The sequence below is a fragment of the Myxococcales bacterium genome (assembly GCA_016717005.1).
Taxonomy (GTDB): domain Bacteria; phylum Myxococcota_A; class Polyangia; order Haliangiales; family Haliangiaceae; genus UBA2376.
The window spans coordinates 173,015-230,685 of the sequence record JADJUF010000038.1 but is presented as its reverse complement, the minus strand read 5'-3'; the positions used below and the strand labels follow the sequence as shown (position 1 = coordinate 230,685).

49 protein-coding genes (2 of these 49 running past the window's edge) are annotated in these 57,671 nt (G+C 73.9%); 33 read left to right on the top strand and 16 right to left on the bottom strand.

Going from position 1 to position 57,671, the window contains the following annotated elements; genetic code table 11:
* On the bottom strand, positions 1 to 533 hold the 5' portion of the coding sequence (locus IPL61_30050) for a hypothetical protein (GenBank protein ID MBK9035453.1). The gene continues 826 nt to the left of window position 1, outside the view; only the first 533 of its 1,359 coding nucleotides appear in the window; the start codon lies at positions 531 to 533; the stop codon falls past the left edge of the window.
* 129 nt (positions 534 to 662) lie between these two features.
* Here IPL61_30050 and IPL61_30045 point away from each other — a divergent pair, with 129 nt between their 5' ends.
* The 5 genes from IPL61_30045 to IPL61_30025 all read left to right on the top strand — a co-directional run bounded on the left by IPL61_30045 (position 663) and on the right by IPL61_30025 (position 5,607).
* Positions 663 to 2,723 (top strand): protein kinase, encoded by a 2,061-nt coding sequence (locus IPL61_30045; protein MBK9035452.1) that lies wholly within the window; start codon positions 663 to 665, stop codon positions 2,721 to 2,723.
* 85 nt (positions 2,724 to 2,808) lie between these two features.
* The gene (locus IPL61_30040; GenBank protein MBK9035451.1) at positions 2,809 to 3,813 is read left to right on the top strand and encodes an esterase; all 1,005 of its coding nucleotides are present in this window, start codon (positions 2,809 to 2,811) and stop codon (positions 3,811 to 3,813) included.
* A gap of 200 nt (positions 3,814 to 4,013) precedes the next feature.
* A complete protein-coding gene (locus IPL61_30035) occupies positions 4,014 to 4,313 on the top strand; it encodes a hypothetical protein (GenBank protein ID MBK9035450.1) in 300 nt (99 codons plus the stop codon).
* Between the two features lie 135 nt (positions 4,314 to 4,448).
* On the top strand, positions 4,449 to 4,718 hold the full coding sequence (locus IPL61_30030) for a GlsB/YeaQ/YmgE family stress response membrane protein (GenBank protein MBK9035449.1): 270 nt from the start codon (positions 4,449 to 4,451) through the stop codon (positions 4,716 to 4,718).
* A gap of 55 nt (positions 4,719 to 4,773) precedes the next feature.
* Positions 4,774 to 5,607, top strand: a complete 834-nt coding sequence (locus tag IPL61_30025; protein MBK9035448.1) for a hypothetical protein — start codon at positions 4,774 to 4,776, stop codon at positions 5,605 to 5,607.
* Between the two features lie 54 nt (positions 5,608 to 5,661).
* Here the strand turns inward: IPL61_30025 and IPL61_30020 are convergent, their stop codons facing one another.
* Both IPL61_30020 and IPL61_30015 read right to left on the bottom strand, forming a co-directional pair.
* On the bottom strand, positions 5,662 to 6,048 hold the full coding sequence (locus tag IPL61_30020; GenBank protein MBK9035447.1) for a response regulator: 387 nt from the start codon (positions 6,046 to 6,048) through the stop codon (positions 5,662 to 5,664).
* 88 nt (positions 6,049 to 6,136) lie between these two features.
* On the bottom strand, positions 6,137 to 6,541 hold the full coding sequence (locus tag IPL61_30015; protein MBK9035446.1) for an NUDIX domain-containing protein: 405 nt from the start codon (positions 6,539 to 6,541) through the stop codon (positions 6,137 to 6,139).
* Positions 6,542 to 6,619: 78 nt separating this feature from the next.
* Here IPL61_30015 and IPL61_30010 point away from each other — a divergent pair, with 78 nt between their 5' ends.
* Positions 6,620 to 7,024 (top strand): hypothetical protein, encoded by a 405-nt coding sequence (locus IPL61_30010; protein MBK9035445.1) that lies wholly within the window; start codon positions 6,620 to 6,622, stop codon positions 7,022 to 7,024.
* Between the two features lie 69 nt (positions 7,025 to 7,093).
* Positions 7,094 to 7,909: a hypothetical protein gene (locus tag IPL61_30005; protein MBK9035444.1), complete on the top strand. Its 816-nt coding sequence runs from the start codon at positions 7,094 to 7,096 to the stop codon at positions 7,907 to 7,909.
* Positions 7,910 to 7,957: 48 nt separating this feature from the next.
* Here IPL61_30005 and IPL61_30000 read toward each other — a convergent pair whose 3' ends face one another.
* Positions 7,958 to 9,169 carry a hypothetical protein gene (locus IPL61_30000; GenBank protein ID MBK9035443.1) on the bottom strand — a complete coding sequence of 404 codons (1,212 nt, stop codon included), beginning with the start codon at positions 9,167 to 9,169 and terminating at the stop codon, positions 7,958 to 7,960.
* A 442-nt stretch (positions 9,170 to 9,611) separates the two neighbouring features.
* Between IPL61_30000 and IPL61_29995 the strand changes: the two genes are divergently transcribed.
* From IPL61_29995 to IPL61_29980, 4 genes are all read left to right on the top strand, one after another.
* The gene (locus IPL61_29995) at positions 9,612 to 10,706 is read left to right on the top strand and encodes a hypothetical protein (GenBank protein ID MBK9035442.1); all 1,095 of its coding nucleotides are present in this window, start codon (positions 9,612 to 9,614) and stop codon (positions 10,704 to 10,706) included.
* A 33-nt stretch (positions 10,707 to 10,739) separates the two neighbouring features.
* Entirely contained in the window at positions 10,740 to 15,626 is a 4,887-nt protein-coding gene (locus IPL61_29990) for a DUF4157 domain-containing protein (protein ID MBK9035441.1), read from the top strand.
* 33 nt (positions 15,627 to 15,659) lie between these two features.
* Entirely contained in the window at positions 15,660 to 16,214 is a 555-nt protein-coding gene (locus IPL61_29985) for a hypothetical protein (GenBank protein MBK9035440.1), read from the top strand.
* 343 nt (positions 16,215 to 16,557) lie between these two features.
* On the top strand, positions 16,558 to 19,806 hold the full coding sequence (locus IPL61_29980) for an ATP-binding protein (GenBank protein MBK9035439.1): 3,249 nt from the start codon (positions 16,558 to 16,560) through the stop codon (positions 19,804 to 19,806).
* A 362-nt stretch (positions 19,807 to 20,168) separates the two neighbouring features.
* On the opposite strand, the gene IPL61_29975 is transcribed toward IPL61_29980, so the two are convergent.
* On the bottom strand, positions 20,169 to 20,981 hold the full coding sequence (locus IPL61_29975) for an enoyl-CoA hydratase/isomerase family protein (GenBank protein MBK9035438.1): 813 nt from the start codon (positions 20,979 to 20,981) through the stop codon (positions 20,169 to 20,171).
* 3 nt (positions 20,982 to 20,984) lie between these two features.
* Positions 20,985 to 21,872, bottom strand: a complete 888-nt coding sequence (locus IPL61_29970) for a HEAT repeat domain-containing protein (protein ID MBK9035437.1) — start codon at positions 21,870 to 21,872, stop codon at positions 20,985 to 20,987.
* 194 nt (positions 21,873 to 22,066) lie between these two features.
* Here IPL61_29970 and IPL61_29965 point away from each other — a divergent pair, with 194 nt between their 5' ends.
* From IPL61_29965 to IPL61_29955, 3 genes are all read left to right on the top strand, one after another.
* Entirely contained in the window at positions 22,067 to 23,908 is a 1,842-nt protein-coding gene (locus IPL61_29965) for a S8 family serine peptidase (protein ID MBK9035436.1), read from the top strand.
* Between the two features lies 1 nt (position 23,909).
* Positions 23,910 to 24,902: a hypothetical protein gene (locus tag IPL61_29960; GenBank protein ID MBK9035435.1), complete on the top strand. Its 993-nt coding sequence runs from the start codon at positions 23,910 to 23,912 to the stop codon at positions 24,900 to 24,902.
* 97 nt (positions 24,903 to 24,999) lie between these two features.
* Positions 25,000 to 25,920, top strand: coding sequence for an acyl-ACP desaturase (locus IPL61_29955; protein MBK9035434.1), 921 nt, complete (start codon positions 25,000 to 25,002; stop codon positions 25,918 to 25,920).
* Between the two features lie 125 nt (positions 25,921 to 26,045).
* Here the strand turns inward: IPL61_29955 and IPL61_29950 are convergent, their stop codons facing one another.
* From IPL61_29950 to IPL61_29940, 3 genes are read right to left on the bottom strand one after another with little or no spacing between them, the layout of a single operon-like run.
* Positions 26,046 to 27,233 carry an acetyl-CoA C-acyltransferase gene (locus IPL61_29950; protein MBK9035433.1) on the bottom strand — a complete coding sequence of 396 codons (1,188 nt, stop codon included), beginning with the start codon at positions 27,231 to 27,233 and terminating at the stop codon, positions 26,046 to 26,048.
* On the bottom strand, positions 27,226 to 28,695 hold the full coding sequence (locus IPL61_29945; GenBank protein ID MBK9035432.1) for a carotenoid oxygenase family protein: 1,470 nt from the start codon (positions 28,693 to 28,695) through the stop codon (positions 27,226 to 27,228). Before IPL61_29945 ends, IPL61_29950 begins: the two co-directional genes overlap by 8 nt.
* A complete protein-coding gene (locus IPL61_29940; protein ID MBK9035431.1) occupies positions 28,692 to 29,912 on the bottom strand; it encodes a thiolase domain-containing protein in 1,221 nt (406 codons plus the stop codon). The genes IPL61_29945 and IPL61_29940 overlap by 4 nt, the downstream gene beginning before the upstream one ends.
* Positions 29,913 to 30,073: 161 nt before the next feature.
* Between IPL61_29940 and IPL61_29935 the strand changes: the two genes are divergently transcribed.
* The gene (locus tag IPL61_29935) at positions 30,074 to 31,021 is read left to right on the top strand and encodes a serine/threonine-protein phosphatase (protein MBK9035430.1); all 948 of its coding nucleotides are present in this window, start codon (positions 30,074 to 30,076) and stop codon (positions 31,019 to 31,021) included.
* 126 nt (positions 31,022 to 31,147) lie between these two features.
* On the opposite strand, the gene IPL61_29930 is transcribed toward IPL61_29935, so the two are convergent.
* Entirely contained in the window at positions 31,148 to 31,825 is a 678-nt protein-coding gene (locus IPL61_29930; protein MBK9035429.1) for a hypothetical protein, read from the bottom strand.
* Between the two features lie 93 nt (positions 31,826 to 31,918).
* Between IPL61_29930 and IPL61_29925 the strand changes: the two genes are divergently transcribed.
* From IPL61_29925 to IPL61_29910, 4 genes are all read left to right on the top strand, one after another.
* Positions 31,919 to 32,437, top strand: a complete 519-nt coding sequence (locus IPL61_29925; GenBank protein ID MBK9035428.1) for a 6-carboxytetrahydropterin synthase — start codon at positions 31,919 to 31,921, stop codon at positions 32,435 to 32,437.
* A gap of 541 nt (positions 32,438 to 32,978) precedes the next feature.
* Positions 32,979 to 33,857, top strand: coding sequence for a hypothetical protein (locus tag IPL61_29920; GenBank protein ID MBK9035427.1), 879 nt, complete (start codon positions 32,979 to 32,981; stop codon positions 33,855 to 33,857).
* Between the two features lie 11 nt (positions 33,858 to 33,868).
* Complete coding sequence (locus tag IPL61_29915; GenBank protein MBK9035426.1) at positions 33,869 to 35,191, top strand: hypothetical protein; 1,323 nt, start codon at positions 33,869 to 33,871, stop codon at positions 35,189 to 35,191.
* 37 nt (positions 35,192 to 35,228) lie between these two features.
* Positions 35,229 to 36,680, top strand: a complete 1,452-nt coding sequence (locus IPL61_29910; protein ID MBK9035425.1) for a nuclear transport factor 2 family protein — start codon at positions 35,229 to 35,231, stop codon at positions 36,678 to 36,680.
* A 192-nt stretch (positions 36,681 to 36,872) separates the two neighbouring features.
* Here IPL61_29910 and IPL61_29905 read toward each other — a convergent pair whose 3' ends face one another.
* Positions 36,873 to 38,153: a threonine/serine exporter family protein gene (locus tag IPL61_29905; GenBank protein MBK9035424.1), complete on the bottom strand. Its 1,281-nt coding sequence runs from the start codon at positions 38,151 to 38,153 to the stop codon at positions 36,873 to 36,875.
* A gap of 468 nt (positions 38,154 to 38,621) precedes the next feature.
* On the opposite strand from IPL61_29905, the gene IPL61_29900 reads away from it, so the two are divergent.
* From IPL61_29900 to IPL61_29890, 3 genes are all read left to right on the top strand, one after another.
* Entirely contained in the window at positions 38,622 to 40,307 is a 1,686-nt protein-coding gene (locus IPL61_29900; protein ID MBK9035423.1) for an Rne/Rng family ribonuclease, read from the top strand.
* 173 nt (positions 40,308 to 40,480) lie between these two features.
* Positions 40,481 to 40,840, top strand: a complete 360-nt coding sequence (locus IPL61_29895; GenBank protein MBK9035422.1) for a hypothetical protein — start codon at positions 40,481 to 40,483, stop codon at positions 40,838 to 40,840.
* A 79-nt stretch (positions 40,841 to 40,919) separates the two neighbouring features.
* Positions 40,920 to 42,734: a hypothetical protein gene (locus IPL61_29890; GenBank protein ID MBK9035421.1), complete on the top strand. Its 1,815-nt coding sequence runs from the start codon at positions 40,920 to 40,922 to the stop codon at positions 42,732 to 42,734.
* A 112-nt stretch (positions 42,735 to 42,846) separates the two neighbouring features.
* Here IPL61_29890 and IPL61_29885 read toward each other — a convergent pair whose 3' ends face one another.
* A complete protein-coding gene (locus IPL61_29885; GenBank protein MBK9035420.1) occupies positions 42,847 to 44,925 on the bottom strand; it encodes a PPC domain-containing protein in 2,079 nt (692 codons plus the stop codon).
* A 281-nt stretch (positions 44,926 to 45,206) separates the two neighbouring features.
* Here IPL61_29885 and IPL61_29880 point away from each other — a divergent pair, with 281 nt between their 5' ends.
* The 4 genes from IPL61_29880 (at position 45,207) to IPL61_29865 (ending at position 48,226) form a co-directional block, all read left to right on the top strand.
* Entirely contained in the window at positions 45,207 to 46,022 is an 816-nt protein-coding gene (locus IPL61_29880) for a sterol desaturase family protein (protein ID MBK9035419.1), read from the top strand.
* Positions 46,015 to 47,232, top strand: coding sequence for a sterol desaturase family protein (locus tag IPL61_29875; GenBank protein MBK9035418.1), 1,218 nt, complete (start codon positions 46,015 to 46,017; stop codon positions 47,230 to 47,232). The genes IPL61_29880 and IPL61_29875 overlap by 8 nt, the downstream gene beginning before the upstream one ends.
* A gap of 32 nt (positions 47,233 to 47,264) precedes the next feature.
* Positions 47,265 to 47,948, top strand: a complete 684-nt coding sequence (locus tag IPL61_29870) for a hypothetical protein (GenBank protein ID MBK9035417.1) — start codon at positions 47,265 to 47,267, stop codon at positions 47,946 to 47,948.
* Between the two features lie 107 nt (positions 47,949 to 48,055).
* Entirely contained in the window at positions 48,056 to 48,226 is a 171-nt protein-coding gene (locus tag IPL61_29865; GenBank protein ID MBK9035416.1) for a hypothetical protein, read from the top strand.
* A 57-nt stretch (positions 48,227 to 48,283) separates the two neighbouring features.
* On the opposite strand, the gene IPL61_29860 is transcribed toward IPL61_29865, so the two are convergent.
* Positions 48,284 to 48,745: a hypothetical protein gene (locus IPL61_29860; protein MBK9035415.1), complete on the bottom strand. Its 462-nt coding sequence runs from the start codon at positions 48,743 to 48,745 to the stop codon at positions 48,284 to 48,286.
* A gap of 211 nt (positions 48,746 to 48,956) precedes the next feature.
* Here IPL61_29860 and IPL61_29855 point away from each other — a divergent pair, with 211 nt between their 5' ends.
* Positions 48,957 to 49,550 carry a hypothetical protein gene (locus IPL61_29855; protein MBK9035414.1) on the top strand — a complete coding sequence of 198 codons (594 nt, stop codon included), beginning with the start codon at positions 48,957 to 48,959 and terminating at the stop codon, positions 49,548 to 49,550.
* On the top strand, positions 49,547 to 50,152 hold the full coding sequence (locus IPL61_29850) for a hypothetical protein (GenBank protein MBK9035413.1): 606 nt from the start codon (positions 49,547 to 49,549) through the stop codon (positions 50,150 to 50,152). The genes IPL61_29855 and IPL61_29850 overlap by 4 nt, the downstream gene beginning before the upstream one ends.
* A 106-nt stretch (positions 50,153 to 50,258) precedes the next feature.
* Here IPL61_29850 and IPL61_29845 read toward each other — a convergent pair whose 3' ends face one another.
* Positions 50,259 to 51,566, bottom strand: coding sequence for an inosine/guanosine kinase (locus tag IPL61_29845; protein MBK9035412.1), 1,308 nt, complete (start codon positions 51,564 to 51,566; stop codon positions 50,259 to 50,261).
* A 65-nt stretch (positions 51,567 to 51,631) separates the two neighbouring features.
* On the opposite strand from IPL61_29845, the gene IPL61_29840 reads away from it, so the two are divergent.
* Positions 51,632 to 52,051, top strand: a complete 420-nt coding sequence (locus IPL61_29840; protein MBK9035411.1) for a PDZ domain-containing protein — start codon at positions 51,632 to 51,634, stop codon at positions 52,049 to 52,051.
* Between the two features lie 169 nt (positions 52,052 to 52,220).
* On the opposite strand, the gene IPL61_29835 is transcribed toward IPL61_29840, so the two are convergent.
* A complete protein-coding gene (locus IPL61_29835; GenBank protein ID MBK9035410.1) occupies positions 52,221 to 52,961 on the bottom strand; it encodes an SDR family oxidoreductase in 741 nt (246 codons plus the stop codon).
* Positions 52,961 to 54,622 carry a radical SAM protein gene (locus tag IPL61_29830; protein ID MBK9035409.1) on the bottom strand — a complete coding sequence of 554 codons (1,662 nt, stop codon included), beginning with the start codon at positions 54,620 to 54,622 and terminating at the stop codon, positions 52,961 to 52,963. The genes IPL61_29835 and IPL61_29830 overlap by 1 nt, the downstream gene beginning before the upstream one ends.
* A gap of 107 nt (positions 54,623 to 54,729) precedes the next feature.
* On the opposite strand from IPL61_29830, the gene IPL61_29825 reads away from it, so the two are divergent.
* The 4 genes from IPL61_29825 to IPL61_29810 form a co-directional block, all read left to right on the top strand.
* Positions 54,730 to 55,200 carry a 3-hydroxyacyl-[acyl-carrier-protein] dehydratase FabZ gene (locus IPL61_29825; GenBank protein MBK9035408.1) on the top strand — a complete coding sequence of 157 codons (471 nt, stop codon included), beginning with the start codon at positions 54,730 to 54,732 and terminating at the stop codon, positions 55,198 to 55,200.
* Positions 55,197 to 56,414: a beta-ketoacyl-[acyl-carrier-protein] synthase II gene (locus IPL61_29820; protein ID MBK9035407.1), complete on the top strand. Its 1,218-nt coding sequence runs from the start codon at positions 55,197 to 55,199 to the stop codon at positions 56,412 to 56,414. Before IPL61_29825 ends, IPL61_29820 begins: the two co-directional genes overlap by 4 nt.
* Positions 56,415 to 56,496: 82 nt before the next feature.
* Positions 56,497 to 57,450, top strand: a complete 954-nt coding sequence (locus IPL61_29815; protein ID MBK9035406.1) for a hypothetical protein — start codon at positions 56,497 to 56,499, stop codon at positions 57,448 to 57,450.
* Positions 57,447 to 57,671: the 5' portion of a beta-ketoacyl-[acyl-carrier-protein] synthase family protein gene (locus IPL61_29810; protein ID MBK9035405.1), read on the top strand. It continues 996 nt past the right edge of the window; the window shows 225 of its 1,221 coding nt (coding positions 1–225); it begins with the start codon at positions 57,447 to 57,449; its stop codon lies beyond the right edge, outside the window. Before IPL61_29815 ends, IPL61_29810 begins: the two co-directional genes overlap by 4 nt.

Genomic DNA, 57,671 nt, shown 5'->3' with positions numbered 1-57,671 from the left:
CCGAGCCGGACCTCCGCCGCGGCGCCGCCCGGCAGCATCCAGGACCGCCCCCCGAGCGCGCGCGCCCCGGGCATGGTCTGCGTCAGCGCCCGCGCCGCGCCCTCGGCCAGCGCCTGCGACGTCACCGCCTGGCCCGGCGGCGCCGGGAAGCCGACCTCGATCTGCGCGCGGCGAGCGCCGTCGACGAGCGTGTAGCGGATCGCCAGGCCGTCGGCGGTGCGCGTGCGCGCCCGCTGCCAGCGCTGATCGTCGGGCAGGCGCGGCTCGATGAACGTCGCTTGACCGCCGGACGCCCGGTAGAAGTCGGGCGCGAGCTGCTCGGTCATGGCCGGTCCGCCCGCGGCGGCCGCCGCCGCAAGGGGTGCCGGGGTCGTGGCGGCGCCTGACGGCGGCGCCGCGACCGCGTCGAGGACGGCGCCCGCGGTCGGGGGCGGTGGCCGACCGCCACCCCCGTCGCCCCGGCCGCAGCCGGCCGCGACGCCCGTGATGATCAACGTGACGAGCCGTGCGCGCAGCCGGTGCGTTCGCCCCACGGCGCGATGGTACGCGATCGCCGACGCTGACGGGCTCCCGACGACCGGTCCGACCAAGCCCGCCCGTCGACGCGCAACCACCGCACGGGCGCTCCCGCCCGGGCGCGGCGTGGTCTACAATCCGCCGACATGGCAGGAGTTCCCGCCAACGCCGGGGCGCTCGTCGGAAAGCGCCTGGGCAACTACGAGCTGGTCGCGCTCCTGGCGCTCGGCGGCACGGCGGAGATCTACCTGGCCCGCATCGACGGGGCCGCGGGGTTCGAGAAGTACGTGGTCGTGAAGTGCCTGCACGACCACCTCGCGGAGGACCGCGAGTTCGTGCAGATGTTCCTCGACGAGGCCCGGCTGGGCGCCCAGCTCGATCACTCGAACATCGTCCAGACCCTGGGGCTCGGCGAGCACGAGGGCCGGTACTACCTGGTCATGGAGTTCATCGCCGGCATGTCGCTGGCGCTGCTGGCCCGGCGCGCGGTCGAGCGCGTGGCCGGCGGGCGCATCCCGGTGCACCTGGTGCTGGGCATCGCCGCCCAGGCCTGCGCCGGCCTGCACTACGCCCACACCCGCGACTCGGGCGGCAAGCCGCTCAACCTGGTCCACCGCGACATCTCGCCCCAGAACATCGTCATCACGTTCGAGGGGGACGTCCGCATCGTCGACTTCGGCATCGCCAAGGCCGAGGACCGCGAGACCGCGACCAAGAGCGGCACGATCAAGGGGAAGTTCGCGTACATGTCGCCCGAGCAGTGCCACGCCAAGAACGTGGACGCGCGCACCGACGTGTTCGCGCTCGCGGTGGTCGTGCACGAGCTCCTGACCGGGCGCCGGCTGTTCAAGCGCGGCACCGCGTACGAGACCTACCAGGCCATCCTCGAGTGCAAGGTGCCGGCGCCGTCGGCGGTGAACCACGAGCTCGACCCCGCCCTCGACGCGGTGATCATGAAGGCCCTGACCAAGGGCGTGAACGACCGCTACGCCAACGCCGAGGCGTTCGGCGAGGCGTTGACCGGCTACCTCCACAGCCGCGGCAAGATGGCCGGCTCGAGCGACATCTCGGTGTTCATCGGCCAGTACTTCGCGGCCGAGATCGACGACCACGGCGATCGCATGCGCGAGCTGCTCGAGGGCCGCCCGGTCGCGGCGACCGGCTGGGACGAGGACGATCCCGGCTCGACGTCGATGAAGCACGACGACGCCGAGGAGCTGTCGCAGTTCGAGGTGATCGAGGGCTCGGGCGTCGAGATGATCGACGAGGCCGACGACGAGGCCCCGGTCGACGCGACCCGGATCGAGATGAACCCGATGGCGCTGCTCGAGCAGGCGCTCGAGGCGCCGCGGCCCGCGCCCGCCCCGACGCCCGCCCCGACGCCCGCCCCGACGCCGGCGGCCGCGCGGCCCGCCCCGGCCCGCGCGCCGACCTTCGGCAGCCAGGGGCCGGCGTCGAGCATCTTCGGCAACCCCGGCGTCCCGGCGGCGCCCACGCTGCCGCCGCTGACGCGTCCGCCCGCCCAGCGGCCCTCGGACAAGACCGCCCCCACCGGCCAGCCGGCGCTGATGCCGAACCGCTCGCGCGAGCCGACCGCGCCCGCGGCGTCGGCGCACCCGGGGCCGGGCTCCGGCGCGTTCGTCAGCGCCGCCGCGCCGGGCCTGTCGACGGTGATCATGGATCCGCCGGTCCGCACGCCGACCGGCCTGCGCAGCTTTCCAGAGGCGCGCACCGTCATGGCCCAGGCCGACGTGGCGCCGCGCTCGCGCGAGCTGCCGGCGTCGTTCGAGGCGGTCTTGTCCGACGACACCGCCGGGCGTCGGCCATCGATGGCCTACGGCGCGACCGTGCCGGCGATGGACGCGCAGCAGCCCGAGGCGCCCGCGGATCAGGCCACCTATCGGGCGCCGTTCATGGATCCCCTCATGCCCGGGCCGTACGTCCCGCCCGAGCAGCCGGCGCAGCCGTTCCCGTCGGGCGAGCTGCTGGTGCCGCCGCACGGCACGCCGCCGTCGACCAGCTCGCTCGCCGAGCCCAGCCTGCCGGCCCACCTGATCGGCCTGCCGCCGCCCACCGCGTACCCGCGCTACGACCCGACGTTCCAGCACCCCAAGCTCCAGCGCGGGCTGCCGCGCTGGGTGGTGCCCGTCGGCATCGCCGTCGCCGCCACGATCGTCATCGGCGTGATCGCCGCGATCGCGGGCTGAGCCCCGGCCGACGCGGCCGTGCCGCTCACCTCCGCCGCCAGATCGCGCCGCGCCCGCGCGCCGTGCGTGGGATGGTCGAGCCCGCATGCCGCTCCACCGCCACCGCGTCGCGAGCCAGGTCCTGGTCGGCAACCCGCTCGGCGACCCGAGCGACCGCGAGCTGATCGTCTACGTCCCGCCCGGCTACGACGACGACCCGGGCGCGCGCTACCCGGCGCTGCTGGCGCTGGTCGGGTTCGGGGGCGCCGGCGGGTACCTGTTCAACCCGGATCCACTGGGCGAGCCGCTCGACCTGCGCCTCGATCGGCTGATCGCCGCGGGCGCGTGCCCGCCGGTGATCGTGGCGGCGCCGGATTGCTTCACGCGCGTCGGCGGCTCGCAGTACCTCAACAGCGTCGGCACCGGCCGCTACCAGGACTACCTGGTCGACGAGCTCGTGCCGTTCGTCGACGGCCACTACCGCACGCTCGGGCCGGGCCGGTGGGGCGCGTTCGGGAAGTCGTCGGGGGGCTACGGGGCGCTGCTCCTCGGCATGCACCACCCCGAGCTGTTCGGCGCGGTGGCCGATCACTCGGGCGACGCCGGCTTCGAGCTGACCTACCTGCGCGACTTCCCGGCGGCGCTCGACGCCTACCGCGCCGCCGGCGGGCCGGCCGCCTGGCTCGAGCAGTTCTGGCGCGACCCCAACCGCAACCGCGCCGTCCACGAGATGCCGCTCGAGCTCCTGGCCCTGGCGTCGTGCTACTCGCCCAACCCCGCGGCGCCGGCCGCCCACGCCCACGTCGACTGGCCGTTCGATCTCGTCACCGGCGCGTTCGTACCGGAGGTCTGGGCCCGGTGGCGCGCGTGGGACCCGGTGAACCTGGTGGCGTCGCACGCCGACGCGCTCCGGCGGCTCAAGGTCGTGTACGTCGACGCCGGCACCGCCGACGAGTACGCGCTGCACTGGTGCGCGCGCAGCCTGGTCCACCAGCTCCGCGCCCACGGCGTGGCGGTCCGTCACGACGAGTTCGACGACGGCCACTTCAACATCGGCTACCGCGCCGAGGTCAGCGTCCCGTTCCTGGCCGAGGCCCTCCTCGCGCCGTAGCGCGCCGGCCGCGAGCACGGTGGCGGCACCGCACGCGCCGGCCGCGAGCACGCCGTCGGCGCCGCCCGCGCTGGCCGCGGCCGAGCACGGTGGCGCCGCCCGCACGACCCGCGCGACGCCGTGCGGTGATCGGCACAGCAGCTGCAACGGGCTGGGCCATGCAGCCTCCCAGCGATGATTCCTCCGCCCGTCCCTCGATCGTGGAGCGGGTCCAGCAGCGTCGCGCCGAGCTCGCGCTCGACCTGACCGGCGCCGTCAGCACCTCGACCCGCGCCGACCTCGAGGCGGCGATGGCCTCGGTCGACGCGCTGCTCACCGGCGACCTGGCCGAGCTCCCGGGGGTGGTCAAGAACGATCTCGCGCGCTGGCTCGAGACCAACCGCTACCTCGGCCTCAAGGCCGCCGCCGCCGAGCCCACGGAGCTGGCCGCGGCGCCGCCGGTGGAGCTGGCCGCACTCCCGGAGGAGGCGCCCCTCGAGGCCCAACCGACCGGCGCCTGAGGCGCGGCTGTGACGTGCGCGCACAACGCGCACCCCGGTGAGCGCTGGCGCACAGCGCGGCCCGCCGCGCGGGCGACGGCGACGACGACGACGACGGCCGGGGCCAGCGGAGACGTTCTTGCAAGCCGTCAGCGCATGGACCTCCTCACCTGGCTCATCGTCGGACTGGTCGCGGGCTTGCTCGCGTCGGCCCTCCTCCGTGACTCTGGATACGGCCTACTCGGCGACATCGCGCTCGGCATCGGCGGCGCGATGCTCGGGAGCTGGGGCTTCCGCGAGCTGGGCTGGAAGGCGCCGATGGACGGGATCGGCGGCGTGATCATCGTGGCCACGATCGGCGCGATGGTGCTGTTGCTGGCGCTGCGCGTGGTGCAGCGCCTGAACCCCGGCATGCGCCGCCGCTGATCTTGCTGGCCTCGGTCATGCAGCAGCGACGGTCGACTCTAGAAAGGTCGATCCCTTGAACAAGCTTCCTCTGAAACTCACGATCATCCCCGCGCTGTGCACCGCGCTCCTGCTGCCGGCCATCGCGGCCGCGGACGACGACGTCCCCCCGATCAGCGGCGCCCCCGACGGCGAGCTCGCGGTCCGCCGCGGCCTGCAAGGGCCCGAGGGCATGCTGATGGCGCGCGTGACGCTCGCGGTGAACCTCAGCGCCGACCTGGCGGGCGAGCCGATCTCGCTGGCGCCCGACGTCTACTACGCGGTCAGCGATCGGCTGCAGCTCGGGCTCATCCACGACGGCCCCATGCGCTGGCAGGCGCGCCCCGGCCTCGGCCTGTGCCTGAGCGGCACCGACGGCGGCTGCCCGCACGTCTACGACAACGTCGGCTTCGACGTCATGTACGGGCTGATCTACGGCACGCAGCTGCACCTGTCGGTCCACGGCGGGCTCCTGCTCACCAGCTTCGATCCGACCACCGCGATGATGCCGATCGGCGCGGCCGTCAAGCTGCACCTCACCGACGCCGTCGCGATCACCGTCGATCCGCAGCTCGGGTTCGCGCTGTCGGACCGCGACGTCACCGACGACGCGCTGTTCGCGCCGGTCGACGTCAGCTTCCAGCTCGACAGGCCGACCACGCTGAAGCTCCTGACCGGCGTGGTCGGCAGCCTCCAGCACCTCGGCGACACCTACCAGGTGCCGGTCGGCCTCGGCGTGGTCCGCAACCTGACCGAGCACATCGACCTCGGCGTGCGGTTCTCGTTCGACAACCTGCTCGGCAAGCAGCCCCCGGGCGTCGACGCCGCCGACACCCGGTCGCTGGCCCTGCTGCTCAACCTGCGGTCCTGAGGCCGCTCGGCTCGAGGGCGCGTCGCGGGGCCAGGCGCCGCCCGCGCCACCGCGCTAGCGCGCGACGAGCTCCGCGACGAGCGCGAGCAAGCCTTCGCGGTTGAACGGCTTGGTCAGGACCGGGGCGCGAGCGTGCGCGGGCAGCTCGGGCATCACGGCGGTCACGAACGCGAACCTCGGGGCGAGGTGGGGGTGGTCCGCCAGGACCGCCTGGTAGAGCTGCCAGCCGTTTCGGTTCGGCATCGCGAAGTCCGACAGGATGACGTCGACCGGCGTGTCCGCCAGCCGGGCGAGCGCGTCGTCGACCGAGCCGGCCGCCACGACCTCGTAGCGCGGTCCCCGGAGGATGCGCTCGATCAGCCCCAGGATCTGCGGCTCGTCGTCGACCACGAGGATCCGGGCCCGCGGGGTCACGTCATCGGGAGCCGCCGCGGAGGTCACGCGGGCTCCGGGCGACCGGCTCGGCGGGCGGTGAGCCCCGCGCCGGCGCCGGCGCGCGTGCGGCGGCATGACGCACGGGTCGTCATGGTCAATTCCGCATCAGGCCCAGCAGCCGGCTGAGCGTGGTCTCGTCGGCCGGCGGGAACTCGTAGTCGAGGAACTCGCGCGACGTGACCCAGCGCAGGTCGGCGACCGTGGCCGGGTACGGCACCGCGCCGTCGAGCAGCTTGCACGCGAACATGACCATGTGGACCTCGTAGCGCGAGTAGTCGTGGACGTGCTCGCCCACCTTGCCCCCGACGACGACCTCGACCCCGATGCGGTGGCGGACCTCGCGCAAGAGCGCGGCCTCGTCGGTCTCGTCGGCCTCGACCTTGCCCCCGGGGAACTCCCACAGGAGCGGCAGCACCGCCGTGGCGTTGCGCTGGGTGATGAGGTAGCGCCCCTCGTGGTCGATCACGGCGGCCACGACGCGGATCACCGCCTTGGTCATGGCGGCGATTATCGTCGGCGCGCTGGGGTTTGCAACGCTCGACAGCGCCCACCTCGATGGCTATCCTGCCGCACCCCGATGGCGATCCGCTTCATCGAAATCCACGCCGCCACGACCCCCGAGGAGCTGAACACCGAGTGGGTCGTGCTCGAGAACGACGGCAAGATGCCGTTCATCACCCGTGGCTGCGGCATGACCGTCGGCCGCCGAGGCCAGGCCCGCCGCAAGGAGCTGGGGATCATCGATCCCGGGTTCGTGCTCGCGCCCGGCACCAAGGTCCGCATGTTGACCGGCAGCCCCGGCGCCAAGGACGAGGGCACCCCGCCCGAGGACGGCGCCGACGGCGTCACCAACTACTACCTGCTCCTGCCCAAGCCGTACCTGCAGGGCGTCGGCACGGTCCTGACCCTGACCCTGCGCGGGCAGGTCGTGTCCAAGGCCGAGTTCGACCCCGAGGCGGCCGCCGGCGTCGTCGTCAAGTAGGCCGCAACTACCTCACGCCCCTCGCACCCAGGGTTTGACCGCCGCGCGGGCGCTGGCGACACTCACGGGATGCGCCTGTCCCTGACCGTCGTGAGCCTGAGCCTCGTCGCGGCCGGCTGTGGGCCCTCGGCCGAGGGCGACGTCGACGCCGCCGCCGACGCGCCCGCCGTCGACGCTCAGCTGATCGACGCGATCCCGATCGACAGCCCCGACGCGCCGCCGCCGCCCGACGTCCAGGTCGAGATCACCGCCGACAACGCCTACAGCTTCGGCTACGGCGACGTCGCCGGCATCGGCACGTTCATCCAGGGCACGCGCGCGGTCACCGCCGGCCAGATCTTCAACTGCCCCATCGGCGAGGGCCCCGAGCACTACACCGTGCCCGGCGCCGACGCCCCCGACACCGCGTACCTGTACGTCGTGTCCTGGGACGATCTCGCGGTCACCCAGGGCGTGATCGGCCAGTTCAAGCGCGGCGCCGGCGCGCCGGTCTACACCGGCGGGGTCGAGTGGGACGTCTGCGCGACCGGCATCAACCTGTCGACCAGCACCGTCGGCCCGACCCAGGCCGAGGTCAACGCCCAGATCGCGATCTGCAACGCCGGCGCCGGCTCGACGACGACCACCAGCGCCGGCTGGGTCAACAGCGCCGGCGCGGTCACCGTCGGCGCGATCGGCACGCTCGCGGTCGGCGAGCCCAACGACGGCCCCGGCGGCGACTTCCCGCTGGTGTGCCCCGCGGCCCAGGGCGGCATCGACGCGGCCGCGCGCTGGATGTGGTTCAACCCGGGCGGCGTCACCGACCCGTTCCGCTCGACCGGCACGAACACGTTCCGCGCGTACCTGATCTTCCGGCTCGCGACCATCGACATCCCGGTCGGCTGACGCGGGCGCCGACGGTCAGTACGGGTACACCCCGCCCGCCGCGCCGGCTCAGCGGTCCAGGCGGTCCCAGTCGATCTTGCGGAACCACAGCCACGCGAGGCCGCCCGAGAGCACGACCCAGATCAGCACCGACGTGATCGCGATGGTCTGGCGCTCGCTGCGCTTGCGCTCGACGAACGACGCCCGCACGCGATCGAGCCCGTCCCAGGTCTCGCGGCGCTTGCTGGCCTCGTCCTGGCGCTTCTCGAGATCGCTGTTGAGCTGGGCGAACGCCGAGCGCTCGCGGGCCGAGCCGATCAACAGCGCCGGGACGCCGCCCAGGAGCGTGGCCAGCACCACGCCGGCGATGAAGCGCGTGCCCTCGTCGCGCAGGAACCCGAGCGATCCGCCGGCCGGCCGCGCGACCGCGCGCGACCGCGTCTCGCGGCGCTCCCGCGGCGCGGGGTCATCGGCCATGGTGTGGCGCGCGGTCGGCGGCGGCGGGACCTCGACCCGAGCCGGCGGCGCCACCGACGGCGCCTTGCTCTGGCGCGGCTTGCGCTCGACCGCCAGCGTCAGCTCCGGCTCGTCGGACTGCATCTCGGGCGGCGCGAACGGATCGAACGTCTCGATCGGCGCGACGTCGGCCGCGCCGGCGGTCGCGATCTTGCGCGACGACGAGCGCGCGTGGTCGACCTCGGCCGGCGGCCCGAAGCTCGCGGGCAGCCCGGTGCTCTTCGACGTGCGCCCCGGATCGGTCGACTCGACGGGCGGCCCGAAGCTCGCCGCGAGCATGTCGTGCGCTGACGACCGGCCGCCGTCGGCCGGCCCGAAGCTGCCGGGCAGCGGCGTGTTGCGCGACGCCCGGGCCTCGTCCTCGCTGGCGCCGTCGATCGTCGACAGCGTCAGCGGCATCTCGCCGGTCAGCGCGCCGAGATCCTGCACGGCGCTCGGCGGCGGCGCGACGGGCGCCGCCACCGCTGCCGCCGCGACCCGGTGCGCGCTCGGCAGCGTCATCGCCTGAGCCGCGGCCGGCGGCGGCGCCGACGCCGACACCACCGAGCACACCGCGCCCATGCTCGCGAGGTCGGCGGCGTAGCTCTCCGCGGTCGCGCGGTCGACGTTGCCCTTCACGCGGAAGCGCCCGGCCGCGAACCGCTTCTCCAGCTCCGCCGCCGGGATGCCGTAGCGCGCGGCGATCGCGCGCGCCAGCTCGGCGCCCGCGCCCGGAGCGCTCGAGCGCGCACGCTCGATGAAGACGTGGAACAAGGAGTCGGTCACGGCGAGCCAGCGTTCCCCACGCCGGGTCGAAGATCATATCAGCGATCACCGCAGGCCGGTGAGCGCGCGCCCCCCGTTCGATTTCGGCGAGATCTCCTGGCCGGACAGGAAGTTGCGCCGCCGATCCGACGTCTCTAGCGTCGATGCATGCAGCCCAGCCAGCCCGCTCGCGGAAAGTTCGCGCTCCGGTCCTCGCATCGATCGCTGCGCATCGGCATCAGCCACTCGTCGACCGCCTCGTCGTGGCAGGCCCCGTCCAAGGACACCAAGCCGACGCCCCCGCCGCGGCCGGGTCGGCGCTGAGCCGCCCGTACGGACCGTGACGCGGACCGCGCCGGCGGTTCGTGCGCGGTCCCGACGCCAACCCATTCCGGGTCGGCCCGGCCGTGCCGGCAGCCCGCCGCCTTGTCTCGACTACCCAGGCTCGGTACCGTGTCCCGCGATGGCCACGGCCGTCACCCTCGGAGACCGAAGCATGGGCTACAAGCAAGACGGACTGGTGCTGTCGAGCGACTGGGAGGTCGACGTCGACGTGTATGGCACGTGGGCGACGGCCTCGACCGCGCGCGCGTTCCTCGAGCCACTCCGCGCCGCCGGCTGGCTGGCGCGCGCGACCCACTACTGGGTCGACGACGACGACCCCGCGCCGCTCCCACCAGCGAAGGAGCTCGACGAGCTCGCCAGTCGCTGGCGCAAGCAGACGGTCGCGCTCTACGCGGGCGAGGCGGGCGATCCGACGTGGATGGTCTGGTTGTCCATGCGGCGCACCGGCCTGGCCGCGGCGGTGTCGTTCGCACGCGAGCACATGACGGCGGCCCTCCCCGGCGAGCTCGCAGCCCTCGTCGCCGCGTGGGCCAAGGCCCTCGCGAACGAGCCCCTGCGCGCAGGGATCAGCGCGGTCACGCCGTGGGGCGCCGACTACGATCGCCCGGTCCCGCACCGCGAGAGCGAGTGGCCGCTCGGCGCGATCGCGTACGTGCTCGGCCGCGCCTGGCACGAGGCCGATCCGGATCGCGCGGAGGTGCTGCGCAACGTCGAGGCCGCGCCGACCGGCCCCGGCATCGAGCGCACCACCGACGGCGACCTCGTCCAGATCACCTTCACCTGCGACCTCACCGATCCAGCGAGCGTCGCCGACGCGCGCGCGCGCGGCGAGCGCTGGTTCGTGCCGCTGGTGACGACGCGCCTCGCCCCAGGCTGGAACGAGCGCGGCGACCGCCTCGCGGTGATCGTGGATCGCGACGAGCTCGAGCCCTTCACGTTCTACGACACCCACAACGGCATCGCGTACAAGACGATGGTCGTCGATCCCGACACCGGCGAGGTCGACGAGCCGCTGTGGAGCGAGCTGGCGGCGATCGCGGACACCAAGGAGGCGCACGACGGCACCCCGATCAAGGGGCTCCGCCTGATCGTGCCGACCCGCGCCGACGCGATCCGCCTCGACGAGCGGGCCCGGGCCGACGGGATCGACCTCGTGGCGTATCCAGAAGGAGACGCGTTCTGGTGGGTCGAGCGCACCGATTCCGGATCGTAACCTGCCGAAACAGCTTCACTTCTTTCGATCCGGATGCGGGGAAGGATCGCCTCGGCGTGGCCGTATAATGGGCCGGTGGCAAACTCCCGCGAACTCTTGAGCGGATCGGCGCGCGAGCGTCGGGTCGATGACGACGACGACCTCGCGATCGCCGCGTCGGAGCGCCACGCCCCCGGCAAGGGCGGTCGCACCGAGGCCAACGTCGAGCAGCCCAGCGGCTGGTCGGCGTCGGACGCGGTCGTGCCGCACGTCGCCCGGTACGCGGAGGCCGCCCCGGGCGGTGGGGACGGGCTGGCGGCCGCGCTCGGCATCGTCGAGTCCGCCGCCGCCGGCACCCACCTCCCGCCGGAGCTCGCGGCCCGGCTCGGACGCGAACTCGGGCTCGAGCTCGGCGCCGTCGTGATCCACGACGACGCCCAGGCCGACCTGGCGTGCGCCGAGATCAACGCGCGTGCGTTCACGCTCGGCAACCACATCTACTTCGCCCGCGGGGCCTACGACCCGCACAGCGACTCCGGCGTCGAGTTGATCGCGCATGAGGTCGCGCACGTCGCCCAGCAGCTCCGGGGCACGGCGCCGACGCGCCCGGGCGTCTCCGAGCCCGGCGACACGCACGAGCGTGACGCCGACGCGTTCGCCCGGCAGTTCCGCGCGCAGCACGGCGCGCGCTACGTCGCCAAGGCCGGCGACGATCCGGCCCGCATCGTCGACTTCGCGCGCGCCCAGGGCCGCCGCGTCGGCCTGCCGTTCCAGGCGGAGCTCGAGGACAAGCTCGGCACGTCGTTCGACTTCGTCGAGACGTACACCGGCGACGCGGCCCGCCTCGCGTGCGAGGCGATGTCGGCCTCCGCGATGGTCGTGCACAACATCATCATGCTGGCGGACCCGTCGCCGCAGCGCGAGACGCTGCTGCACGAGCTCACCCACGTCATGCAGATGGGCGGCGGCCGCGCCCCCACCGCCTTCGCGCCGGGCAGCCTCCGGGTCAGCTCGCGCGACGACGCCGCCGAGGTCGAAGCCCGCGGCGGCGATGGCCCGAGCGTCCGCGCCGATCCCAACACGATCCACCGCGCCGATCCGGTGACGCCGACCGCGGCCGACGACGCGAGCAACCGCCAGAAGCGCATCAAGCACTTCGTCGACAACGCCGAGACGGTGGACCACCCCAAGGCGTTCCCCGGCTTCAAGGGCAAGCACTACGCCTTCCGCGGCAAGGTCACGAAGTCCCACTACAAGAAGACCAGCCCAGAGCCGTGGAAGCGCGAGCACTACCACGCGAAGGTGACCGCGCCATCGAGCGGACTCCCGGCGGTGAAGGTCGAGACGACCAGCGACGACATCAAGGAGATGACGTCGACGGCGAACAAGGCGTCCAACCAGATCGCCAGCGTCTCGGAGAACACGTACGCGTTCATCAAGAGCGGGACGTGGCAGACCGACGTCGAGGACGTCCGGCCGATCGCTCGGCCGAAGGCCGACCCCGACGAGCAGTTCGAGTGCTACTTCGACGTCGTCAAGGCGCTGCCGAACCGCGTCACCAACTTCAAGTGGGCGTCGTGGGCCGACGAGATGACCGCGGAGGACGCCGTCATCGACGGCAAGGACGCCGACGCGTACCGCGGCGCGCTGCGAACGGCCCTGGTCGACGCCTACGCCGCGCTGCCCGGCGGGGGCTGGGAGGAATATTACAACGAGGTGATGAAGGGGAAGGGCGCGTCGGGCGGGAAGCTCATCCCGGCCAAGTACAACGGGTTCCAGGGCTCGATCTTCGAGGACCTGGTCAAGAAGGCCGGCAAGACCCTCTCGAACACCAAGCCCCTGTTCCGCGATCCGAGCCTGGGCGCCGCGGGCGAGCGCCAGGGCGACAACGCGAGCGGCAACGTCATCATCGACGGCAAGGCCGCCGAGGCCGGCGCCGACCAGGCCCAGGCCCAGGACTACGAGAAGATCATCACCAAGCCCATCCCCGGGTGGGTCAGCGCGGCGGCGACCGGCGCCAGCGATCCCAAGAAGACCTACAGCGCCGTGCTGTACACGACCCCAGGCAAGGAGATCGGCAACAAGGTCGCCGCCCAGCTCGATCGCTGGATCAAGGCGGCCAACCGCTCGAAGTTCGGGGTGACGCCGGATCCCGACGGCATCAAGACGTTCTGCGCCCAGTTCAACCCCCAGCTCCAGTTCAAGACCAAGGAGAAGGGCAAGTCGTCCTACGCGTTCACGGATCCGACGACCGGCGTCGCCGGCGTGAAGGTCAAGAAGGCGACGTTCAAGACCAACGGCGACGACACCGCGATCACCGGCGGCACCATCGAGATGGACGTCGACATGGCCGGCGCGGTGAAGGGCACGGGCATCAAGAAGGACATCCCGCCCAGCACCGGCGCCGGGCTCAACGCGACCATCGAGAACAAGCTCACCGGCTTCAAGAGCACCCTCGACAAGGCGCTCGGCGCGGTCGACGTCGACGCCAAGCTCATCGACGGCGGCGCCGAGGCCACGATCAAGGTCAAGGCCGGCGCCGCCAAGATCCCGAACTTCGAGATCGACGCGGCCACCCTGACCGCCCGCTACGTCGACGGCACGCTCTCGGTCGAGGGCGAGGTCGGGCTGCGCCACAAGAGCGGCAAGATCAGCGGCAAGATCAAGGTCAGCTGGGACGGCGCCAACTGGAACTTCGATGGCGAGGCCACGCTCAGCGAGGGGTTGGTCCCCGGCCTCAGCGCGGTCAAGCTGGGCGTCAGCTACGCCGGCGGCAAGACCAAGCTCCTCTGCCCGAGCGCCAAGTACCAGCGGAAGCTCGGCGCCGTCGACCTGACCGGCACGCTCCTCAACCTCTCGTACGACGTCGACAAGGGGACGTTCTCGGGCACCGGCCAGCTCGACGCCGACCTGGGCATGTTCGGCAAGGCGACGGCGACGGCGACGCTCGAGAACAACGACATCAAGCAGGCGTCGTTCAGCTACGACTCGCCCGAGCTCAAGTACCCGAAGGACAAGCCGGCGATCACCGGCGCCGTCGGCGGCACGATCAAGTACAACAACGGCAAGTTCTCGGGTGACATCCGCGGCGCCGCCACCCTGAACATCCCGGGGCTCCAGAAGCTGGCCAAGGACGGCGTCGGGCTCGCGGTCGACGCGCACATCGGCGAGGACGGCAGCTACTCGGGCACGATCAAGTCGACCAAGGCGATCGAGCTGGGCAAGCACCTGCGGATCCCGAGCGTCGGCTGCACGCTCGAGAAGGACGGCTCGGTCACCGGCGACTTCGAGATCGAGATCGTCAACATCAAGAACCTGAAGTCGGCCAAGGCCAAGGGCACCGTCGACAAGGCCGGCGTCCACATCGAGAAGGCCGAAGGCACGGTCGAGTTCGGCAACCAGGAAGGCAAGTTCTGGGGCTCGATCACGGCGTCGTACAGCAGCGACAAGGGCTTCGACGTCTCGGGCACCGCGAACTACAAGATCAAGGACGACATCACCGCGACCGGGACGGTCAAGTACTCGCAGGAGACCAACGCGATCGGCGTCGAGCTCAAGGTCACCGAGATCACGCTGATCGACAAGAAGATCTCGAAGCAGCTGTTCAAGGCGTCGAAGCAGATCCCGGTGGTCAACGTCTACGGCCTCGGCGTCTACATCGACATCGGCTTCGACCTCGGCTTCGACTTCGGCTTCAAGATCACGATGACGCCGTCGGCCAAGGTCGAGGACTTCTCGCTCGACACGATGGCGTACAAGCGGATCGCCGCCAAGCTCGCGGTCGGCGGCGACATCTACGCGCAGCTGACCGGCACGCCCAAGCTCGGCATCGGCGTGTTCGCGCTCGACCCGTCGATCCTGCGCGGCGGCGGCGGCCTCAAGGTGCCGATCGTCGGCCGCCTCGACATCAAGCCCAAGGCCGACTTCGAGATCGGCCACACCCCCGGCGGCGGCGTCGACGGCTCGGCCAAGCTCGGCCTGGCCGGCGAGTTCGGCATCAAGGGCTCGGTCAAGCCGTACGCCGAGTTCTCGGTGCTGAACGACGCCTGGAACCCCAAGTGGGAGGGCGCGGCGCTCGCCGAGTTCGAGATCCTCAAGCCCAAGGAGCTCTTCAACTTCACCGTCGACCTGGCCAGCGACAAGAAGCAGGAGGATCCGGAGCTGCCCGGCCAGAACGCGGCCAAGGCGCCGAGCGCGCCCGTCGGCGACAAGACCGCCAAGGCCGAGCCCAAGGCGCCGACCGAGCGCGGCGGCGAGGCCAGCAAGAGCCAGCCGGCCAAGCAGGGCGAGGTCACCGAGAGCGGCGACGAGGGCCCGTTCAGCCTCAACGCGCTGATGGGCAAGTTGAAGAGCATCCCCGGCTTCGCGACCGCCGAGAAGCTGTTCACGTACGCGCAGAAGATCTGGAAGGTCGTGAAGCCGATCTGGGACATCGTCTCACCGCTGATGGACATCATCGCCAAGCGGATCGAGGAGGTCATCGGGCTGTTCGATCCCGGCCCGTCGGCCGACGGCCTCGGCGGCTGGCTGTGGAAGCTGGCCAAGCTGCTCTTCAACCTGTCGTTCGGCGGGATCACCGAGGTCGCGAGCGCGATCAGGTCGCTGCTCGGCAAGGCCGCGGGCTTCGCCAAGAAGCTCATCAACAAGGCCGTCCAGGACGGCCACATCGGCGTCAAGCGCCACAGCTACTACATCTGGAAGCCGTGGCCGTTCGACAACTACGAGTTCATGGCCGCCGCCGAGTGGAAGATCAACATCCCCGGGGTCGCCGACCTCGGCCGCCACGGCCCCGACGGCTTCTTGCTCACGCCCAGCGGCGCGGTCGCGCTGGTCCTGTACGAGGCGCTCGGCGCCGTCGGCGTCGGCTACACGTACACGGGCAAGAGCGACATCAACAAGCCGTACAACGACATCTGGACGGGCGGCGGCGCCCGCGGATAGCGCCGGCGCGGGCGACGCGATAGAGTCGCGGCCATGCGGTGGCCGCTCGTCGTTGTCGCCTCGTCGCTGATCGCGTGTGGCTCGTCCAAGCAGGCCGAGCCAGGCCAGGCCGGCCCGGCGGCGGCGCCCGCCAAGGGCAGCGCCACGGCCACGCCCGGAAAGGTCACCATGAGCAAGTTCACCCTCAACGTCGACGGCGAGCCGCCGGTCGCGGTCGAGCTGGCCGTCCCGGCCGGCTGGAAGGCCGACACCTCGGCCGCGGCGCCCGACGGGCCGTCCTGGACCACGCCCGGCGCGCGGCTGCTGATGCTCGCGGCCATCGCGCCGAGCGGCGGCGACGACGAGGTGCGGATGCGCAAGGCGATCCGCATGCAGTACGACGACGGCGAGGGCGCCGAGCGCACCGAGCTGGCCGGCGGGCGCGTGTGGATGGTCCGGACCGAGGGCGAGAACCTGCACGCGCGGATGTTCGTCCCGTACGAGCGCGGCGTCGTGATGGGCGTGGCGATGATGGCGGCCGACGCCAGCGCGCAGCTGCCCGCGATCCGCGCGGCGTTCGAGACGCTGACGATCGCCGCCGCGCCGTGAGCCTGGCGGTCGCCGGGGCGCGGGTCGTCGAGGGCGACAGGCACCAGTCGTGCCGGGAGATCGAACACGATCCCGTGCGCGGCGCCGCGCTGGTGTAGCCGCCGACGTCCGCGCCGGCCCCGGGGCCTGGGCGGGAATCGCGCCGACGGTGCCCGCGCGCCGCCTGATCGTGGGCGTCAGCGCACGGTGAGCGATCAGCCCCGCCGGAGGGCGTCAGCACATCGGGGCCAGGCGCGCGCTGGCGCTCGGCCTCGGCGACCTCATCGACGGTCGGCCCGCCGCCGCCATCGCACACCGCCGCCGCGATCGCGCGGCCCGCCGGATTCGCGCGTAAGATGCCGGCATGACGACCGTGCCCGGCCGCACGCTGGCGATGTCGCGCACCGGCCGGTGGCTCCTGGTCACCGACGGCGACGTGCGCGAGCTGGTCGATCTGGTCGGCACGATGCCGACGCGGGTGGTCGAGGTCGGCGCCGACGCGGTGACCGGCTTCGTCGGGCGCGAGCTGTGGGTGGTCGATCGCGGCGCGCTGACCCGGCTGGCGCCGTCCGACCTGCGGCCGCTGATGCCGCCGGTGCGGCTGCCGGGATCGGTCACCAGCATCGTCGCCACCGGCGGCGCGGCCATGCCCGAGGCGGTCCTGATCGGCGCGCCGACCCTGCGCGTGGCGGAGCGCGGCACCGGCCTGATGCTCGAGGTCATCGACGACGTGCGCCCCGACGAGCGGATCGTGACCGGCCTGGGCGCGCGCCTGTACCTGGCCGCCGGCGACGGCCTGCGCGCGCTCGAGCGCGGCCGCGAGGTCTGGCGCCTGGCCAAGCTCGACGGCACGGTGCTCGACGCGATCAACCTGTTCGGCGGCCGCGCGCTCGCGGTGCTGCTGCGGCGCGAGGCCGACGACGCGCTCGCGGTGATCCAGGCCCACGGCGCGCGGGTCCACCAGCTCGCGGTGCCGAGCGCGGCCCGCTGGGCGATCGCCGAGGAGCTGGGCCAGGCGTTCTTGCTCGCCGCCGACGGCGCGATCACCCGCGTCGACCTGCGCTACGGCCGCGTCGTCGCCGCCGGGCGGCCGATGGTCGACTGCGTCGATCTGCTGGTCGATCAGGACGCGCGCCACATGGTCGTGGTGGCGGCCGAGTCGAACGAGGTCATCCACATCCAGGCGTCCGAGCTGCTGCGGCCGCTCGACCCGATCGTCGACGAGCAGCCGGCCGAGGACGAGGTCGCGCTGGAGGGCGACGTCCCGGCCGAGGACGCCGCGGCCGACGACGCCGCGGGCGTCGCCGACGTCGCGGCCCCGCCGTCGGCCGCCGCGAAGGCCAGCAGCCACAGCGCCGTCCCGCTGGTCGCGCCGAGCGCGCCGAGCGCGCCCGCGCCCGACGCGCGCGCCGCCGCAGCGCCGCCGCCCCTGCGCCCGACGGGCCGCCCGGTCGAGGTCCCGGAGCTGCTGCCGCTGGCCCTGGGCCCGGCGCCGCCGCCGGTGACCGCGACCGCGGCCGGCCCGTCGCCCTACGCCAGCGGGCGGGCGCACCTCGACGCGCTGCTCGACATCGTCGCCGCGCGCACCGCGGTGGTGATCGCCGACGCGTGGAACAGCGGCCGGCTGAGCCCGGCCAACGCGACCAAGCGGCCGCACGAGCTCGAGGTCCAGTCGTTGATCGGCAGCGTCGGCGGGTTCGCGCCCGAGAACCTGACGCAGACCAAGCAGGTGCTGGCGCTGCGCGAGCAGGAGGCCGCGACCCGGGCCCAGGCCTCGACCGCCGCCGGCGTGCGCCTGCCGTTCCCGACGCTGGTGCGCGAGCTCAAGCTGACGCCGCTCGCCGCCCAGGTGCTGCTGGTGGCCGCGGCGCCGGCGCTGCGCGGCGAGATCGCGCGGCTCTACGGGGTCCTGTCCAACGATCCGGCCCGGCCGATGGTCGACCGGTTCCTGATCGAGCAGGTCGTCGCAGGCGACCGCGGCCAGCTGCGCGATCAGATCGCGCGCGAGCTGGCGTCCGACGCGCCGCTGGTGCGCAACGGCCTGATCCAGGTCGAGCCGGCGCCGGCGTCGCTGTTCGCGCGCCTGAGCGTGCCCGACGCGCTGCTCGACCGCCTGCGCGGCGTCGCGCCGACCCGCGTCGACGACATCGCCCAGGTCCGCAAGGCCGACACGCCGCTGGCCGAGCTGCTGATCGCGCCCGAGGTCAAGCGCAAGGTCATCCTGGCGCTGGCCGAGCCGACGCCGCCGCACGCGCCGGTGCGCCTGGTGCTGCGCGGCCGCCGCGGCGCCGGTCGCCACAGCCTGATCGCCGCGATCGCCGCGCGCATCGACCGCGAGATCGTCGCGATCGACACGGCGCGCCTGCCGCACGCGCGCCGCGAGCTGGTGGCGGCGCTGCGGACGTCGCTGTTCCGCGCGTCGCTGCACGGGCTGGTGCCGGTGCTGTCGGGGCTCGAGCTGATCGATCCGACCGACGTCGAGGTCCGCGACGCGGTCCGCCAGGTGATCCGCACCCACCCCGGCCCGCTGTGCATCCGCACCAGCCCCGAGAGCACGCTGCCGATCGATCCCGGCTTCGTCTCGGTCGACCTGCCGTCCTTGCCCGAGACCGAGCGGGCCGCGGCCTGGATCAAGCTCCTGGGCCGGGCCGGCCTCACCGCCGATCACGATCGGCTGGCGTCGCGCTACCGGATCGGCCCCGGCATCATCCGCCGGGTCATCGCCGAGCTCACCGTCATGGGCCCCAGCCGCGGCGACGCCACCGCCGCGCTCGACGAGCAGGTCCGCCAGCACGTCGCGGCCCGGCTCGATCACGTCGCCAAGCACGTCTCGCGGCTGGCCCACTGGGAGGACGTGGCCCTGCCCGACGAGCTGCTCGACAGCCTGCGCGAGTTCATCGGCCGCGCCCGCCACCGCCGCACCGTCTACGAGCGCTGGGGCTACGACGCCAAGATGACCACGTCGCGGGGCCTGACCGCGCTGTTCTACGGCCCGCCCGGCACCGGCAAGACCATGGTCGCCGGCGTGATCGCGCAGGAGCTCGGGCTCGACATGTTCCGCGTCGACCTGGCGCGGGTCGTGTCGAAGTGGGTCGGCGAGACCGAGAAGAACCTGAGCGAGGTGTTCGACGCGGCCGAGGACGGCCAGGTGCTGATCCTGTTCGACGAGGCCGACTCGCTGTTCGCGAAGCGCACCGACGTCCGCACGTCCAACGATCGCTACGCCAACCTCGAGGTCAACTACCTGCTGCAGCGCCTCGACACGTTCGAGGGCATCGCGATCCTGACCTCGAACCTCGACGGCGCGATCGATCCGGCGTTCAAGCGGCGCCTGTCCTTGCGGCTCCAGTTCCCGTTCCCCGACGAGGAGACCCGGCGGATGCTGTGGTCGGCCCACGTCACGCCCGAGACCCCGGTCGTCGGCGACTTCGACTTCACCGACCTGGCCAAGCGCTTCCCGCTGTCGGGCGGCTACATCCGCAACTGCGCGCTGCGCGCCGCGTTCCTGGCCGCGCACGAGGGCCAGCCGATGGGCCAGCAGCACCTGCTGCGCGCGATCCAGCTCGAGTACCGCGAGATGGGCAAGCTCTCGACGACCAGCCGCCTCGAGTAGCGCGGCGCCGAGCGACCGGATCGCGGCGTACAGCACGCCGGTTCCGGGTCCGGGTCCGGTTCCGGGTCCGGGTCCGGTTCCGGTTCCGGGTCCGGGTCCGGTTCGGGTTCCGGCTCCGGTTCCGGCTCCGGCTCCGGCTCCGGCTCCGGCTCCGGGTCCGGGTCCGGCTCCGGCTCCGGCTCCGGCTCCGGCTCCGGCTCCGGCTCCGGCTCCGGCTCCGGTTCCGGCTCCGGCTCCGGTTCCGGTTCCGGCTCCGGCTCCGGCTCCGGCCGGCTCCGGTCCCGACTCCGGTCCCGACTCCGGTCCCGACTCCGGTTCCGGCTCCGGCTCCGGCTCGCGCGCGCGCCGACCCGCGGACCCGGTTACGTCGGGTCGTCGAAGCGCGGCGTGGTCCGCCCGAGCACCGCGGTGATGCCGTGCCGACACTCGCCGGTCGCGATCAGGTGGGCGGCGGCCTCGACCTCGGCGGCCACCGCGTCGGGCCACGGCAGATCGGTCGCGCGGCGGACGATCGCCAGCGCGGCGCGCACCGCCCGCGGCCCGTTGGCGGCGATCTCCTCGGCGAGCGCGACGGCGGTGGCCCGCGCCGCGCCGGGCGCGCTCACGCGGTTGGCGAAGCCCAGCGCCAGCGCCTCGTCGGCGCCGAGCTTGCGGGCGGTCAGGATCAGATCGGCCGCGCGCCCGGGCCCGAGCAGCCGCGCCAGCGCGACGCCGCCGCCGAGATCGGGCATGAGCCCGAGCCGCACCTCGGAGAAGCAGACGATCGCCGCCGGATCCATCACCCGCAGATCGCAGCGCGCCGCCAGCTCGGCGCCGCCGCCGTAGGCCAGGCCGCCGATCGCCGCGATCAGCGGCACCGGCAGCGCGAACAGCCGATCGATCGCGCCGTGGATCTCGGCGAGCATGGCCCGCGGCGGCTCGACGGCGCCGGTCGCGAGCGCGGCCGCGACGCTGGCGATCATCGGGTTGTCGGGGTTGACGTCCATGCCGGCGGTGAACGCGTCGCCGGCGCCGGTGAGCACCACCGCGCGCGGCGGCCGCGCCGCGAGCTCGTCGGCCGCGCGCCCCAGCGCCTGCCACATCGCGCGATCGAGCGCGTTGCGCCGGCCCGGGCGATCGAGGGTGACGACGCCGACCGCGCCGACGCGCTCGACGTGGACGGCGCCGGCGGTCATCGCTCAGCCGCCGATCTGCTTGATCGCCGCAGCGGCCGCCGCGGCCACCGCCGGGTTGGGATCCTTCATCGCCTTCTCGAGCGCGGCCTTGGCCTTGGGGCTCTTGAGCTTGCCGAGCGCCTCGGCCGCCTTCTTGCGCGCGCCGGCGTCCTCGCCGTGCTCGAGCTGCTCGATCATCGCCTCGACCGAGCCGGCGCCGGCGTCGGCGCCGTCCTTGCCATCCTTGCCATCGAGGTCGGCCATCGCGGCGCTGGCCCCGCCGCCACCGGCCGCCGCCGGCGCGCTGGGCACCGACGCACCCTCGGCCTGCTGCGGCTGCAGCGCGTGATCACCGCCGGCGCCACCCGCGGCCGGCGCGCCCGTCGGCGCGGTCTTCGACGTACCGCCACCGCCGCCGCCGGCGCCACCGGGCGGGGGCGCGCCGGGGCGCGTGCCACCGCCACCGCCGCCCACAGGCGCGGGCATCGGCGCGGCCTTGGCGCCACCGCCGCCGCCCCCGCCACCGCCGCTGTCGCCCTCGCCGCCGCCGCCGCCACCGACGCCGGCCTTGAGCTGGAGCTTCTTCTTCTGCTCGAGCTGCTTGGTCACCTCGGGCGTGGCCAGGCCGCTGGGCTTGCCCTTCGGCGGCTTGGTGATGCCCTCGAGCGCCTTCTCGCCGTCGCCGCCGTCGCCGCCGCCCTCGAGCCCCATCGCGCTCATCAGGCCATCGTCGGCCTCCCACGCGCCCGCGCCGCCGCCGCCGCCACCGCCGCCGCCGGCCTGGGCGTGCTGACCACCGCCGCCGCCGCCCTCGTGGCCGGCCTCGGCCGTGGCGCGACCCGGCGCCTGGGCCTGCGGCGCGGGGGCCGCCGATTCCTGGCCGTGGTTCCGGGACTGCTGAGCTTTTTCCATGGCGATTCCTAGTACGAGCGCGGGTGCCACAACCTGCCCGCTCGACCGTCCTCGAGGATAGGCCGCCGGCATGCGCCGACGCAACCGACCGATCGACGCCCCAGCGGCCGACGCAACCACCGATGATCGCTCGGGTTGTGTCGCAGCTTCGACGACTTCCGATCCATCGCGCTCGGGCGCGCTACAATTTATCCATGGACGCCAAGTCTTCCAAGCGATCGGCACTCCTGTGGTTTCTGGTGCTCATCGCCGTCGTGGTGCTGTGGTGGTACCTCCGCCCCGAGGAAGACCAGGGCGCGTCGCGTCAGCAGATCGACGCTGACTACGCGGCCGCGGTCGGCGCCGACCCCGACGACGTGATCGTCGACCTGCGCGACGACGCCAGCCCGGCGCTGATCGCCTCGATCGAGCGCGACCTCGGCATCGACCTGGTGCTGATCTCGGATCAGGCCAAGGACGAGCAGGTCTACCGCGCCCACGTCGACCCGGCCCGCGAGGCCGCGATCCTGGCGGCGCTCGCGCGCACGCCCGGCGTCGAGATCGCCGAGCCCGACGCGACGTTCTCGCTGTCGCCCGGCGAGATGGTCCTGGCGCGCGAGGTCACGCCGCCCGAGGCCGGCTGGGCCGGGTTCCCCGACGACCCGCTGTACTCGAAGCAGTGGCACATGAAGCAGATCGGCATGCCCGAGGCGTGGAAGCTCGCCGACGGCGGCGGCGTGATCGTCGCGGTGCTCGACACCGGCGTCGCGTTCGAGGACCGCGCCACCTTCCACGAGGTCGAGGACCTCAAGGGCGTCGAGTTCGTCAAGCCGTTCGACTTCGTCACCAACACCCGCAACGCCAACGACGACCACGGCCACGGCACCCACGTCACCGGCACGATCGCGCAGATGACCCACAACGGCAAGGGCGTCGCCGGCGTGGGTCGCAACATCAAGATCATGCCGCTCAAGGTGCTGGGCGCCAACGGCTCCGGCTCGGTGGCCGGCATCGCCGACGCGATCCGCTACGCCGCCGACAACGGCGCCAAGGTGATCAACATGAGCCTGGGCGGGCCGTTCCCGTCGCGCGTGCTCAAGAAGGCCGTCGAGTACGCGCACAAGAAGGGCGTCGTCGTGGTGTGCGCCGCCGGCAACGAGAGCCGCGGCAAGGTCGGCTACCCGGCCGCGTACCCGGGCGCGATCGCGGTCGCGTCGACGCAGGCCGACGAGGCCACCGCGTTCTACTCGAACTTCGGCAAGGACATCGACATCGCCGGCCCCGGCGGCAACACCCGCAACGGCGACGCCGGCGGCGTCCTGCAGAACACGATCAAGGTCGGCGACCCGACCCACAGCGGCTACTACGCGTTCATGGGCACGTCGATGGCGTCGCCGCACGTCGCCGGCGTCGCCGCGCTGGTGGTCGGCGAGGGCGTGACCAACCCCGACATGGTCGAGCAGATCCTCAAGGACACCGCCCGCAAGCCGGTCAACCAGAAGTACACCGCCGATCGCTACGGCGCCGGCATCATCGACGCGCCGGCCGCGATCAAGAAGGCCCGCGCCAAGGACGGCGCCTACCAGTTCGGGCTCGGCCTGCTGCTGGCGGCGGCGGTCGCGGCCAGCGCCCGGCGGCGCGGCCTCGGCACCAAGCTCGGCGCCCGCTACCTCGGCGGCGTGCTGATGGGCTCGGGCGGCCTGTTCTTCCTGCCGTGGATCGCGGCGAGCTTCTCGTCGTGGACCGGCGTCGAGCTGCTGACCCGCGGCCTGCCGTCGATGGACATGGCGCTGTTCGGCCCGCTGGCCCACGGCAACCCGCTGTTCATGAGCGCGCTCCTGCCGCTGGCCGCGATCGCGCTGGCCGCCGGCGCGCCCAAGCTGCGCCCGATCGTCGCCGGCCTCGCGGTCGGCGTCGCCGCGCACCTGCTGTTCTTCGCGGCGGTGCCGGTGTTCGACCTGCGCTACGTCCCCGGCGTCGGCACGCTCGACACGCTCTGGCTGGCCGGCAACGCCGCGCTCGCGTCGCTCCTCGCCGTGCTGACCCTGCGCAAGTAGCGTGAGCCCCGACGAGCCGAAGTTCCTGGGCGCGCCGCCGCCGGGCCCGGTCGAGCGGCCGACGCCGAGCGCGCCGCCAGCGCGCGGGCCCGAGATCCACGCCCTCGCCGTCAGCGGCGCGGACCGCGTGCTCGCCGCCGGCCTGGCGACCGGCGTGGTCGAGGCGTGGATGCCCGGGCTCCTGCCGGGCTTCACCGCCCCGTTCCTGCGCGGCCAGGGCCACACCGGCGCGGTGCGCGCGCTGGCGTTCTGCCCGATCGACCCGGTCGGCGCCGACGGCGCGTACCACCTGCTGGCCAGCGGCAGCGTCGACGGCACCGTGCGCACGTGGCACCTGGGCGACCCCGGCCGCGACCAGGCGCTCACGCACCACGAGGCCAGCGTGCTGGCGGTGGCGTGGAGCCCCGACGGCGCGCTCCTGGCCACCGGCTCCGAGGACGAGTCGATCGCGCTGGTCGGCAGCGACGGCACCGTGCGTCGCCGCCGCGCCCACGCCGGCAGCGTGCTCGCGCTCGGGTTCGCGCCCGACGGCGCCCGCTACGCGTCGGGCGGCTACGACGGGCACCTGCGCGTGTGGTCGACCGACGACGACCGCCTGCTCGCGGACCTCGCGGTGGGCGACGCCGTGTGGGCGCTCGCGTTCACGCCCGACGGTGACATCGTCTACGCGTGCGGCCGCGCCGCGGGGTGGTGGCGCCCCGGCACCGGGGCGGACCGGCGCTGGCGCGATCCCCTCGCTCGGCCCACCGCGCGCTGCTACACCGCCGCGGTCCGCCCCGGCGGCCTCGCCACCAGCTTCGGCGGCGACGTCGCGCTGATCGACGTCGCCGCCGCCGAGCCCCGCCTGCGCCGCGCCCACGCCGCGCCGGTGTCGGCGCTGGCCAACCTTCGCGACGGCCGCCTCGCGAGCGGCGACGAGGCCGGCCGCCTGTGCATCTGGGCCGCCGACGATCAGGCCGGCGAGCCGCTAGCCCAGCTGCGGGCCGGGCCATAGGCCCCGGATCGCGGCGCTCCACCAGCCGACCGGATCACCGCCGGAACGTGTTGCGGTCGTGACAGCGACGGGGCGCGGCCGCCGCCACGCTGGGGCCGTGCCCACCGTCGATCTGCTGCACGAGCTCGAGCCGACCGCGGCCCGCCTGTTCGATCGCCACCTGGCCGCGACCAAGGAGTGGTTCCCGCACGAGCTGGTGCCGTACCACCGCGGGCGCGACTTCAAGCCGGGCGAGGAGTGGGTCCCGGCCCACACCGACTGCGGCGGCGTCGAGCTGTCGGTCGCGGCCCGCAGCGCGCTGTACCTGAACGTCCTGACCGAGGACAACCTGCCGTACTACTTCCACGACATCGATCGGATGTTCGGGCAGGACGGCACCTGGGGCGCGTGGGCGCGGTGGTGGACCGCCGAGGAGGGCCGCCACGCGATCGTGCTGCGCGACTACCTCACGGTCACCCGCGCGATCGATCCGCGCGCGCTCGAGCGCGCCCGCATGCGCCAGGTCAGCGGCGGCGAGGCCCCGGCGCCGGCCGGCGCGGCCCAGGGCTTCGTCTACCTGTGCCTGCAGGAGCTGGCCACGCGCATCAGCCACCGCAACACCGGCCCGCTGGTCGGCGATCCGGTCGCGCGCACGATCATGAACCGGATCGCGTTCGACGAGAACCTGCACTTCCTGTTCTACCGCGACCTCGCCACCGACGCGATCGCGGTCGATCCGTCGACGATGGTCCTGGCGATGGCCGACGTGATCACCGCGTTCAAGATGCCCGGCACCGGCATCCCCGACTTCGCGCACCACGCCGCGATCGTCGCCAAGGCCGGCATCTACGACCTCGCGATCCACCACGAGCAGATCCTGGTGCCGATCGTGCTGCGCCACTGGGACCTGGCCGGGCTGACCGGCCTGTCCGACGAGGCCGAGCGCGCGCGCGATCGCGTGCTCGCGCACGTGGCCCGGCTGGGGCGCATCACCGCGCGCCTGGCCGAGCGCCGCGGCCCGGCCGCGCTCGCGTCGTAGCCCCGCGGACGTCGCCGCGCGCGCGTCGGCGTCCGGCGCGCTGCGGGCCGCGCCGATCGTCGGCCGCAGGCACGCCCGCTCGAACAGCACCGCCGCGCCGCCGCCGCGGTCCGCGTCGGCCGTGGTCACGCCCGCGCGAACAGCACCGCGGTGCCGACGCCGGCGGCGCCGCTGACCGCGGCCACGCCGTGGCGCCCGCCGGTGCGAGCCAGGTGCGCGACGACGTTGCCCGCGAGGATCGCGCCGGTGGCGCCGAACGCGTGGCCGAGCGCGAGCGTGCCGCCGTCGGGGTTGAGCCGCGCCGGATCGAGCTCGAGGTCGCGCTCGAGCCGCAGGCACAGCGCGGCGAACGCCTCGGCGAACTCGATCACGTCGAGCTCCCGCGCGGCCAGGCCGGCGCGGGCGAGCAGCTCGACGATCGCCGCCTGCCCCGCGGTGAGCATCGCCACCGGATCGGCGGCCACGCTGGCGGCGGCGGTCACCCGGGCGATCGGCGCGAGGCCGTGGCGCGCGGCGGCCGCGGCGGTGCCGATCACCAGGAGCGCGGCGGCGTCGGCCAGCGGCGGCGACGACGCGCGCGTGTGGTCGTGGCGGATCGCGGTCAGCCCCGGCGCGTGGGCCAGCGCCAGGGCGTCCTGGTCGCCGGCGCCCAGCTCGGCGAACGCCGGCGGCTGCGCCGCGAGCTGCGCGGCGGTCGGCGCGTAGTCGAGCAGCTCGTCACGATCGAGCGCGACCGCGCCGTCGGCGCCGCGCACCGGCACGGTCCACGCGTGCAGCCGGCCGGCCGCCGCCGCGGCCCGCGCCCGGGCCCGGGTGCGCGCGGCGTAGCCGTCGAGCGCCGCCCGCGGCGTGTCGTCGAGGGTCGCCGCCAGATCCGCGGCGATGCCCATGTGCAGCCGGCCCACGCCGTCCTGCCACCACGGCCCGCGATCGGCGAACAGCGGCACCTGCGACACGCTCTCGACGCCGCCGGCGATCACCAGCTCGCAGTCGCCGGCGCGCACCCGGGCCGCGGCGATCGCCACCGCCTCGAGCCCCGACGCGCAGAACCGGTTGACCATCGTGCCGCCGGCGCGGGGCCCGAGCCCGGCGGCGAGCGCGGCGGCCCGGGCCAGGTTGCCGCCCTGGGCGTCGAGCTGCGACGCGCAGCCGAGCACCACGTCGTCGACCGCGTCGCCCTCGACGCCGCGGGCGCGCAGCGCGGCGAGCAGCTGCCGCACCAGCTCGCCCGGCGCGATCGCCGCCAGCGCGCCCCGGGCCGAGCCCTTGCCGCGCGGCGTGCGCACCTGGGCCAGCACGAACGCCTCAGCCACCGAGCTCCTCGGCGCCGGCCCAGCACGCGTGGGTGCCGCTGCAGATCCGCTCGGGCAGGCGCACCCGCGCGATCGGCCCGGCGCTGACGCGATCGGCGGCGAAGATCTGGCACTCGCTGGTGTCGGCGCCGAGGTCGGACACGAACGTCACGACCCAGCCGTCGTCCTCGCGGGTCGCGCCCGGGCGCGGCACCATCGGCGCCTCGCTGGCGTAGACCCGGTCGGGGAACTGGTAGTGATCGGGCGCGCCGCCGTCGAGGTCGAGCCGGACCAGGCCGTCGAACAGGAACCAGCCCGGCGGCGCGGTCATCGACCACGCGTAGCGGTGGCGGCGGCCGCCGCGGCGCGGGTGGATGCTCGGGAACTCGGAGATCGCGTCGGCGAGCGGCTCCTCGCGGGTCGCGCCGGTGCGCAGGTCGAAGCGCCAGCGGTGGGGCCGCGCGCCGAGCGCGGTCAGGTCGACCATCTTCTTGAGCCCGGCCCAGGGCCCGTCGGCCGGATCGGGCCGCGGCGTCGGGTCGCGCTGGAAGTAGCCGTCGAGCACGACCTCGTCGCCGTCCTCGAACGCGTTGATCCAGTGCAGCACGTAGGTCGGCGCGGCCGGAAACCAGCGCACGTCGGCGCCGGTCCCGCGCCGCGGCATGATCCCGAACCGCGCCGGCTGATCGCGATAGAACCGCGGTCGGTAGACGCCCTCGGCCAGGAGCGCCGGGTCCCAGTAGAGCGGCAGATCATTCCAGATGACGAACCGCTCGGTGAACGCCAGATCGTGGGGCAGGCGCGGCCCCGGCAGCGGCACGTCGGCGGTGTGGACCAGCGCGCCGGCGCGATCGATCACGCCGTAGCGCAGGTACGGCGCGGTCGTGCCGTAGCTCCACACCAGCAGCTCGCCGGTGGCGGGGTCGAGCTTGGGGTGGGCCGACACGCCCCACGGGAACGCTCCCGACCATGCCGCCACGCCGCGCTCGGCCAGCGTCACGGGATCGTGCGCGTAGACGTCGCCGCCTTGGTAGAAGGTCGTGAGCGCGGCGCCGGCGTGGACGATCACGTCGGTCGACGACGCGTCCTTCATCCGGCCGCGCGCGCCCCACCCGTCGCGCACCGAGCGCGCGGGCGGCTCGATGATCCCGGCCCAGAGCGGCCCGCCGGCGGCGTCCTCGGCCGCGAGCCCGGCGGTGCGCACCGCGCGGTTGCGGTACGACGCGCGGCCGCCGCCGAGGCGGATCGCGTGGACCATGCCGTCGCCGTCGAACGGGTGGTACCGGCCGATCGCCGGGTGCAGCGGGTTCTCGGTGTTGCGCAGGTAGACGCCGTCGAGCTCGGGCGGGATCGCGCCCTCGACGACGTCGAGCTCGTCGGCGTCGTACTCGACCCGGTTGGGCCGCCACGCGCCGGTGCGGTACGGGTGATCGTCGTCGGCCGGCAGCCGCGCCGGCCAGGTGTGGACCGCGCGCACCTTCACGCGGCGCCGCCCAGCACGAACGCGCACGCGGTGGTGCCGCTGCCGCCGATGTTGAGCGTCGCGAACCGCTGCGCGCCCGGGACCTGGTAGGCGCCGGCCGCGCCGTGGCACTGGCGCGCGGCGTCGAGCACCATGCGCACGCCGGTCGCGCCGACCGGGTGACCGCCGCCGATGAGCCCGCCCGACGGGTTGATCGGGAACCGGCCGCCGCGGGCCACGGTGCCGTCGTCGAGCGCGCGCCCGGCCTGGCCCGGCTCGGTCACGCCGAGGTGATCGATCGCCAGGTACTCGGTGATCGAGAAGCAGTCGTGGACCTCGGCCCCGTCGAGCTCGTCGGGCCCGGTCACGCCGGCGCGCCGGTAGGCGTCGGTGATCGCCTCGCGCAGGTGCGGCAGCAGGTACGGCGCGTCGGCGGCGCGCGCCAGCTTGGCGTCGAGGGACAGCCCGGCGGTGCGGTGGCCCCAGCCCAGGATCCGCGCCATCGGCGCGCGGGCCGCGGCGAAGTCGGCCGACGCCACGACGATCGCGGCGGCGCCGTCGGTGACCTGGGAGCAGTCGAGCCGACGCAGCCGCCCCTCGATGATCGGGTTGGCGACGTCGTCGGCCCAGCGATCGGTGAACGCGTCGTCGGCGAAGCTCCAGCCCCGGGTCTGCGCCAGCGGGTTGGCCCGGGCGTTGGTGAGGTTCTTGGCGGCGATCGCCGCGAGGTGGCGCGGCTCGAGCCCCCAGCGCGCGGCGTAGGCCTCGGCGATGCGCGCGAACATGTGCGGCCACAGGAAGCGCGCGCCCTCGCCCTCGTGGCCGATCCACGCGGCCGAGCCCATGTGCCGCGCCGCCTGCTCGCCGCTGACGTTGCGCTCCTGCTCGACGCCGAGCACCAGCGCACACTCGCACCGGCCGGCCTCGATCGCCGCCATCGCCGCGAGCAGCGCCACCGAGCCCGACGCGCACGCCGCCTCGTGCCGGGTCGCCGGCACGCCCCACAGCGCCGGGCGCGCGGTCGCCGGCATCGCGCCGAGCTGGGCCTGCCCGGCGAACAGCTCGCCGAACGCGTTCCCGACGTGGATCGCGCCGATGTCAGCGGCCGCGACCCCGGCCGCCGCCAGCGCGCCGTCGATCACCTCGCCGACGACGTCGACCAGCTCGTGGCCCTCGCGCGCGAGGTTCCTCGCGAAGTCCGACTGCGCACCACCGAGGACGAACACCGACGCGACCATGGCGGGAGCGTACCAAACTCGTGCGGCGCGCCGCGCCGCGGCGCGCCGATGTAGCCGGATCTCCGACAACGGCGGAATTTTCCGGTGAGCGCCGCTACCAGAATCCCGATTGGTAACGGTTGTTGTGACCCTCGCGGGGTGAGCTACGACATACTGGGACCATGGCACTCGTCAGTCGCGCCTGCATGCGCACCGACCTGGGCGTCGTCCGCGTCCGCAACGAGGACACCGCCTACGTCGACGAGCTCGGTCGGTTCGTGATCGTCGCCGACGGCATGGGCGGCCACGGCGCCGGCGACGTCGCCAGCGCGATGGCGGTCGAGCTGCTGCGCGCGAGCCTCGAGGCCGAGGCGCCGCTCCTGGCCGCGTACACCGCGGCGCCATCGCCCGAGGGCCGCGACCTCCTGGCCGCGCAGCTCGGGCGCGCGGTCGAGCGGGCCAACACCGAGGTCTACGACCGCAGCGTCCGCGAGCTGGACAAGCACCAGATGGGCAGCACGCTCGAGGTCGTCGTCGTCTGCGACGCCGAGGCGTTCATCGCCCACGTCGGCGACAGCCGCACGTACCTCGTGCGCGACGGCGAGCTCAAGCAGCTCACGCACGACCACACCGTGGCCGAGGTCATGCGCCGGGCCGGCACGATCGGCGAGCACACCGCGATCACCTCGCCCATGCGCAGCGTGCTGTCGAACGCGATCGGCGTGACGCCCACCGTCGAGGTCGAGCTGCTCCGCGTCGACCTGCGCCTCGGCGACCGGCTGCTGGTGTGCAGCGACGGCCTCCACGAGTACTTCACCAGGGACGAGCTCGCGCTCCACCTCGCTGGCGGCGACGCCGACGCGGCCCTGACCCGGATGATCGAGCACGCGCGCGCCGGCGGCGGCCACGACAACATCACCGGCGTCGTGATCGATCTGCGGCCGCGGCCGTCGGCGACCATCACCGACGATCTGTTCGAGGACGGGCCCACCAACCCGATCTCGCTGCCGGAGCCGTCGGCGGTGCCGGTCGCGCTCGGCGGCGTCTCCGACGACACCCTCGCCAACTTCATCGAGCGCTCGCTGCACGAGCAGAGCCGGCCGATCGCCGCCGGCAAGAACCGCAGCTGACGAGCGACGACCGGCGGCGCCCGCGACCAGCGCCACCCGCGCGGCCGCGCGGCCCGCATCGACACCGCGCGACGTCGTGCCGATCAGCGGACCAGCGACGTCACGCCGCGCTTGCCGCCAGCCTCATCAGCTCGGCCGCGCGGCAGTGACGAGGGACGAGCGACGTCGACACCGCGCGGTCGCGCGGGCGGGCAGGCCGGGCCGCGGCCAGCGCCCGCCGGCGCGGGCGCGGGCCCCGCGCGGTCGCGTCGTGCCGATCAGCGGACGAGCGTCAGGCCGCGCCCCGCCCCCGCCCCCCCGGCCCCGCCGCGGGGGAGGGAGGGGGCCGCGCCCCCCCCCCCCCGCGGGCCCGCCGGGCCCCGCGCCGGGGGCCGCGCCCGCCGCCAGCGCGACCAGCTCGGGCGCGCGCATCAGCCCGGCCTGCATCGACACCGCGCGGCCGCCGCGGAACAGCCCGAAGCTGGGGATGCTGCGGATCTGGAAGCGGGCCGCGAGGTCGGGGTTGCGCTCGGTGTCGACCTTCAGCACCACGGCGCGCCCGGCCAGGGTCGCCGCGGCGGAGACCACCTCAGGCGCGGCCATCCGGCACGGCCCGCACCACGGCGCCCAGAAGTCGACCAGCACCGGCACCTGGGCCGCGCCGACGATCGCGTCGAACCCGGCCGCGTCGACCTCGATCGGCGCGGCCTGCGGCGGCAGCGCGGTCTTGCACGCGCCGCAGCTGCCCTGATCGGCGAGGTGGGCGGGCGGGATCCGGTTGATCTTGCCGCACCGCGCACAGGTGCGATGGGTCGAGGCTGCCATGGACTGAAGATGGGCACGGATCGCGCCGCGTCAATCCCCGCCCCGGGCGCTGGCGCGGCGCGGCCGCCGCGGCGATGCTCGCGCCATGCCGTCGTGCGAGCCCCGATCGTGACCACCACGCGCTACCACCGCGTCGTCGTCGCCCGCGAGCAGTACAAGTTCTCGTGCGCGCACATGACGGTGTTCCCCGACGGCACCAAGGAGCGCCTGCACGGCCACAACTACCAGCTCGGCGCCGTGCTCGAGCTCGCCGACGTCGCGTTCGCGCAGATGATCCCGTTCGCCGCGATCAAGGACGCGCTGGCCACGATCTGCAAGGAGTTCCGCGAGCGCGTGCTGCTGGCCGACGCCAACCCGTTCTACGAGCAGGTGCGCGCCGACGACGACGAGCTCGAGGTGCGGGTGTGCGGCCGACGCTACGTGTTCCCGCGCGAGGACGTGCTGCTCTTGCCGATCGACAACGTCTCGGCCGAGGCGCTCGCCGCCTACCTGGCCGACCGCCTCGTCGCCGCGCTGGGCCCGAGCCTGCCGCCGGGCGTGGTCCACGCGGTCGAGGTGTCGGTGCACGAGAGCCCCGGCCAGGGCTCGTCCTGCCAGATCCGCCTGGGCTGAGCGGCCCCCGCGCGCCGCCCGCCGCCCGATCGATTCAGCTGATCGGCGGAAGCCCGACGCCCGACCGATCGGCTGACACCCGAACGGCTGCCGCCCGACCGATCAGCTGACACCCGAACGGCTGCCTCCGCGCGCCGCCAGCCGCCCGACCGATTCAGCTGATCGGCGGAAGCCCGACGCCCGACCGATCGGCTGACACCCGAACGGCTCCGACCGATCGGCTGGACACCCGACGGCTCCCCGGCCGTCCGATCGATCCGGTGACACCCGGCGCCCGGCCGCCCCGAGGCCGCCCCGAGGCCCCCGAGGCCGCCGAGGCGCGAGCCTCCCGCTGCATGCTCGACCGCAATACTACGAGTGCGCGGCTCCCGGGCGCCTCCCCGTGGGTGACAGCCGCCCTTGTGGCTCGCGCAATACCCAGGGATCCAAGATACTTGCACAATCGGCCCGACAATGTGCGCGCACGACGCAACCGCGAGGCGGTGTGGTCGATAATGGGGACCATGAGAGGCCGATCCATCCCCGGCCTCGGAGGATGCCCATGACCCGCCCATCGCCCACGCGTCACTCGCTCATCGCGCGCATCGTGCTCGCCGCGCTCGCCACGCTCGCCACCGCCGCCGGCGGCGCCGCCGCTGACGACGACGCCAAGGCCAAGATCGTATCCACGCTGCGTGGCTACGCCGCCCGGGTCGAGGATGCCAAGGCCCGCGGCGACATCCAGTACGTCAAGGATGACGTCGCGGACTGCCGCGCCGCCATCGCCGCCGGCCCGGCCGCGGGCTACAAGCCGAGCGACACGATCGACACCGGCTACGCGGTGCTGGTCTGGTCCAAGGCCGGCAAGGTCTGCGACGCCTACGCGCAGCTCGTGCCCTTGCACCGCATCAGCGTGGCCGCCGGCGACACGCTCGTCGCGTCGGAGACCACCGACCCCGATTACCTGCGCGCCCTCGCGCCCGAGGGCAAGGCCTGCGTCGAGGCGATCGACAAGGAGCTGGCCGCGGGCCTGAGCCCCGACGTGAAGTTCCGCCCCACGACCAACGGTGGTGACTGGACCCTCACGGTCGCCGAGGCCCGCGCCCGGTGCGCGGACATGGCCGGTCGCGCGCGCGACTCGATCGCGGCGGTGGATGCCCAGCGCGCCGCCGCGGCCGCCGCGCTCAAGGCCAAGTACGTCAAGCTCGGCGTCAAGGGCGACCGGCTCAAGTACCTGATGGACACCGACACGCTGATCCTCCTCGGCAAGCGCTGCAGCGAGCTCGACCTGAAGGCGCGCAAGGGGTCCCCGGTGTTCTACCAGGTCAACGAGGACGACGCGCTCTGGTACGTCTGGAAGACCACGTTCAAGAAGGACAAGCTCGTCCGCACCGACGTCCGCAAGTACAACAAGGCCACCCAGACCTGGCGCTGCTGGTGAAGGAGCGCGCCATGAAGTTCCCTGCGCTGATCTCGATCGCGGTGGGCCTGGCCGGGTGCACGGTCAACGGCAAGCCGGTCGGCTTCGGCGGCGACACCGCCGGGCCGCTCGCGCACGCGGGCGCGGCCAACGGCGACGCCCCGGCGGGCTCGTCGCCGGCGGGCTCGTCGCCGGGCGGCTCGTCGCCGGACGCTTCGTCGACCGGCGCGACCACCGCGACCGCCGCGCCCGTGGCGCCACCGCCGTCGGCGTGCCGCGCGCCCACCGGGCGCGGCGCCGATGAGCAGCCGCCCTTCCTCGATCGCCCGGCCGACCCGTGGCTCGCGGTCAAGGACGGCCAGCCGGTGCCGATGGATCTGTCGCGCGCGCGCGTCGCGACCCGCTCGGGGGTCGCGTGCGACGCTCGGCACGACCACTGCCTGCGCGACTGCAGCTGGTTCGTCGCCCACGAGAAGACCGCGGTGGCTCGGCCACACCTGTTGGGAACCGACGGCGCCTGGATCGGCACCGACATCAGCTACGAGACCGACGTCCGCGCCTACCGTACGGTGCCGGCGACGCGCCGCAACCTCAAGGTCGGCGTGACCGCCGTGGCCGTGCCCGAGGGCGCGCGTGCGCCTGAGGACGAGACCGCGGCGCTCGACGAATGGCGGATCGGCACCGTCGAGTCGATCGACTGGGCCGCCGGGACGGTCCGCCTCGGCGGCGAGTTCAACAAGGACCCATACTACATCAGCGCGACGCGGGTCGCCGTGCTGCGCTACCAGACCGGCGGCAAGGTCGAGGCGATCGCCGGCATGGATCCGCGGGCACCGACCGTGGACGAGCTGGTCCTGCCGGCCGCGCGCGCCGCTGGCTCCGCCGACCCGTGGGCCCAGGTCGACAGCGCCGGCCAGCCTCGGGTGGTCACCGACGAGACGCCGCTCACCAGCTCCAAGCAGGACTGCGCGTCGAAGCACGATCACTGCCTGCGCCCGTGGACCTGGTTCGTCGAGACCGACGACGGCCTCCAGCCGCTGCGCTGGGGTCGGGACGGCTGGGTCTCGCCGGTGGGTGCCCACGTCGGTCGCCCGACCGTGGCGTACCGGACCCGGCCGGCGCGCCCCGACGACCTGCACGCAGGCCAGCGGGTGATCACCTACCGCGACTCCAAGACCGGCCCCGCGAATGAGGCCGAAGCGTACGACCAGCGGTTCTGGGCGATCGGAGAGATCGAGACCGTCGAGCGCGATCACTTCCGGATCAGCGGCGACTACGCCAACTTCGCCCTCGACAACGCCCGCGTCCCGGTCCTGTGGTGGTTGCCGGGCGAGAAGGCGGCGGCGGTGGAGTGAGCTGACGTACAGTGGGCCTCCCGTGAAGGAGAGGTCCATGATCAGCACGCGCACCATCTATTACGTGGCCGCGGCCGCGCTCACGCTCGCGGCCTGCAGCAAGAAGAAGGAGGAGGCGCCGGGCGGCGGGTCGGCCGCGGGGTCGGCCGCGGGGACGGGGACGGGCGGCGGGTCCGGGTCCGCGACGGAGGCGGCGCTGCCGGCGCTGGCGCCGGTCGACGAGGCCGGAGCGCGCAAGGTCGTCGACGCGTGGCTGGCCGCGCAGAACGGCGGCGACTTCGCCGGCTACCAGGCGCTCTACGCCGACAAGATGGAGGGCATCAAGCGGGTCGGCGCGCGCACGTGGCGGTTCGATCGCCCGGGCTGGCTGGCCGATCGCCAGAAGATGTTCGCGCGGCCGATGACGGTGGCCGCGCGCGACGTCAAGGTCGGCGGCAGCGCGGCGGCGCCGACGATCGAGCTGGTCCAGTCGTTCAAGCAGGGGCGCTTCGCCGACGAGGGCCCCAAGCGCCTGGTGCTCACCAAGGGCGCCGGCGGCCTCCAGATCGCACGCGAGGAGATGGTGCGCAGCGTCGTCGGTGGCCCGGTCGCGCTCGGCGCCGATCCGATCGCGCTGGTGGTCGAGGTCGACGGCCACCACCACGTCGTCATCAGCGGCGACGCCAGCGACGCGTGGGGCACCGGCCCGATCAGCGGCCCGTTCCAGGGCACGCACAAGTACGCGCTGCGCGCCGCGTCCAAGGCGCCGGTCGCGGCCGACTGGGCCGGGCGCGCGCTCGCGGTCTACACCGCCGACGGGCGCCAGTGCGCCGCGGCCGTCGGGACGCTGCGGCTGCTCGGCGGTGGCACGCCGCACTTCGGCGAGGTCCAGGAGTGGGACGGCGATCCGTCGATCAGCCCCGACGGGCGGGTCTGGTCCCAGCCCGAGCGCGCGCGCGCGGTCTACGCCATGGGCGAGCTGTACCTGATCGGCGAGCTGGCGATCACCGGCGACTGCGTCCCGGCGTACGCGACCGCGGCCACGGCCCAGGCGGTCGCGGGCACGATCGCGCCCGACGACGCCGCGCGCACCGCCGCCGCGGTCGCCGCGTTCCGACGGCTGCCGGCCTACGTCGAGCTCCAGAAGTCGTTCGCCGACGACTTCGAGGGCAAGGGCCCATGGGCGCCGAGCCCGACGGTGCGCGCGTACCAGGTCGGCGCGCGGCGCTACCTGGTCGTGACCGCGAGCGAGGGCAGCGGCTGCGGCGACTTCGAGGGCCGCCTGGCGGCGGTGTTCGCCGACGACGCCGGCGCCTTGACGCTGGTGTCCAACCCCGCCGACGGGTTCGTGCGCGTCGACGCGCTGGTCGACGGCGACGGCGATGGCCAGGTCGAGCTGATCGGCGCCGTCGCCGACTTCAGCGCGGTGACCTCGCACTTCACGCCGGTCGCCGGCGGCTTCGCCCCGACGACGACCGTGACGTTCCCGTTCAACGACTGCGGCTGCTGACCGGCGCCGGCGCCGCGCCGCGATCATCGCCCTCGCCGCGACCGGCGCGTCATCGTCCTCGCCGCGACCGGCGCGTTGGCGGTCAGCGCTCGGCGTCGCGCCGTGGTCCGGGCGCGCGCTGCGACCAGCGCGTTGGCGATCGAGCGACCAGCGCGTTGGCGATCAGCGCCGCCGACCGCGGCGCCGACCCGGTCACAGCGCGCGCCGCGGCGACACCAGCGCGTTGGCGATCAGCAGGCCGGCCACGATCGCCATCGCCACGACGAAGGTCGCGAACGTGGTCTCGATGCCGGTCATGGTGTTGCGATCGAGCAGGGACGAGATGCCGCGGAAGCCCATGCTGCCGGGGACCATCAGGATCACCGCCGGCACCAGCACCACCTGCTGCGGTCGGCCCAGCAGGCGCGCGTACAGGTTGGCGGCGATGCCCAGGGCCAGCGCGCCGATCAGCACGCCCAGCTCGGGGCCGAGCAGGTCGGCGCCGAAGTTCGACGCGGCGAACGCGATGAGCGAGGTCAGGAGGATCCACCCGAGCGCGCGCGGCTCGGCCTGGCACACGACGACCATGCCGACGGTGCCGGCCACGAACGCCACCCACTCGGCCCAGCCCGGCAGCGGCGTCGGCGTCACGACCGCGACGTGCCACAGCGCCCGCGCGAGCCGCTCGCCCAGGGCCACGCCCAGCGCCAGCTCGAGCAGCACGATCACCGCCGACATCAGGCGCGCCGTCCCCGACACCAGGTTGCGCGTCGCCAGCTCGGTCATCGCCACCGTCAGCGTCAGGCCCGGCAACAGGGCGATCAGCGCCGCGATCGTGACGATCGACGGCGTGACCCCGGCCACCAGCCGCGCCGCCGCGTTGGCGCCGAACGCCGCCGCGAACGCGCCGATCAGCTCGACCGCGCGCGCGCTGTGGGCCCGGCGGCGCAGCACCAGCATCAAGAGGCCCAGCGCCAGGCCGACCGTCGCCGCCGCCGCGACGTCGCGCCAGCCGCCGCCGAAGAACACCGCGATCGACGCCGCCGTCAGCCCGTAGGTCGCGGTCTCGGGCAGGCGGCCCCAGGCCGGCGGCGCGGCCTCGATCGCCTCGATCTGGTGGAGCGCGTCCTCGGAGTCGATCTCGCGCTCGAGCACCGCGTCGGCGAGCGCGTCGAGCCGCGCCATCTTGCCGAGGTCGACGGCGCCGGTGTCGACCCGCATCATCGCGGTCCGCTGCTCCGCGGGATCGCCGAACCCGATCGTCAGCGAGGTCGGCGTCGACATGATCTGGGCGCGCAGCCCCAGCCGCCGGCACACCTGGGCCAGCGCCTCCTCGAGCCGGTGGGCCGGCGTGCCGTAGCGGTGGAGCGCGCGCCCGAGCGCCAGCACGAACCGGACGCGGCTCTTCTCGATGCGGTCGCGCTCGACCACCGGCAGCTGCCCGGTGTCGCCGGCGCGGCGCGGTCGATCGGTGGGGTCCTTGCGGTCCGTCACTGCCGCAAGGAATACCCGACCCCCACACGAAGTTGTCTCCAGGCGCGTCTTTCCGCAGGCCGTTCGCGGCGGCGACGCGTACCCACGAAAGCCGGCAACGATGCACCCACTGGGGGTGTCCAACCGGTACTCCCCACGACCACGATCCGCTCGAGCTACCGAAAACCAGAATGCCTCCGAGGGTTTATCCCGGAGGCATCCAGCAAATTGAAGAAAAGCAAGTAGTTAGGAAGCAAGCCAGGGCGCAGACTAAGCTAGCTAGGGCACCTGTCGGGCGGCACCCCGGTCAGGTTGTCAGAAGCTGAGCAAGGTCCGCGCCAAAGTGGCGAGCCCACCTGCAATGCCTTGTATTCACGGGTATTGCGTGTTACGCGATGGGTCCTAACGCCCTTCTCGCCGCGACCTCATCAAGACATCCATGTCAGGGGCGGCTACCTGGGTTGAACAGTTTTTCTCGCAGAGAGTTCGATGGGTCAAAACATCCTGGTGGTCAACGCCGAAGGTCCGGAGTGCCGGGTCGCGGTCGTGGAAGAGGGCGCCCTCGCCGAGCTGTTCGTGGAGCGCAAGCGCGACCGCGGCATGGTCGGCAACATCTACCGCGGCAAGGTCACGCGGGTGCTGCCCGGCATGCAGGCGGCGTTCGTCGATCTCGGTCCCAAGGTCGAGCGCGCCGCGTTCCTGTTCGTCGGTGACGTGCTCGGCGCCGACGACGGTCGGAAGCTGTTCGAGGACGCCGACGTCGACGACGCCGACGAGGCGCCCGAGGCCGCGGCCTCGCGCATCGCCCGCACCAAGAAGAGCCTGGCCGCGCGCAAGATCGAAGATCTGCTGCGGCCCGGCGCCGAGGTCGTCTGCCAGGTGGTCAAGGATCCGATCGCCATGAAGGGCGCGCGGGTCACCGGCTACCTGTCGCTGCCGGGGCGCTACAGCGTCTACATGCCCGCGGTCGGCCAGGTCGGCGTGTCGCGGCGCATCGCGTCCGACAAGGAGCGCAAGCGCCTGCGCGACATCATCAACAAGGCGCGGCCCAAGCACGGCGGCTTCATCGTGCGGACCGCCGCCGAGGACACCGACGATCAAGAGATCAAGGACGACGTCGAGTACCTGACCCGGCTGTGGACCGAGATCGGCCGGCGCGAGGACGCGTTCAAGGGCGCGGGGTTGATCTACCCCGAGCTCGATCTGCCGCTGCGCCTGGTGCGCGACCTGGTGAAGGAGAACACCACCGAGGTCCACATCGACGACGAGGAGCAGTACACGCGCATCAAGCGCTTCACCGAGACGTTCCTGCCCCGCTACGCCGAGCGCATCAAGCGCTACGAGGGCCGGCGGCCGATCTTCGATCACTTCAACATCGAGCCGGCGCTCCGGGTCGCGGTCGCGCGCAAGGTGCCGCTGCGCTCCGGCGGCTCGCTGGTGATCGATCAGGGCGAGGCGCTGACGGCGATCGACGTCAACACCGGCAGCTTCACCGGCTCGAACTCGAACCTCGAGGAGACGGTCACCGCCAACAACCTCGAGGCCTGCGAGGAGGTCGCGCGCCAGCTCCGGCTGCGCAACATCGGCGGCATCATCGTCATCGACTTCATCGACATGGACAAGGAGGGCAACCGCAAGAAGGTCTGGGACGCCTTCCAGCTCGCCCTCAAGCGGGACCGCGCCCGCTGCAACGTCACCAAGATCAGCGAGCTCGGCCTGGTCGAGATGACGCGCAAGCGCACGCGCGAGTCGCTGTGGCAGATCCTGACCGAGCCGTGCCCGACCTGTGAGGGCGCCGGCGTGGTCAAGTCGACGACGACGGTCGCGTACGAGGTGCTGCGCGAGGTGCGGCGCTCGGGCGGGATGGTCGACAACGACAAGGTCCAGATCGAGGCGTCGCCCAAGGTCGCCGAGCTGCTCAGCACGCGCGAGCGCGACTACCTCGACGACCTCGAGAAGAAGCTGCAGAAGCAGCTCGAGGTCGTGGCCCAGAAGGGCTGGAAGCCCGATCAGTTCCGCGTCGCCGGCAAGATGTCGACCGACATCGCCGCCGAGGAGGCCAAGCAGGCCGCGGCGCTCGGCCACGCCCCGCCCCCGCTCCGCAGCAGCAGCGGCAGCGGCGGTGGCGCCAGCGGCGGCAAGCGGCGCCGCCGCGGCGGCCGCGGCCGCAGCTGAGCTTCAGCGGCCCGTCGCGACGCCCCGCCAGGGGCAAGGTGCCCGAGCCTGGCGCGCGATGCAGTGCAGCGGTGGCAAGCGGCGCCGCCGCGGCGGCCGCGGGCGCAGCTGAGCGGCGCGCGAGCCCGGGCCGCGCTGGTTCCACTTGCGACGCAGATCGGTGATGCTCGGGCATGCGCCAGCGTCTCCGCACCGTGCTCCTCGGATCCGTCCTCGTCCTCGTGGCCGCGAGCGCCTGCGGCTCCCCGGCGGTCAAGGACCGCAGCCCGCGGCCCGACGGCGTCTACGAGGAGTTCGACGTCACGATGCTCGACAGCGGGACCTGCCTGGCGGCCAGCCGGCGCGAGTTCGAGTGCCCGCCGGGCGGCACCTGCACGGCGCCGCCGGCGAAGCCCGTCGCCTGCCCCGCGGGCCTGACCGCCGGCGCCACGGTCCGGCTGGTGATGACCAACGACCTGACCTGCAACGTCGACGGCGCGCCCACCGGGTGCCCCGAGCACGACGAGGGTCCCGTCGACGTGCCGGCCGAGTGACGGTGCGGGCTGCGCGCCCCGCGGTCTGGCCCACATTCGCGGCCCCGCGGCGACGCCGGCGCGGTACCCTGCGGATCGCATGAAGTCGCTCCGCGCGTGTGTGCTCCTCGCGGCGATCGTCGGATCGCTCGCGGCCTGTGGTGGTGATGACGCCGGCGCGCCGATCGACGCCGGCGCCGACGCCGCCGATGTCGACGCGGCCGTGCCCGACGCCGCGCCTGGGATCGACGCGGCGGTGTTCCCGCCGCTCCGCAACCCGGTGTCGATGGGCGACCTGGCGCTGGCGCGCGCGGCGTCCGAGCGCCTGGGCGTCGGTACCAGCAAGGCCTGCGACCAGTGCCACGCGCTGACGCGCGACACGTTCACGCGCTGGCTCGCGGAGACCCAGGTCGCCGACGCCTGCCTGACCACGCTCGCGCCGGGCTCGGCCGCCGAGGCGCGCACGATCCTCGACTGCTTCCGGTCGGCCACCGGCCAGCCCTACGATCCGCGCCGCCTCGGCATCTACACCACCGGCGCGCCGCTGGCGTGGTTCGACGCGGTCATGCAGCTCGGCTATGGCGCCGGCGCGCCGGCCGAGCTGGCCGAGTGGTCGACCCGCGTGGTCATGCCGCGCGGCGCCCAGCCGCTGCTGACCCAGGCCGAGTTCGACGTCGTCGCCGAGTGGTTCGCGCGCGGCCTGCCGCAGCTCGACGCGGTGATCAACGACATCCCGCCGCCCGACGGCTGCACCCAGGACATCCAGCCGGGCGTCGCGACCCACGTCACCGCGATGCAGACCGCGGGCTGGACCGCGCTCAACACCGACGACGGCCTGCTCATGTTCGGCTGCGCCGGCGCGACGACGCCGCAGCAGTGCCTGGCCACGTTCCCGGCCTCGACCGCGTACGCGTGGTCGTCGGGCTGGGGCACCGCGGCGCCGTCGTCGACGCTGCGCGTCCTGCACCAGTACGACTACCGCTCGAGCTTCTGGACCCGCAGCTCCGCCGACGGCCGGTTCGTCGCGCACGGCGGCGGCGCCACTGGCGGCTCGACCGTCATCGACCTCCAGACCGGCCGCGAGATCCGCGCGGCCGCGTCGTACGACCCGGGCTTCTTCCCCGACAACTCCGGCTTCGTGATCCAGGGCGGGGCCAAGCCGTGGTGCCGGCAGTCGCTGCTCACCAGCAACCCGGCGTCGATCACGTTCAACGAGCCCGAGTGCAGCAACGTCTCGGTGGTCGGCCTGTACCAGCACGTCGGCGCGGTGCGCGGCGGCGACTACTGGGCGGTGGCCGGGCAGTTCGTCAGCGACAACGGCGGCGGCGAGCCCAGCGCCAGCTTCGGCGCCTCGGGTCACAGCGACCTGACCCCGATGGTCTGGAGCGGCACGGCCTACAGCGCGCGGCCCGAGGTCGTGATCCAGACCCCGTACGAGGGCGACACGATCATCTCGCCGTCGGCCAAGCTCCTGCTCAGCCGCACGTCGTTCAACGGCGCGCAGTCGGGCTTCACGCTGCGGCGGGTCGACGCCACGTTCAACGGCACCAGCTACGACGTCGCGATCCCGATCATCGGGCGCTACTGCGTCCAGGGCGGCAAGCCGGCGTTCAGCTACGACGAGCGCTGGATCGTCTATCACCACTGGGTCCAGGCCGCCGACTGGTCGTGGATGGGCTACCCGAGCGCGACCGACCCGGCGTTCCAGGCGCTCGTCAGCGCGGGCACGGCCAACATCTTCCTGCTCGACATCACCACCGGCGTCACCACCCGCATCACGAGCATGAACGCGGGCCAGACCGCGCTGTTCCCGCACTTCCGCAGCGACGGCTGGATCTACTTCATCGTCAAGGACGACGCGACGCCGAACCACGAGGTGGTCGTCGCCAGCGACGCCGCGCTCGTCGCGCCGTGACGACGGCCTGACGCGCGGTGACGACGGCCCGACGCGCGGTGACGACGACCGACGCGCGGTGACGACGACCGACGCGGCCTGACCCGTCCCGGGGCTCGCCGTCAGCGACGGGTCACGGCTGGCACAGCCCGGCCTGGCAGGTGGTGCCGGTCGGGCACGCCAGCACGCCGGCCGTGACCAGCGGGTCGGCGCAGCTCGCGCCCGCGGCCAGCGTGCCGCGCACGTTGAGCGTGTACGCGCCCGCCGCCGCCGCGAAGCCGTCGACGATCACCGCGTAGGTGCCGGGCGCGACCGCGGTCCGGGTCAGGAGCGACGTGGTGCCGGGGCCCGCGTCGTCGTCGCACGCCAGCACCGGGGCGCAGGTCTCGTCGGCGAACATCAGCGCGGTGTCGTAGCCCGAGCCGGCGGTGTCGAGCGTCAGCGTCGCGACCGGGACCTGCAGCGTCAGCAGGTGGACCCGGTCCGGCGCCGTGCGGGTGGCGCTGGTGATGCACGCCGGGATGAAGTCGTTGGTGGCGCCGACGGTGGTGCCGGTGGTCACCGGCGCGGTGATCGTCACGAACGGGTCGGTCTCGGGCGCGCAGGTCTGCTCGCTGGGCCCCGACGCCGAGGCGCAGTCGTCGTCGAGCGGATAGTCGATCGCGCCGTCGCCGTCGTCGTCGAGCCCGTTGCCGCAGGCCGGGCACATCGGCCCGCTCGGGCAGTCGTCGGTCTCGTCGTCGTCGTCGGGGCTGGCGCAGCCCGGATCGGTCGGGTAGCCCGGGAAGCCGTCGCCGTCGGCGTCGACGGCGTCGTTGCACGCCGTCGCGACGCACACCTCCATCATCGCCGGGCCGAGGCACTGCGCGCCGACGCCGCAGGTGAAGTAGGGCGCGGTCGGGTCGCACGCGGCGCCCAGGGCGTAGGTGCCGGCGACGTGGAGCTGGTAGGCGCCGGCGGCCGAGGCGAAGCCGTCGACGACGATCGTGTAGGTGCCCGGGGCCACGCCGGTGCGGCTGATGCGCGACTGGTTGCCGGGATCGCCGCCGTCGTCGTCGCACGCGATCGTCGCCGCGCAGTCCGCGTCGAGCAGCGACACGACGGTGTCGAACGGCGAGGTGTCGGTGTCGATCACCAGGGTCGCGAGCGGGTACCGCACCCGCAGCGTGTGCGCGCGATCGGGCGCGGTCGAGTTGGTCACGCACGCCGGCATCCGGTCGTTGGTGGCGCCGGCGGTCGTGCCGCTGGTGGTCCCGGCGGTGATCGGCGCGACCGGATCGGTCTCTCCGGCGCAGCTCTCCTCGGAGTCGGCCGACGCCGCGGTGCAGCCGGGGTCGGTCGGATAGTCGGTCAGCAGGTCGCCGTCGTTGTCGACGCCGTCGGCGCAGGCCGGGCAACCAGGCCCGGCCGGGCAGGTGTCGTCCTCGGTGTCGTCCTGGGGGCTGGCGCAGCCGGGGTCGGCCGGGTAGTCGGTGCGGCCGTCGCCGTCGTCGTCGCGGCCGTCGGCGCACACCGGCGGCTCGCAGGTCAGCTGGGTCGCGGGCGGGATCGCGCGGCAGGTGTAGCCGACCTGGCACTCGAGCGGGCTGGTGCACGGCGCGCCCTGCGCCTCGGCCAGCCGCACCGACAGCGTGTACGCGCCGGCCGAGCCGACGTTGCGCCCGTCGACGATCAGGTAGTAGGTCCCGGCCGGCAACGCGACGGTCAGGTGCGAGCGCGGGTTGGTCGCGCCGAGGTCGTCCGCGCACGCCAGCTCGGTGGTCGGGTCCTGGCACGCCGACCGCACGTACAGCACCGTGTCGAGCGTGGTCGCGGGGTCGTCGGTGGTCGCGTCGAGGGTGACCGTGTGATCGACCGTGAACACGTACGCGGTCTCGGCCCCGCGGCCGTTGCACGTCGTCGAGGACACGTTGCCGGGGGTGCTGGCCGAGGCCGTGCCGGTGGCGACGCCCGACGGTGGCAGCGGCACGATCGGGGTGCCGGTGCCGCACGCCAGCGGATCGAGCCCACCGTCGGAGCCGGCCGCGTCGATCCGCGCGTCGGGCGCGGGCGCGTCGGGCGCCGGCGCGTCGAGCGGCGTGGCGTCGGGCGCCGCGGCGTCGATGGTGGCGCCGTCCGGCGTCGCGCCGTCGGGGCTGTCGCCGCCGCCGCCCGAGCACGCCACCACCGCACCGAGGACCGCGATCAGAGAGTACGACGAGCGCGCGCGCATGGTGGTCTTGGTATCACGAGCCGAGCGCCGCTCGGGCGGCAACCGTCGCGGGTCACGGGCCACGGCCGCGACGGACACCGTCGGCGCTCCATGGGCCCCGACCTCGACCCGCACCGGGCCGCCGGCGTCGCGCGAAGGCCGCGGGGCGCGGGCGCTACAGCGGGGCGCGGGCGCGCGGATCGAACGTCGCGGGCCGCGGCCGGGAGGCGCGGCTCGGTGCGCGCGCCGGAATCCTGGCGCCCGATCCTCGCCGCGACCCGCGTACAATCGCGCCCCCGCCCGTGTCCCTCACCGTCCAGGTCATCGCCGCCGCCGTGTGCGCGCTGGCGATCGCGCTCGAGCTCGCCTACGGCGCCCGCCGGCGCGCGCTCGGGTACGCGTGGCGCGACTCGATCGCCAGCGTCGTCCTCGGCGCCGGCTCGGTGGTGGCGGGCCTGGCGCTGGTGCTGCAAGGCGCCGCGGTCCACCAGTGGCTCGATCGCCACGCGCAGGTCGCGCTGCCGCGCCAGCCGTTCGTGCGCTGGGCGCTGATCCTGGTGCTGGTCGACCTGGCGTTCTACTGCAGCCACCGCGCGATGCACCGGGTCAACCTGTGGTGGGCGGTGCACGCGGTCCACCACCAGAGCGATCACCTGAACCTGCTCGTCGCGATCCGGATCGGCTGGTTCTCGGTCTACACCAGCTGGGTCTTCTACCTGCCGCTGGCGCTGGTGGGCGTGTCGTTCGAGGCGTCGCTGGTCGCGCGCGCGATCAGCTCGCTGTACCAGTTCCCGCAGCACACGCGCTGGATCGGGAAGCTCGGCTGGCTCGAGCGGGTGCTGGTCACGCCGTCGCACCACCGCGTCCACCACGGCTGCGACGCCGCCTACGTCGACCGCAACTACGGCGGGATGCTGATCGTCTGGGATCGGCTGTTCGGCACCTTCGCGGCGGAGCAGGCCGCGCCCACGTACGGCACCGGCGCGGCGCCGCCGAGCGTGGTCCGCGCCAACTTCGTCGAGTGGATCCGGCTGGCGCGGCTGGCGCGGCGCGCGACCTGGCGCGAGCGCGCGACGCTGCTGTTCCGGCCGCCGAGCTGGGAGCCGCGCGGTGGGTGACATCGCGGCCCCGGCGGTGTTCGTCGCGCTGATGCTGCTCGAGTTCGGGTGGAACGCGTGGCGCGCCCGCGCCCACCAGGATCCGCGCGACGCGGCGGTCAGCGTGCTGGTCGCGATCCCGCACTTCGCGCTCTTGTCGATCGTCCCGGTGGTGTGGGTCGTGCTCTACCGCGCCGCCTGGCCCCAGGTGCCGTGGCAGCTGCCCGTCGACGCCTGGTGGATCTGGCCGCTCGGCGTGGTCGTGATGGACCTCGCGGCCTACTGGATGCACCGCTACCACCACGCGCTCAACCTGACCTGGGCCGTGCACGCGGTCCACCACTCCAGCCCGTACTTCACGATGACCACCGGCGGGCGCAGCTCGCTCGCGGAGCCGCTCGTGAACGTGGTCTCGGGCGCGTACCTGATCCTGGTCGCGCCGGTCGCGCTCGGCCTGCCGCTGCCGGCCGCGGCGCTGGGGTGGATCGTCAAGGACACCTGGGGCTTCGCCGTGCACACGCGGAACATCGGCCGGCTCGGCCCGCTCGAGCGGGTGCTGGCGACGCCGACCCACCACGCCGTCCACCACGGCCGCGATCAGTGGTGCCGCGGCAAGAACTTCGGCTTCGTGTTCATCGTCTGGGACCGCCTGTTCGGCACGTTCGCCCGCGGCACGCCGACCGCCTTCGGCGTCGACGATCCGCCGCCGAGCCTGCGGCCGCTGACCGTCGCGCTGCACCACCTGGCGCAGCTCGGCCGGGCCGCGCGCACGACGAGCCGCGCGCGCGACAAGCTGCGGCTGTGGTTCATGCCGGCCGGCTGGCGGCCTCGTGACGCCGCGCCGACGGCGACCGACGCCGCGCGCGCGCCGGCGCCAGCGCCGCCCGGGCTGTACCTGGTCGGCACGCTGCAGCTCGCGTACCTGGGCGCGATGATCTGGGCGCTGGCCGCGACGCTCGGCGCCGCCGGGGTCGCCGCCGATCTGGCCGCGCTCGGGTTCTTGCTGTACGCGACGGTCGTCTCGGGCGAGTTCTTCGAGCGCTCGCCCCGGTACCTGCCGCTCGAGCTGGCCCGCGCGCTGGCGATCGGCGCGATGATCGCGTGCACCGGCGCGTGGTTCGGGCGCCCGCTCGACACCGCCGCGCTCGGCCTGCTCGCGCTGGCGGGCCTGAACCTGCTCGCGGCGGCGGCGGTGACGTGGCGGGGCCACACCGCGACGCCGGTCGGCTGACCCGCGCGCGCCCGTAGGCTACCGTCGGGGCCATGACCTCCGGCCGCATCTGGTTCCCCGGCAACCCCTGGCCCGACGGCCACGCGATCGCCCGCTTCGTCTGGTCGGGGCGCCTCGACGACCGCGGCCTGTGGTTCGATCTGCACCTCGAGTCGGCGGCCTACGACGCCGCCGATCGCGCCGCCGGTGGCGACGACGACGACGACGACGGCGACTGGCGCGCGCGCAACGTCTGGACCAACTACCACCGGTGCACGCTGTCCTCGACCAAGTGGCGCAGCGACGGCGGCTTCCTGGTCGGCACCGCCGCGGCGCCGTTCGATCCGGGGCAGCTCTCGGGCGGTGAGTTCCGCGTCGATCCGCTGCCGACCGGCCGCGCGATGGTCGAGGATCTCGACGGCGACGACGACGACGATCGGCCGTTCAACGTCTACCTGCTCGGCCACGACACCGCGGCCGATCACCGGCTGCGCTTCCAGCCCGGCCCGCGCGGCGCGCAGCTGTCGTGGACCGGACGGCTCGCGCTCACCTACGCCGGCGCGAGCGAGTTCCGCCACACGTTCTCGGCCGAGGTCAGCGGCGCGCGCTTCACCGGCTTCGAGATCACCCCGGGCCTGCCGCCAGACGTGGCGCGCGATCTGCTCGCGGTGTGCACGACCGCACCGACGCGCTTCCGGCGGATCGGCGCGCGGTTCGTGCCGACCCGCCTGGGCTGATCCGCGGCGGCGCTGCCCCATCGACACCCCACGACGAGATCGGACGGCCCCCGCGCATACCCGATCGGGGCCGATGGATCCGGCATGGTCCCCGTCGAACCCACGCCATGATGATCACCGCACCGCCGCCCTCGCCCTCGCGCGTCGTCCGCTTCCTGCGCACCCTGCGGATCGGCTCGCCGCCGCCCGCCCCGGTCGCGCCCGCGCCGCCCGTCGTGTCGACCGATGACGTCGGCACCACGCCGATGCGCCGCATCCCGCGGCCCGAAAAGGGCTAGCGCCTCGACCCATCTCCCCTGGGCGAGGCGCCAGCGTTCAGATGATCGGATGGACGCTCAGCAGGGGGCGCCGTAGCAGCTGAGGCCCGCGCCGAACGTGCAGAACAGCGCGTTGCTGGTGCCGCCGCCGCCGATGTTCCAGCTCAGGACGTACGGGATGCTGGTCCCCTGCAGCGCGCGGTTGGTGGCCTGATGGCACACGCCGGTGATGGCGTAGGTCAGCTTGTTCTGGTTGGCGACGCAGGTCGGCGTGTTCGAGTACACCGAGGTCGTCGAGTAGCGGTTGCAGCTCGTGCACCCCGATGCGTCGCCGCCGTAGGTGTAGTGGGCGCTCACGCTCGAGCCGTAGCGGACCCACTCGTACGTGTGGTGAAGCCAGAAGCCCGCGACCCAGATGTTCACGGCGCGGTTGTCGCCGTGAGCGTTGTTGGAGCTGGTCGACCCGGTGCCCGCGATCGCCGGGCTGAGTCCGACGACCATCGCGAGCACGACCGCCGCCAGGACCTTGGTGAGCTTCATGGAGGCGGACCATGAGCACTCCCCGTGCCAGTAAATCATGTAGTGGGAATCACTGACTTTGCATGATCAACGTCCTCGGATGTGTCTACGATCAATACATTCTGTATAGTTTGATTTACTAAGCGACTAAACTACAGACGAATGGGCCCGGCTTGAGCCGTGCTAGCGTGCTCTAGGGCAGTCGATGCGAGCGCTGACGATCGTGGCGATTGTGGGGCTCGCGGCTGCGGCGTTCTTCGCCGGCCGGCGGGTCGGGACCGCGCGCGCCACCGGCGGTGAGCGCCTCGTCGCGGCCGCCGCCGCTGCCGACCCGACCGCGGTCGATCCGACCGCGCCCGCGGCCCGCGGCGCGCCATCGCGCGCGGTCGACCTGCTGCAGCTCCGACGCGCGGTCGAGCAGGCGCAGCAGGGCCAGGCGGTCGATGAGTTCCCGCTCGACGAGACGCCCGAGGCGCGCGCGGCCCGGCGCGCCGAGACCGACGCGCAGATCACCCAGACGCTCGGACAGATCTCGGCCGAGCAACGCGAGCTGCTGCTCGACTTCAACGACCGCGCGATCGAGTTCCAGCGCCGCCAGACCGGCGAGTTCCAGCGCGGGACGCTGACCCACGAGCAGTACATGACGCAGCTCCACGAGGAGGTGCTGGGGCAGCTCGAGGAGCTGCACGCGATCGTCACGGACGATCAGTACCGCGTGCTCACCGGGCTCGAGCCCGGCGTCGATCCCTACGACTTCATGGTCACGGGCCAGGGCGGCGCGCCCGGCGCGCCCGGCGCGCACGACGACGGGCACGACCACCGATGAGGCCGCTCGCCATCGGCGCCGTCGTGATCGCGGCCGCGTTCGCGGTCGGCTACGCCACCGCGCCAGCCCCGGCGGCGAACCGCACGGTCAACGACCGCGCGGCGATCACGACCGCAGCGCGGCCGGCGACGCGACCCACGCCGAGCGGTCGCCGGCCGATCCCGACGGTGCGCCGGTTCGAGCCGGTGCCCCTGCCCGACGAGGACCCCGGCGTCGCCGAGATCGTCAACGGCCCGGACGAGCCGCCGGCGGCGACGATCGCGGCGCGCTTCGACGACATCGACCGCCGCCTCGACGAGCTGTTCGGGCCCGAGTTCCCGGCCGCCAAGCGCGACGCGATCCGGACCGCGCTGACGAGCTGGATCCGCGACCACGGCCGCGCGGTCCGCGGCTACTACGGCGGGTTCCTCAGCCAGGAGGAGCTGTCCGAGCAGGTCCACTGGAACATGCTGGGCTACGCGCGGTCGATCGAGGCGTCGCTGACGCGCGACGAGTACCGGACCTTCATGGACCTCCAGCCGGGCGAGGACCCGTTCGTCGTGCTCGTGCCCCCCGGCACCCAGGTCGGGGCGCCGCTCGAGGGGACCCCGTCACCGCGTTGAGCCCGAGCGGGCCTCCGGGCTCGATCGAGCGACGGGCCAGCTCGGTCGGGCGCGCCGAGCGACGGGGCTCGATCGAGCGACGGGGCAGCGCGGACGGCCCCGCCGCCTACCGCGCCCAGTAGGCCTCGTCGTCGAGGCCCTCCTCGCGCTCGGGCAGGCCCCGGGTCAGGCGCGGCGCCGACTGCGCCAGCACCTCGTAGCTGACCCGGTTGGCGTAGCGACACACCTGGCTCATCGACGAGTAGGTCAGGAACTCGCGCACGTGCTTGGTCGAGTTGGGCACGCGCGCGCGGTGGTGGCGGTTGGCGGCGACGTCGTGCAGGAGCGCGGCCAGCGCGGCGTCGCCGGCGCCGTTGGTGCTCGTGATGCGCGCGGGACCGCCGTGGTAGGGCGCGATGTGCGCGAACACCTTGAGCGGCTGCGCGCACGCGGCTCGACGCATCGGCCGGCTGAACTCGTAGCGGTTGAACTCGGGGATCGCGCCCGGCAAGAGCGGGTACCGGGTCTCGCGCTTGACCTCGACGTCGGTGTGGCCGGCCAGGAACAGCCCGGTCGGCCCGGCGGTGCACAGCACCAGGTCGGTCAGGTCGAGCGCGCGGTCGCACGCGCGCAGGGGGTCGCGCTCGCCGGTCAGCGCCTCGGCCTCCTCCTCGTTCATCGCGACGATGTCGACGTGGGCGCGGATGAAGTCGCGCCAGAACTCGGGCCGCTCGGCGATCACGAACCGGGTGCCGAGCGTGAGCACGACCGGCACGCCCCGGGCCCGGGCCAGCTCGATCGCGCGCATGGTCGCGGCCGGCATCGGGTCGTCGGGCTTGCAGCGCAGCAGGTAGGCCGAGATCACCAGCGCCGACGCGTCGTCGAAGACCGCGGCCGGGACGCTGTCGGGGCGCAGCCCGTTCATCTCGCCCTCGCTGATCGCGAACGTGCGCTCGCCGTCGGGCGTCACCAGCGCGAAGCACCGGCCGATCGGGCCGGCCACCGGCTGCAGGTGATCGAGGTTGACGCGCGACGAGGTGTTCGAGAGGTAGCGGTAGCCGGACGTGCCGAGCCGGATCTCCGCGCTCATCACGCCGAGCAAGATCGAGGCGTCGTCGGCCAGGGTCGAGTAGTTGTGGAGCGTGTTGCCGACGGTGCCGCCGGCGAACTCGTAGGAGATCCGCTGGTCGGCCAGGAGCTCGTCGTACAGCCGCAGCGCCGCGTCGCTGGCGATCACCGTCGACGCGCCCTTGGGCAGCTGGTAGCGGGCGATCAGCTCGTCCGGGACCCGGGCGTCGATGTCGACGAGGGTCTGATCGATGCCGACCAGGTGGGTCCGGGCGTCGGGGGCCTCGACGCCCGCGTGCTGGAACAGCGGATCGCGCGCGTGGACCGGGAAGTAGTGCTTGTGCTTGCGGCGTCCAGGAAAGCGCACGGGACCTCTGATCGCGCAGCGTATCACCCGCGACCACGCGCGCGCCCGCCTGGTACGCTCGCGCGATGCGGACGTCCGTGATGATCGCGCTCGTGGGCGCCGCGCTCGCGTGCAAGGGCAGCGCGCCGAGCGGCGGCGAGGCCACAGGCGCGCCGCCGGCCGCGCCCCCGACCGCCGGCGGCGCCCCGGCCGATCCCTCGACGGTGACCGGCATCGGCATCCGGCCGGTCTCGCACCCCAAGGGCTTCGCGATCGGCCAGGTCTTCCCGGGCGGTCCCGCCGACGACGCCGGCCTGCTGGCCGGCGACGTCGTGGTCGAGGTCGACGGCGAGTCGACCGCGCGCTGGTCGCTGGTGCGGACCGCGCGGCAGATGCGCGGCCCGGCCGGCACCAAGGTGCGGATGGGGATCGAGCGCGGCGATCAGCGGCTCGACGTCGTGGTCGAGCGTCGCGCGGTCGCGGTGCCGCCGCCGCCGGCGCGTTGACGGGCCGCCGGCGACAGGCCTCCCAGGAAACTCAGCGCTTGTCAGTTTTTCGGTCGAGCACCGGCCCGCGCGCCGGGAGTCTCGCGCCTAGAACGTCTAGAACGGAGGGGAGGCTCGTCGGGGCTTGCCCCCGACGAGGGGAGGCCTGGCGACAGGCCTCCCAGGAAGCTCAGACGCCGCCATCGACGACGACGGTCGCGCCGTTCATGTAGCTGTTGCGCTCGCTGGCGAGGAACGCGATCACCGCGGCGGCCTCGTCGAGGCGGCCGAGCCGGCGCATCGCGCAGTGGCGCAGGTACTCGTCGCGGCGGGCCGGCGGCAGGTGGTCGCTGACGCCCTCGTCGAGCACGCCCGGCGCGACGCAGTTGACGGTGATGCCGTAGCGGCCGATCTCCTTGGCCAGCGACTCGGTGAAGCCCTTGAGCGCGGCCTTGGCGGTCGAGTAGTGGACCGGGGCCTCGAGCATCTTGACGCCGGCCAGCGACGACACGTTGAGCACGCGGCCGTACCGCTGCTTGACCATCGCGCGCAGCACCGCCTGGGTCGCCAGGAACGCGCCCTTGACGTGGGTGTCCATCATCCGGTCCCAGTCCTCCTCCTCCATCAGCGCCAGCGGCACGACCTGGCCGTGGCCGGCGTTGTTGACGAGGATGTCGATCGCGCCGGTCGCGGCGACCACCTCGGCCGCCATCGCCTTGAGGCCGGCGCGATCGAGCACCGACACCCGGTAGGGCCAGGCCCGGCGCCCGAGCGCGGTGATCGCGGCGACGGTCGCGGCCGCGGCCTCGTCGTCGCGCAGGTAGTTGAACGCGACGTCGGCGCCGTCGCCGGCGAGCGCCAGGCAGATCGCCCGGCCCAGGCCGCGGGAGCCGCCCGTGACGATCGCGGTGCGGCCGTCGAGCAGGCCCATCAGGCGATCACGGGCAGGCGCTTGGGGCCGGGGCCCTTGACCGCGCCGCGGTGGAACATGTTCCAGCCGCAGGCCGGCATGATCCGGCCGTCGGGCTGCGGGTAGTGGTGGCAGCACTTGCGCAGGCGCTCGAGATCGAAGTCGTGGCGATCCATGTAGTGGTGCAAGAAGATCGACTTCGACTGGCGCTCGCTGGCGCGGACCGCGTCGCGGCCGGTCAGCGGCCGGGCCGGGAACATCTCGTCGAGCGAGCGCCGCAGCGCCGCCAGGATCTCGGGCCCGCGCTCGAGCTCGTCCTGGCGCGCGAAGACGTCGTGGACCAGCTCGTGCAGCGCCTCCTCGACCTCGGCGGTCGCCGGCAGCGTCGCCGACGAGCGCAGGAGCGTCGTGTACTTCTCGAAGTCGACGAAGCGCGCGAACGGCACGCAGCTGCCGTCGTTGAGCCGCAGCAGGTACGTCAGCGACACGCACTGCGGGTGCGAGCACGGCAGCGGGAAGAAGTCGAGGTACCGGACCGCGCCGCCCGACTGCTCGTCCATCTTGCGGATGACGCCGGGGATCGTCAGGCGATCCATCGGATCGTGGGCGAACGCGCCGCCGCCGTGGCCGGTGTAGGCCATCGGCTGGAAGTTGAGCGACAGGATGTGGGGCTCGTTGATCAAGAGCTCGACCGCCTGGCCGATCTGGTGGTCGTTGACGCCGCGGGTGGCGACGAAGATGAGCTGGGTCGGCAGGTCGAGCTCGCGCAGCGCGGTGAGCGCCGCGGCCTTGTCGTCGGTCAGGTCCTTGCCGCGGATGGCCTCGTGGACGTCGGCCGAGAAGCCGTCGAGCTGCAGGCCGATGTACGCGCCGGCGTCCTTGAGCGCCTGGGCGAACGCGCGGTCGCGCCCGAGCCGCAGGCCGTTGGTGATGACCACGACCCGGCCGATCTCGGGCCGGGTGGCGATCTTGATCAGCTCGAGCAGCTGCGGGTGGCTGGTGGGCTCGCCGCCCGACAGCGCCACCGACTCGCACTGGCCCTCGGCCGCGACCAGGCCGTCGATCATCTTCGCGAAGGTCGCCGGCGCCAGGTGGGTCGAGTACTGGTTGTCGACGATGCAGACCGGGCACTCGAGGTTGCAGTGGTCGGTGATCTCGATGATCGGCAGGCAGGTGTGCTGCTCGTGATCGCCGCAGGTGCCGCAGTCGGTCGGGCAACCCTTCGCCACGGTGCCGCGGAACTCCAGCGGCTCGGTGCCGGCGCGCGCGAACGCGTAGGCGCGGGCGTAGTAGGCGGCGTCCTCGGACACCAGCGCCTCCGACGGCCCGCACGCGCGGCAGTCCTTGGCGAAGTAGACCTTGCCGGCGCGGATCACGACCTCGGCCTCGACCAGCGCCAGGCAGCTCGGGCAGGTCGAGGTGGTGTGCTTCCAGACGTGGCCGGTCAGCTCCTCGGGGCGGGCCCGGGCCACGAACTCGCGCACGTAGGCGTCGGCGTCATCGTGGACCTTGGTCTCGCGCTGGCCGCAGGTCGGGCACAGGAGCAGGTGGAAGACCGCGCCGTCGCGCAGGACGACCCGGGCCTCGTGGCGGGCGCCGCAGCCGTCGCAGGCGACGTACTCGTGGGCGAGGAAGGTGTGAGGGCGATCGACTCGGCCCGGCGCGCACGTGGTGCATTCCATCGGAGAACTCCCGGCGCGGCGCGCGCCTGCTGCGGTAGCCGTGGTTGTAGCGCCCGGGCGCCGGGCGGCGCAACCGCCAGCGGCGCGGCGGGTGTACCGTCGCGCCGATGCGCTACGTGATGCTCGATCGGATCACCGAGCTCGTCCCGGGCGAGGTCGCGCGCGGGCTCAAGTGCGCGTCGCTGTCGGACGACGTGTTCGCCGATCACTTCCCGGGCTACCCGGTGCTGCCGGGCGCGCTGGTCGTCGAGGCCCTGGCCCAGCTCGGCGGGGTGCTGCTCGAGGCGACGCTGCGCGGCCGCGGCCGGCACGATCTGCACGCGCTCCTGACGATGATCGATCGCACCAAGTTCCGCCGGGTGGTGCGGCCGGGCGACCGGCTCGAGCTCGAGGCCCGGGTCGAGACCGCGACCGAGGACGGCGGCCGCATCAAGGGCTGGGCCCGGCTCGACGGCGCGCTCGCGGCCGAGGCCGAGCTCGGGTTCGCGTTCGCAGTCGTGACCAACCCGATCCTGATCGCGCGCCGGCGCGAGCACCTGAACGTGTGGCTGCACGGATCGGTGACGGAGCCGACGTGACCCGGGCGGTGGTGGTGACCGGGGTCGGGACGTGGTCGCCGCTGGGGCGCACGTGGGCCGAGACCCGGGCGGCGCTGGCGCGGGGCGCGACCGCGGTGGCGCCGGTGACCGCGTGGGACGCGACCGGGTTCCCGTGCCAGGTCGCGGCGGCGATCGCGCTCGGCGACGGCGCCGACGAGGATCGCCGGCGGCCGCTGGCGCTCGCGGCGCTGGCCGAGGCCTGGGGTGCGGGCCGGGTCGACGTCGCGCCGGCGCGGCTGGGCGTGTTCCTCGGCGCCGAGTCGGGCCGGGCCAGCTTCGCGACCGTGCTGGCGCTGGCGCGCGCGGCCGGCGGCGGGACCCGCTTCGACGCCGCGGCGTTCGCCGAGGCGGCGCGGCCGTTCGCGGCGCGGCTCGACGCGCGGGCGATCTCGCCGGCCGCGATCGCCGCGGCGATCGCGCTCGAGGTCGGCGCCGCCGGGCCGGTCGCGACGGTGTCGCTGGCGTGCGCGTCGGGCGCGGCGGCGATCGTCGACGCGGTCCGCGCGATCCGCGCCGGCGCGTGCGACGTGGCGATCTGCGGCGGGGTCGGCGCCGACGTCGAGCCGCTGATGCTGGCGGGCTTCGGGCTGCTGGGCGCGCTGTCGGCGCGCGGCGTGTCGTGCCCGTTCGACGCGCGCCGCGACGGCTTCGTCGTCGGCGAGGGCGCGGCGCTGCTGGTGCTGGCCGCGGCCGACGTGGCCGGCGGGCGCGGCGAGGTCGAGGTCGCCGGCGTCGGCCGCTCGCTCGACGGCTACCGCCTGACCGCGCCCGAGCCCGACGGCGACGGCGCCGCCCGGGCCATCGCCGCGGCGCTGACCGACGCCGGCGGCCCGGCGATCGACTACGTGCAGGCCCACGGCACGTCGACGCCGCTCAACGACCCGGCCGAGATCGTGGCGCTCGGGCGCGCGCTCGGCGACGGCTTCGCGCGGGCCTACGTCAGCTCGGTCAAGGGCGCGGTCGGCCACTGGGTCGCCGGCGCCGGCGCGATCGGCGCGCTGTGCGCGATCGAGGCCGTCGCCTCGGGCACGATCATGCCGACCGCCGGGCTGGCCACGCCCGACGCCAGCTGCGGGGCGCGCCACGTGCTGGGCGCGGCGGTGACCGCGCCGGTCCGCGCGGCCCTGGTCAACGCGTTCGCGTTCGGCGGCGCCAACGCCAGCCTGGTGGTGCGGCGTCGGGAGGGCGCGTGACCGTCGCGATCGTCGCGGCCGCAGGGGTGTCGCCGCTCGGCGCCGGCTGCCCCAGCCTGGTGGTGCGGCGTCGGGAGGGCGCGTGACCGTCGCGATCGTCGCGGCCGCAGGGGTGTCGCCGATCGGCGGCGGCTGGCGCGGCCTCGCCGAGCGCGCGCGCGCGACCGCCGCGACGCCGACCCGCCCGGTCGCCGACGCGGCCCTGGTCGCGGTGCCGGTGCGCGCGCGCAAGACCATGTCGCGCGGCGCGCTCCTGGCGGCGGCGGCGATGCACGAGCTCGTGGCGGCGCTGCCGGCCGAGGCCCTGCGCGCGGCCGGGTGCTTCGTCGGCGTCGGCGCGTCGGGCGGCTCGACCGCCGAGCTGCACGCGATGCTGCGGGCGTCGATGGACGGCGCGACCTGGTCGCTGGCGCGGTTCGGCGGCCCGGGCCTGGCCGCGTGCAACCCGCTCCTGGCGTTCCAGCTGATGAACAACTTCACGATGGCCCACGCGGCGATCCAGGAGGGCGTCGGCGCCGGCGTCCACGGCGCGCTGTTCTCGCGCGGCGCCGGCACGGTCCACGCGCTGATCGAGGCGGTGGCCGCGATCGAGGACGACGACGCCCCGATCGCGATCGCGGGCGGCGCCGACAGCGCGCTGCACCCGGTGACCTGGGCCGAGCTCGAGCGCTGCCACGGCGGCTGGTCGGGCGTGCCCGGCGAGGGCGCGGCGCTGGTGGCGGTCGCGCGCGGCGAGGGCCTGGCCCGCGTGATCCGCGCCGAGGTGTGCGCGGCCGAGGACCGCGCGGCGCTGACCCTGCCCGACCGCGCCACCGCGATCGTCGCGCTCACCGACGCCGCGCTGGCGGCGCAGCTCGCGGACCGCGCCGACGTGCTCGACCTCGGCCCGGCGCTGGGCGAGTGCCTCGCGGCCGGCCCGGCGCTGGCGTGGCTGGCCGCGCTCGATCTGCTGGCCGCGGGCGCGCCCCGCGTGGCGGTCGTCACCGCCGACGTCGACGGCGCGGTCGGCGTGGTCGAGCTGGAGCGCGGATCGTGACCGCGGTCATCACCGGCGTCGGCGTGGTCAGCGCGTTCGGGCTGACGCGCGCGGACTTCGACGCCGGCCTGCGCGCCGGCGCCGCCGCGGTGGGCCCGATCCGCTGGTTCGACGCGTCGACGTTCCCGGTCACCGTCGCCGGCGAGGTGCCGCTGCCGACGGCGCCGCCGAGCGAGGGCACCCGCGACCGCAAGGCGGTGTTCGCGACGATGGCCGCGGCC

Excerpts from the sequence above, each read along its gene's own strand:
- IPL61_29870 (MBK9035417.1), top strand. The coding sequence starts at position 47,265 with ATGACCTCCGGCCGCATCTGGTTCCCCGGCAACCCCTGGCCCGACGGC.
- IPL61_29830 (MBK9035409.1), bottom strand. The coding sequence starts at position 54,622 with ATGGAATGCACCACGTGCGCGCCGGGCCGAGTCGATCGCCCTCACACC.
- IPL61_29840 (MBK9035411.1), top strand. The coding sequence starts at position 51,632 with ATGCGGACGTCCGTGATGATCGCGCTCGTGGGCGCCGCGCTCGCGTGC.
- IPL61_29860 (MBK9035415.1), bottom strand. The coding sequence starts at position 48,745 with ATGAAGCTCACCAAGGTCCTGGCGGCGGTCGTGCTCGCGATGGTCGTC.
- IPL61_29915 (MBK9035426.1), top strand. The coding sequence starts at position 33,869 with ATGAAGTTCCCTGCGCTGATCTCGATCGCGGTGGGCCTGGCCGGGTGC.
- IPL61_30010 (MBK9035445.1), top strand. The coding sequence starts at position 6,620 with ATGGCGATCCGCTTCATCGAAATCCACGCCGCCACGACCCCCGAGGAG.
- IPL61_29970 (MBK9035437.1), bottom strand. The coding sequence starts at position 21,872 with ATGGAAAAAGCTCAGCAGTCCCGGAACCACGGCCAGGAATCGGCGGCC.
- IPL61_29985 (MBK9035440.1), top strand. The coding sequence starts at position 15,660 with ATGCGGTGGCCGCTCGTCGTTGTCGCCTCGTCGCTGATCGCGTGTGGC.
- IPL61_29980 (MBK9035439.1), top strand. The coding sequence starts at position 16,558 with ATGACGACCGTGCCCGGCCGCACGCTGGCGATGTCGCGCACCGGCCGG.
- IPL61_30040 (MBK9035451.1), top strand. The coding sequence starts at position 2,809 with ATGCCGCTCCACCGCCACCGCGTCGCGAGCCAGGTCCTGGTCGGCAAC.
- IPL61_29935 (MBK9035430.1), top strand. The coding sequence starts at position 30,074 with ATGGCACTCGTCAGTCGCGCCTGCATGCGCACCGACCTGGGCGTCGTC.
- IPL61_29900 (MBK9035423.1), top strand. The coding sequence starts at position 38,622 with ATGGGTCAAAACATCCTGGTGGTCAACGCCGAAGGTCCGGAGTGCCGG.
- IPL61_30045 (MBK9035452.1), top strand. The coding sequence starts at position 663 with ATGGCAGGAGTTCCCGCCAACGCCGGGGCGCTCGTCGGAAAGCGCCTG.
- IPL61_29990 (MBK9035441.1), top strand. The coding sequence starts at position 10,740 with ATGCGGGGAAGGATCGCCTCGGCGTGGCCGTATAATGGGCCGGTGGCA.
- IPL61_30030 (MBK9035449.1), top strand. The coding sequence starts at position 4,449 with ATGGACCTCCTCACCTGGCTCATCGTCGGACTGGTCGCGGGCTTGCTC.
- IPL61_29885 (MBK9035420.1), bottom strand. The coding sequence starts at position 44,925 with ATGCGCGCGCGCTCGTCGTACTCTCTGATCGCGGTCCTCGGTGCGGTG.
- IPL61_29995 (MBK9035442.1), top strand. The coding sequence starts at position 9,612 with ATGGCCACGGCCGTCACCCTCGGAGACCGAAGCATGGGCTACAAGCAA.
- IPL61_30015 (MBK9035446.1), bottom strand. The coding sequence starts at position 6,541 with ATGACCAAGGCGGTGATCCGCGTCGTGGCCGCCGTGATCGACCACGAG.
- IPL61_29865 (MBK9035416.1), top strand. The coding sequence starts at position 48,056 with ATGATGATCACCGCACCGCCGCCCTCGCCCTCGCGCGTCGTCCGCTTC.
- IPL61_29965 (MBK9035436.1), top strand. The coding sequence starts at position 22,067 with ATGGACGCCAAGTCTTCCAAGCGATCGGCACTCCTGTGGTTTCTGGTG.
- IPL61_29835 (MBK9035410.1), bottom strand. The coding sequence starts at position 52,961 with ATGGGCCTGCTCGACGGCCGCACCGCGATCGTCACGGGCGGCTCCCGC.
- IPL61_29910 (MBK9035425.1), top strand. The coding sequence starts at position 35,229 with ATGATCAGCACGCGCACCATCTATTACGTGGCCGCGGCCGCGCTCACG.
- IPL61_29920 (MBK9035427.1), top strand. The coding sequence starts at position 32,979 with ATGACCCGCCCATCGCCCACGCGTCACTCGCTCATCGCGCGCATCGTG.
- IPL61_29890 (MBK9035421.1), top strand. The coding sequence starts at position 40,920 with ATGAAGTCGCTCCGCGCGTGTGTGCTCCTCGCGGCGATCGTCGGATCG.
- IPL61_29825 (MBK9035408.1), top strand. The coding sequence starts at position 54,730 with ATGCGCTACGTGATGCTCGATCGGATCACCGAGCTCGTCCCGGGCGAG.
- IPL61_29930 (MBK9035429.1), bottom strand. The coding sequence starts at position 31,825 with ATGGCAGCCTCGACCCATCGCACCTGTGCGCGGTGCGGCAAGATCAAC.
- IPL61_29895 (MBK9035422.1), top strand. The coding sequence starts at position 40,481 with ATGCGCCAGCGTCTCCGCACCGTGCTCCTCGGATCCGTCCTCGTCCTC.
- IPL61_30005 (MBK9035444.1), top strand. The coding sequence starts at position 7,094 with ATGCGCCTGTCCCTGACCGTCGTGAGCCTGAGCCTCGTCGCGGCCGGC.
- IPL61_29975 (MBK9035438.1), bottom strand. The coding sequence starts at position 20,981 with ATGACCGCCGGCGCCGTCCACGTCGAGCGCGTCGGCGCGGTCGGCGTC.
- IPL61_29940 (MBK9035431.1), bottom strand. The coding sequence starts at position 29,912 with ATGGTCGCGTCGGTGTTCGTCCTCGGTGGTGCGCAGTCGGACTTCGCG.
- IPL61_29850 (MBK9035413.1), top strand. The coding sequence starts at position 49,547 with ATGAGGCCGCTCGCCATCGGCGCCGTCGTGATCGCGGCCGCGTTCGCG.